The organism is Polaromonas sp. YR568 (assembly GCF_943369415.1).
GTDB lineage: Bacteria > Pseudomonadota > Gammaproteobacteria > Burkholderiales > Burkholderiaceae_C > Polaromonas.
This window is the reverse complement of the sequence record NZ_CALRNF020000043.1, coordinates 1-45,143: the sequence shown is the minus strand read 5'-3', so window position 1 is coordinate 45,143 and position 45,143 is coordinate 1. Positions and strand designations below refer to the sequence as shown.

Below are 45,143 nucleotides of genomic sequence, written 5' to 3'. Positions count from 1 at the left end.
CGCCGCCGACATCTCCGACTACATCGTCGGCTTCTACAACAGCCGGCGCCTGCACTCAACCCTGGGTTATCTGCCTCCCAATGTCTATGAACGACAAATGGCCGAACGTGCCCTTATCGAGGTGTCCGAAATTACTTGACCAGCACACTCCGCTGGCCCTCACCCTAGCCCTCTCTCAGGGGGAGAGGGAATAAATCGGGGGAGGGATAAACGCCATTGTTGGCCCACCCGCAACAGTGAATTCAAAAACCACGCCCTTATGAAGCCGCAGCCCGGCCCCAGTTGCCATGCACGGCAAGCCGGCCGTGCATCCTTCTTTTGAACGCGTGCCGGCGCCGAGTGGACTTACCCCAACAATCCTTGAAAGCATTGAGAACAGCATGAGCACACCCTTGAACACCCAAATCGCCTTTATCACCGGCGGCAACCGCGGCCTGGGCTTTGAAACCGCAAAACAGCTGGGCAAGCTCGGCATCCTGCCGGTGATCGGCGTGCGCAGCGAACAGGCGGGCATCGATGCCGTCGCCAAACTGAAGGCCGACGGCGTGACGGCCGAGTCCATCGTGTTCGATGCGACCAAACCGGCCGACCGTGCCAGGGCCGTGGACTTTTTCCAGGCACGGGCCGGCCGGCTGGACATCCTGGTGAACAATGCGGGCGTTTACCTGGAGGGCGAGCCCGGCGTGAGCCGTCCCTACACCGCGGCTACCCTGCCCGAAAAAGTGCTGCGCGACACCATGGAGACGAACTTCTTCGCCCCCGTGGCACTGACGCAGGCGCTGCTGCCGCTGCTGAAAAAAGCCCCGGCCGGCCGCATCGTCAACCTGGCCAGCATCCTCGGTTCGCTGACGCTGCAGTCCGACCCGACCTCGCCGATTTATGAAATGAAGTCGGCCGCCTACGACACCTCGAAGACGGCGCTGAACTCGTTCACCGTGCAGCTGGCCTATGAGCTCAAGGACAGCAGCGTGAAAGTCAACTCGGCCCACCCGGGCTGGGTGCACACCGAGATGGGCGGCCCTTCGGCGCCCATGAATGTGGAAGACGGAGCCAAGACCAGCGTGCGGCTGGCCACCCTGCCGGCGGCAGGCCCCAGCGGCGGCTTCTTCCATATGGGTGACGCCCTGCCCTGGTAAGCCCCGGGGCTGCCAAATCCACAGCGAAAAAGCGGCCCCGGGGCCGCTTTTTTTGTTTCAGGAGGCGGCAGGAGGCGGCTTCATGTCCAGGAAACCCTTGAGCGTCTGCGAACTGTTGTCGACATGCCAGGCGAGGAAGAACTCGGTCTTGGCCTTGGTGCCGCCCAGCTTGCGGTAGACCACGTTCTGCATCTGCAGGCTGTGCATGGACTCGGGCACGATGGCAATGCCGACGCCGGCGGCCACCAGGCCCACCACGGTCGACATCGGGTAGGCCTCCTGCGCGATGCGCGGTGAAAAGCCCGCGGCCTCGCACATCTTGCGCAGCTGCTCATGGATGGCCGGCGCCTCGCTGCGGCTGAAGAACACGAAGTCGTCGTCGGCCAGCGACTGCAGCATGACCTTGTCCTGGCCCGCCAGCCGGTGGTGCGCCGGCAGCGCGGCCATGAAGGCTTCCTTGAACAGGCTGCGCGTGGCCAGCCACGGTTCGGTGACGGCCTGGCGGATGATGCCGACGTCGATCTCGCTGTTCTTGAGCATCACCGTCTGCCGTGCCACCGTGAGCTGCTGCACCGACACCGCCACGTGCGGGTACAGCCGCCGGTACTGGCTCAGCAGCGCCGGCACCGAGGTATAGATGGTCGAGCCGACAAAGCCTATGCGCAGCGAGCCGGTTTCGCCGCGGGCGGCGCGGCCCACGACTTCCGGAATACCGGCCGACAGCGCCAGCAGGCGGCGCGCTTCTTCCAGCAAGGCCTGGCCCGCCTGCGTCAGCGCCACCTCGTGCGAGGAACGCACCAGCAGCTGCGCGCCCAGTTCCTGCTCGAGCTTCGCGATCTGCCGGCTCAGCGGCGGCTGCGAGATGTGCACGCGCACCGCGGCGCGGCTGAAGCTCAACTCTTCGGCCACGGCCACAAAGTAAGACAGCTGGCGCAAATCCATAAAACCCTTTGATTACCTTAAAGGTATAGCCAATGACTTCATTATGCATTGGACAGCAAGATCAGCGAGACCTAGGATTTGACCCATAACGACTGCTTCTGGAGACAACATGACCTTTCCCCTTCCCGCCGCCGGCAGGCGCCGCCTGCTTTCCCATAGCCTGAAATTTGGCGCCCTGGCGCTGGCCCTGTCGGCCGCCTGGGCCCAGCCCGCGGCGGCCCAGGCCTACCCGTCCAAGCCCATCAAGCTGATCGCGCCTTTCGCGGCGGGCGGCGCGGCCGACACGGTGGCCCGCATCCTGACGCCCAAGCTGACCGAACTGCTGGGCCAGCCCATCATCATTGAAAACCGCGCGGGCGCGAGCGGCGCCATCGGTTCCGCCTTCGTGGCCGCGGCCCCGGCCGACGGCTACACCCTGCTGATGAACCTGGGCCCGCCGCACCAGACCGTGCAGTTCTTCACCAAGGGCGTGAAGTACGACCCGGTCAAGGACTTCACCGCGATTTCGCACGTGGCGACCGCGCCGCAAACACTGGTGGTGCCGGCCTCCTCGCCGATCAAAACGGTGGCGGATTTTGTCGCGGCGGCCAAGGCCTCGCCCAAGGGCCTGTCGTACGCCACTTCGGGCGCGGGTACCTCGCAGCACCTGGCCGGCCTGTTGCTGGCGAGTTCGCAAAAGCTGTCGCTCACACACGTGGGCTACCGCGGCGGCGCACCGGCCCTGACCGACGTGGTCGGCGCGCAGATCGACTCGGGCCTGCTGGTGCTGTCAAACACGCTGCCCTACATCCAGTCGGGCAAGCTGCGCGCGCTGGGCGTGGTGGAAAGCCACCGCTCCAAATCGGCCCCCACCATCCCCACGCTGGCCGAAGGCGGCCTCACGGGTTTCTCGGTGCCCGACACCTGGGTGGGCCTGATGGGGCCTGCCGGCCTCCCTGCGCCCATCGTGCAGCGCATCAATGCCGAGGTCCAGAAGGTGCTGAAGATCCCTGAGGTCAGGGCGCAGCTGCAGCAGGCCGGTTATGACGCCGTCGAATCCACGCCCGAAGAATTCAGCAAACTGCTGGCCGACAGCACCCTGGTCTACAAGTCCATCGTCGAAAAAGCCGGCATCAAGCCTGAATGATTTTTCCCTGAAAGCCCATCAAAAAATGAACACCCAAGCCCCCACCGCCAAGCGCAAGCCCGGCGCCGCCTTTCCCCGCATGACCGTCGTGCTGACCTTCCTGATGGAGAACTGGTCCGTCGGCAAGGCGCCGCCCTACTCGCCCATGACCAGCCCGCCCAAGCCCGGTGAAGTCGACCGCGCCGGCATCCTCTGGGCCAACTACGGCGGGCGTTCCGGCATCGCCAGGCTGATGCGGGTGGCCGAGCGCCACGGCGTCTCGGGCACGGTCTGCGTGAACGCGCGCTCGGCCGAGCTGTTCCCGGAGACGGTCAAGCACATCGTGAAGTCGGGCTTTGAACTCGGCGGCCACAACTATGCGCAGGACGAAGTGCTGTCCGGCCTCAACGAAACCGACGAACGCGCGCTGATCCAGAAGAGCCTGCGCATCCTGCAGGAAATCTCGGGCGTGCGCCCCACGGGCTGGCTCAGTTCCACCATCGCCACTACCGAGCGCACGGCCGACCTGCTGAGCGAGGAGAAGCTGCTCTGGCACGGCGACTACAACGACATCGACCAGCCGCACCAGGTGGCCACGCGTTCGGGCCGCATCGTGGCGATTCCGCACAGCGACTATGCCGACAACCGCGTGCTGCGCGGCGCGCCGGACGATTGGTACCACTGCTACAAGGACATGTTCGACTACCTGTACCGGCAGGAGCCGGGCGCGCTGATCAACATCACCATGCACGGCAACTTCGGCGGCCGGCCGCTGATGTCGGCGCAGCTGGACAAGCTGCTGACCTACATGCTGGCCCACGACGAAGTCTGGGTGCCGCGCCACGACGAGCTGGCCCATTGGGTCAACGAGCACGGCGTGCAGGAAACGCCCTTCATCCAGCGCTTTGCGGCCTGAGCCGGCAACACCATCGACAGGAACACCCACCCATGATCACCGAGACTGAACGCCGGCAGGCCGCCGATGCACTGCTCGAAGCCGGCCGCACCCGCCAGCCGATACGCCAGGTCAGCCAGACCTGGCCCGCGATGGAAATCGAAGACGCCTACGCCGTGCAAAAACTCTGGGCCGACAGCAAGGTCGCCCAGGGCGCGCGCATCGTCGGCCACAAGATAGGCCTGACCTCGCGCGCCATGCAGATGGCCTCGAAGATGACCGAGCCCGACTACGGCATGCTGATGGACGACATGCTGTTCACCGACGGCGCGCGCATCCCGGCCGCCGGCTTCCATGCGCCGCGCCTGGAAGTGGAACTGGCCTTTGTGCTGGGCAAGCCGCTGGGCGGCAAGCACGTGACGATTTACGACGTGCTGGACGCCACCGCCTACGTGACGCCCGCGCTGGAAATCATCGACTACCGCACCGAGGTGCCGCGCGCCATCGTCGACACCATCGCCGACAACGCGGCGGCCGCCGCCATGGTGACGGGCGGGCGCGTCGTCAGGCCCATGGACATCGACCTGCGCTGGGTCGCCGCGACCCTGTCCAAGAACGGCGTCATTGAAGAATCGGGCGTCTCCGCCGCCATCATGGGCCACCCGGCCATGGGCATCGTCTGGCTGGCCAACAAGCTGGCGCTGCACGGCATCACCATGCAGCCCGGCCACATCCTGCTGGCCGGTTCGTTCACGCGGCCCACGGCGGTCGCGGCGGGTGACACCATCCATGCGGACTTCGGGCCGCTCGGTTCTATCGGCGTGTCTTTCAGCTAAATAACGGCCAATCCATACTACCGTTCGCCCTGAGCCTGTCGAAGGGCTTCGACCCTTCGACAGGCTCAGGACAGGCCAAGCTCAGCCCAAACGGTGTATGTTTCCTGATTTACGACATACCCACCCCACAACAAGGCGGAACCATGGACTTGCCCCTCAACCAACTCAAGAAGGCGCTGCGCGCCGGCCAACAGCAAATCGGCCTGTGGTGCACGCTCTCCAGCCCCTACGGCGTCGAGTTGCTGGCGGGCTCGGGCTTTGACTGGCTGCTGCTGGACACCGAGCATTCGCCCAGCGACGTGCTCAACGTGCTGGCCCAGTTGCAGGCCGTTGCGCCCTACCCGGTCTCCGCCGTGGTGCGGCCGGCCTGGAACGACCCGGTGCTGATCAAGCGTTACCTCGACATAGGCGCGCAAACCCTGCTGATTCCCTATGTGCAAAACGCCGAAGAAGCCCGGCAGGCCGCGCAGAGCATCCGCTACCCCAGCGGCGGCATGCGCGGCGTCTCGGCGCTGACGCGCGCGTCCCGCTTCGGCCGCATCCCCAACTACGCCAAGGCCTGCGGCGACGAGCTCTGCCTGCTGGTGCAGATTGAAACCCTGGAAGCGCTGGACAACCTCGAAGCCATCGCGGCCGTCGACGGTGTGGACGGCATCTTCATAGGCCCCGGCGACCTGGCGGCCAATATGGGATTCCTCGGCGAGCCGGGCAACCCGGCCGTCGTCGCAAAGATAGAAGACGCCGTCCAGCGCATCACGGCCTGCGGCAAACCTGCCGGCATCCTGACCGGCGACGAGGCGTTTGCGCAGCGCTGCATCGCGCTGGGAACCACGTTTACCGCCGTGGGCGTGGACGTGGGGCTGCTGGCCAAGGCCACCACGCAGCTGCGGCAGCGTTTCGGCGGCAAGGCCTGAAGCGGTTTCTCCCTCTCCATTTGTCTTTCCCCTCTCCCTCTGGGAGAGGGGTAGGGTGAGGGCTGGCTGCGCAAGCATGGGGCGGCGGTGTTTCATCCGCCGCCGGCCCTCACCCTAACCCTCTCCCAGAGGGAGAGGGGCTAAATCGGGGAAGGGGATAAAGAGGATGACTCGTGTCACCCGCCCTGAACAAACGGCCTGAACAAATCCAGCAACATCATCAACACCGCAAACCCCATCACCACCACCCCGCCCCAGCCGAACCAGGTGGTCTTGAAGCCCGAGGTGAACTTTCCCATCACCGACTTGCGGCTGGCCAGCAGCATCAGGCCGGCCATGATGGGAACGGCCACCACGCCGTTGATCACGGCGCTCCAGTAAAGCGCCTTCATCGGGTCTATGCTGGTGAAGTCCATGCCGGTGCCGACCACGGTGGCGATGACGATGATGGCGTAAAAGCGCTTGGCCTCGTACCAGTGGCGCTCCAGGCCTTCGGGCCAGCCGAAGGCCTCGGCCACGGCGTAGGCGGCCGACGAGGCCAGCACCGGCACGGCCAGCAGGCCGGTGGCGATGATGCCGCCGGCAAACAGCGCAAAGGCAAAGTCGCCGGCCAGCGGCCGCAGGGCCTGCGCCGCCTGCGCGGCCGATGTCACGTCGTGGATGCCGGCCGCATACAGCACCGCCCCGCCCAGCACCATGATGAAAAAGGCGATGGCATTGGAGAAAAACATGCCGATGTAGGTGTCGCGCTTGACGCGGCGCAGGTCGCGGCGAACTTCCTGCTCCGACCCATGCCCCGCGCCCTTGAGGCGCAGCTCTTCGACTTCCTGCGAGGCCTGCCAGAAAAACAGGTAGGGCGAAATCGTGGTGCCCAGCAAGGCGACGATCATCATCCAGTAGCCCGAGGTCCACTGCAGCTTGGGAACGACCAGGTCGTGCAGCACCTGCGCCCATTGCACCTGCACCAGGAAGACGGCGATCACGTAAGAGAACAGAAACAGCGTCAGCCACTTGAGGATGGGCGCGAGCTTGCGGTAGGGCACAAAGACCTGCAGCAGCACGGTGATGACGCCGAAGGCGACCGCATGGAAATGGTCGCCGCCGCCCACCACCAGCTGCAGCGCCTCGCCCATGGCGGCGATGTCGGCCGCGATGTTGATGGTGTTGGCGATGACCAGCAGGAACACCATGGCCATCAAAAAGGCGCGCGGCGTGTGCTCGCGCAGGTTGGCCGCCACGCCCTTGCCGGTGACACGCCCTATGCGGGCGCTGACCAGCTGGATGGCGATCATGAAGGGCAGCGACAAAAACACCGTCCACAGCAGGCCGGTGCCGAACTGTGCCCCCGCCTGCGTGTAGGTGGCAATGCCCGACGGGTCGTCATCGGCGGCGCCGGTGACAACGCCTGGGCCGACATGGCGCAGGAAGGAGGGGATGCGGTTCAACATGGGCGCGAGGCTAACACGGCCGGATGAGGCCAAACTTAATTCGTACAAAGACCTCAGGCAAGAGCCTGCGCCGGCAACCACAGGCACAAAAACTACAGAAGTCGCGGCAGGGGGCCGCGTTTCCGGCACCAGGGCTGGCCTGCGGAAGGGCAAAGGCGTAGGATGGCCCCACGCAGCCGGCGGCCAACGCCCGCCGCGGCTCAGGCGCCAGAGGAAGCGCCGCGCAAGCGGGGACTTCCCTTCAATACCGGAGGAATGATTCATGACAGTTGCATCACGCAGCAATGGACATGCCGCGCAGCGCCCCGCACGGCGCTCGCGCCCCACGCGTCATCCATCCCCTGAAGGAGCCGCATGATGGACAGCGCCGTCGTCAGCCTGCTGGGCGCCTTCCTGCTGTCCATCATCGGCCTGTTTGTCTTCATCTGGTCGCTGCGCAAGGGCTTGCTGGTCGAGAACCCGACAGCCGCCTCGGTGATCTTCGCGCACGGCGAAGTCGGCCAGGTGGACGACCCGGCCCTGCCGGGCGCCGCGCAGGCCTCCATGCAGAACGCGGTGAAAGAAGGCGGCATCCAGACGCACACGGCCGATGCGGCCGAACTGCTGGACCGCATCAGTTCCGACCGCTCCACCGCCTTTCCGGTCTTCATGTTCATCACCTTTGCCTGCATGTGGCTGGTGGTGGGCTCGGCGGCCGGCCTGGTCTCGTCCATCAAGCTGCATGAACCCGACTGGCTCACCGACTACGCCTGGCTGACCTTCGGCCGCATCCGCACGGTGCACCTGACCGGTGTGCTCTACGGCTGGATCACCAATGCCGCGCTGGGCATGGTGGTGTGGCTGCTGCCGCGCCTGCTGCGCACGCGGCTGTACGGCGCCATCTGGGTCATGCTGGGCGGCGCGCTGATCAACATGGGCATTGCCGGCGGCATAGGCGCCATCGCCACCGGCTGGAACGACGGCATGGAGTACCTGGAGATCCCGTGGCAGATCGCGATCTTCATGTTCGCCGGCTTTGCGCTGGTGATCCTGCCGGTGCTCTACACCCTGGTCAACCGCAAGGTCTCGCACCTCTACGTCAGCGTCTGGTACATGACGGCGGCGCTGCTGTGGATCGCCCTGCTCTTCCTGGTCGGCAAGATGCCGGGCGTGCACACCGGCGTGCAGCAGGCCACCACCAACTGGTGGTACGGCCACAACGTGCTGGGCCTGTGGTTCACGCCGGTCAGCGTGGGCGCCATCTACTACTTCCTGCCCAAGGTCATAGGCCGGCCGATACGCTCCTACAACCTCTCGCTGCTGGGCTTCTGGACGCTGGCGTTTTTCTACGGCCAGGTCGGCGGCCACCACCTGATAGGCGGGCCGGTGCCGGGCTGGCTGGTCACGCTGTCCATCGTGCAGAGCATCATGATGGTGATTCCCGTGATCGCCTTCAGCATCAACATGGGCGCCACGCTGAAGGGGCGCATGCACCTGGCGCTGTACTCACCCACGCTGCGCTTCATGATGTTCGGCGGGCTGATGTACCTGGCGTCTTCGCTGCAGGGCTCGCTGGAGGCGCTGCGCAGCGTCAACCAGGTCACCCACTTCACCCATTTCACGGTGGCCCACGCGCACCTGGGCGCCTACGCCTTCGTCACCATGGTGCTGTTCGGCGCCATCTATTTCATGATGCCCCGCGTGCTGAACTGGGAGTGGCCTTACCCGAAGCTGATCACCCTGCACTTCTGGCTGGCGTCCGTCGGGGCGATGATTTATTTCGTCGGGCTCACCATAGGCGGCTGGCTGCAGGGGGTGGCCATGCTGGACGCCGCGCAGCCCTTCATGGCCTCGGTGGAAGTCACGCTGCCCTACCTCCAATGGCGCTCCGTAGGCGGCAGCCTGATGGTGCTCAGCCACCTGGTGTTCGTCGGCCATTTCCTGGCCATGGCGCTGCGCTTCGGGCCGGGCCGCGCGGGTGCCGCCCTCTTCTGGCAAGGCGACGCGCGCGGCGCGGAACTGGGAGCCCAGCATGGAAAATGAAGTCAAGCTCGCATCAGGCGCCATGGTGGCGCTGGGCGTTGCCACGGCAGCGCTCGTGGTCATGCCCTACATGCAGGTGCGCGACATCAAGCCGCCGCCGCAACTCAAAAGCTACACCAGCGCGCAGTTGCGCGGGCGCGAGGTCTACATCGCCAACGGCTGCGTGTACTGCCACAGCCAGCAGCCGCGCGACCGCAACTTCGGCCCCGACGCGGAGCGCGGCTGGGGCCGGGCCTCGGTGCCGGGCGATTATTTCTACGACAAGCCGCACCTGCTGGGCAGCATGCGCACCGGGCCTGACCTGTTCAACATCGGGGTGCGCCAGCCCAGCAAGGACTGGCACCTGGGCCACCTGTACCAGCCGCGCGCCTACGTGCCCGGCTCCATCATGCCGTCCTACCCCTACCTCTTCGTCGTCAAGGACGCGAAAGACGCCGAAAGCGAGGGCGAAACGCCGGTGGCCCTGCCGCCGGCCTACGGGCCCAACGTGGGCCAGGTGGTGGTGCCCACGCCCCAGGCGCTGGACCTGGTCAAGTACCTGCAGGGCCTGAACCACACCTACCCGGTGCTGCCGCCCGCCCCCAAGCCCTGAGCCCACAAGGTGATCCCATGTTGAACGACAACGACAAGACATCCGAGAGCCGGGCACAGGAGCGCGAGCAGGCCGAGCCCTCCGAAAAAAGCCAGCCCATTCCGCTGCTCTTCCTGATCGGCGCGGCGGCCCTGGTGCTGTGGGGCGCGGGCTACATCGTGCTGTCCGGCTCCTTCGGCCGCGCCGACCTCGGCGACAGGCGCACGCTGGCCGACCTGTCGGGCCCGGCGCCGGGCGCCGGCACAGCCGCCAACGGCAAGCAGCTGTTCACCGCCAATTGCGCGGCCTGCCACCAGGCCACAGGCAAGGGGCTGCCGGGCGTGTTCCCGCCGCTGGACGGCTCCGAATGGGTGGCCGGCGACGAACGCACCGTGGCCAACATCCTGCTGCACGGCATCACCGGCGAGATCACCGTCATGGGCAGCACCTTCAAGGGCGCCATGCCGGCCTTCCCGCAGCTGAGCGATGCCGAACTGGCCGCGGTGGCGAGTTACATCCGCGCCGAATGGTCCAACAAGGCCGGCGCCATCAAGCCCGAACTGTTCGAAGCCGAACGCAAGGCCGGCACGCGCACCGCGCCCTTCAACGGCGGCGCCGAGCTCAAGGCGCTGACGGCCAAAGCCTCCTGAATCGCCTCTGATGTTTCGCACCGCCTTGCTGAGCGCCATGCTGGCCGTGGCGGGTTATGCCGCCGCCGCGTGGCTGACGCACGACTTCCAGGTCTGGACCGCCGAAGGCGCGCGCCGGCTTGAAGTGGCGCTGCAACCGGTGCCGGCCCCGGCGGTAGTCGTCGACGGGCCCGGCATCGCGCCGCAAACCCTGTCGCGACACCTGGCCGACGGGCAGTCCATCACCCTGGTGGATTTTGTCTACACACGCTGCCAGAGCGTCTGCCTCGCGATGGGCAGCAGCTTCCAGCAGATGCAGGCGGTGCTGCAGGAACGGGGTGGCAAGGTCAAGCTGCTGTCCATCAGCTTCGACGGCAGCCATGACACACCGGAGGTGCTGCAAGCCTATGCCTCGAAATTGAGCGCCGACCCGGCACGGTGGCGTTTTGTGCGTGTACAGGAGCCGCAGGGCACCCAGCAACTGCTGAGGGATTTCCAGGTCGTGCTGGTGCCCGACGGCCGCGGTGATTTTGAGCACAACGCGGCCTTCCTGGTCATCGACCAGAAAGGCCGGCTGGTCCGCATCTTTGACTACGCGGAGCAGCAGCTCGCGCTCGACTATGCGCAGCACCTGTCGGGCGCCGCCGCGTCATTGCCAGCTACATCGCCATGAAGATGCCCGCTCGTCCTTCACGCGGCATACAGGCCCTCCTGGCCGCCGCCCTGCTGTGCCTGCTGGCCTGGCCCGCCATGCGGCAGGCGCTGGAGGCCAGCATGACACGCCACATGCTGCTGCAATACCCCTTGCTAATGGGGATCGGCTACCTGCTGGCCGGCGCACTGCCGGGCCGCTGGCAGGTACGCCTGAACCGGTGGAACGCACACGGCATCAGCGGCCTGTTCGCCACCGCGCTGGCGCTTGCGATATTGATGATTCCCCGCGTGCTGGACCTGGCGCTGGTCGACGGCCGCATCGAAACCCTCAAATACCTGGCCTTGCTGGCCTGCGGCGCCGCCATCCGCCTGTCATGGCAGGCGGCCGGCCTGCTGGTGCAGGGCTTCTTTCTGGGCAATGTGTTGCCCATGATGGCGGTGGTGGGCAACCTCTATGAAACCTCACCGGTGCGCGTCTGCAATGCCTACCTGCTGGATGACCAGGCGCGGCTGGGGCTGATGCTGGTGTGGGTCGCTGCAGTGATAGCCGCGGTGTGGTTTGCCTGGCTGGTGCGTGCCTTGATGCGGAGAGACGCCGCCATGATGCCGGACGAAACCTCAACGAAACCTGCGGCACGCTGACAGCGTGCGTATCGCAAAGACCTGTACGCCGCGCTTGTCTTTATCTGCATAAATCTGCGTAATCTGCGGATAAAGAATTCATCCACAGATTACGCAGATTTACGCAGATTTACGCAGATTGAAAACGAGACATCCGTACTCAAGCCACCCTCGAAATCACCGTGCCGCCCTGCACCGCTTCGAAAGAGAACTTCACGGGCAGAAAGGCCTCAATGGTCCGGGCGTTCGTGCGGGGCGGTGCCGGCCGCGAGTTGCTCAACCTCTCCCGCACGCAGCGCAGCGTTGTCAACGACGCGGACAGGCCGCGCAAATACCTGATGAAGTTTGGCCTGAGCTGGGAAAAGCTGTCGGCTTGAAACCAGCCACGCGCCTGCAGGCCTGAAGGCCTAAATCGGCAATTGGGTGGTCGAGAGCACCTGCTTGAGCACCATGAAGGTACGGACTTGCCGCACGCCCGGCAAGTACAGCAACTGCTCCGCATGGAGGCGATTGAAGCTGTCGTTGTCCCGGGTTCGCACCAGCATGAAGTAATCGAACTCGCCGGTCACGACGTGGCACTCCATGCAGCCCGACACCGTCTGCGCAGCCTTTTCGAAATTGGCGAAGGACTCGGGTGTTGACCGGTCCAGCACGACGCCGATCATGACCAGCATGCCGACGTCAAGCAGGTTCGGATCGAGCAGCGCCACCACGCCCCTGATCAGCCCGAGCTCCTTGAGCCGCTCCACGCGCCTCAGGCATGCGGGCGCGCTCAGGTTCACCTTGGCCGCCAGCGCCACGTTGGACACCGAGGCATCGCGCTGGAGCGCCTTGAGGATCGCCCGGTCCGTGCGGTCCAGCGCCTCTCTGAGGGAAACCGGTTTGCTGATTTTTTCGCGTAATTTTGTTGTGCTCATATCAATTTATACAAAATAAAAATTATAAAAATCGACGCCTCAGACATATTAGTTTTGAATTTTTAGAAAACTTTGCAACCACCATTTTGTCATTTGTTTTTAGTATTGGCTTCATCAGAGCATCAATACAGCAATTGAAGAACGGGTGGGTATGCCGTCTTTATTCGCAAGTCCTGACGCTTGGAGACCCGTCTTAACCCCAGGAACCATTCGCATGAACCTCAGGAAATTCCCCCGGCATTCGCTGACTTTCGGCCCCACGCCCATCCAGCCGCTCAAGCGCCTGAGCGCCCACCTGGGCGGCAAGGTCGAGCTGTATGCCAAGCGCGAGGACTGCAACAGCGGGCTGGCTTTCGGCGGCAACAAGACACGCAAGCTCGAGTACCTGATTCCCGAAGCCCTGGAAGGCGGTTACGACACGCTGGTGTCCATAGGCGGCATCCAGTCCAACCAGACGCGGCAGGTGGCGGCGGTGGCCGCGCACCTGGGCATGAAATGCGTGCTGGTGCAGGAGAACTGGGTCAACTATTCCGACGCGGTGTACGACCGCGTGGGCAACATCGAGATGTCGCGCATCCTGGGCGCCGACGTGCGGCTGGACGCGGCCGGCTTCGACATCGGCATACGCCCCAGCTGGGAGCAGGCCATGGATGACGTGCGCAAGGCCGGCGGCAAGCCTTTCCCGATTCCCGCCGGCTGTTCGGAACACCCGCGCGGCGGACTGGGATTCGTCAACTTCGCCGAAGAAGTGCGCCAGCAGGAGGCCGAGCTGGGCTTCAAGTTCGACTACATCGTGACCTGCTCGGTCACCGGCAGCACGCAGGCCGGCATGGTGGTGGGTTTCGCGGCGGATGGCCGGGCCGACAAGGTCATCGGCATCGACGCCTCGGCCAAGCCCAAGCAGACCTTTGACCAGATCCTGCGCATCGCGAAGGGCACGGCCGAACTGGTCGAACTGGGCCGCGACATCACGGCCAGGGACGTTGTGCTGGACGACCGCTTCGGCGGCCCGGAATACGGCCTGCCGAACGAAGGAACACTGGAGGCCATTCGCCTGTGCGCCCGCATGGAAGGCATGCTGACGGACCCGGTCTACGAAGGCAAGTCCATGCACGGAATGATCGAGAAGACCCGGCTGGGCGAATTTCCGGCGGGCTCGAAGGTGCTGTATGCCCACCTCGGCGGCGTCCCGGCACTCAATGCCTACAGCTTCCTCTTTCGCAACGGTTGAAAACCCGCAGCGAAGGTCCAACGCCCGCACCTCCCGCCCCATGTCCGTTACCCGCGATCGTTCGCCATTGATTTTTATTGATGAAAGCAAGCCATGAAGCCAGCCCCCAAGTTCGTTCGCATCCTTTCCGTACTGCTGCTGGCCATGCTGGCGGCAACGGGCGCCCAGGCGCAGACCTATCCGGTCAGGCCTATCCAGCTGGTCGTGCCATTCCCCGCAGGCGGAGCAACCGACATCGTGGGCCGGCTGGTGGGGCAGAAACTCGGCGACCGGCTGGGCCAGCCCGTCGTCATTGAAAACCGCGCCGGCGGCGGCACCATCGTGGGCGCCAGCTACGTGGCCAAGGCCGCCCCGGACGGCTACACCCTGCTCATCAGTTCGGGGTCGACGTTCACCGTCAACCCGGCCATCAACTCCCGCCTTCCCTACGACCCCGTCAAGAGCTTTGAGCCCATCGCGCTGACCGCGCGTGTGCCCTTGATCCTCGTCGCCAATCCGCAGGTGCCCGTCGGCAGCATCAAGCAGCTCATCACGGCCGTGCAGGCATCGCCGGGAAAGTACATGTACGGCTCCTTCGGCACCGGCACCACGGGCCACTTCGCGGGTGAACTCATCCTGAACGCCACGGGACTGAAGATGGAGCACGTGCCCTACAAAGGCAGCGCCCCCGCCATCACGGACCTGATCGGCGGGCAGATCCCGTTCGCCCTGGACACCGTGGCGGCCACGCTGCAGCACATCAAGTCCGGCAAGATCAAGCCGATTGCCGTGACCGCGGCCAGGCGCTCCACCTTGCTGCCGAACGTGCCGACTGTCGCGGAGGCCGGCTACCCGGGCTTCGACGCGGACTCCTGGCTGGCCATCGTGGCGCCGCGGGGCATTCCGCGCGAGGTGAGGGTGCGCCTGGAGATGGCGCTGGCCAACACGATGGCCGACCCGGAGGTCAGGGACAAGCTGCTGGCCAACGGCCTGGAGCCCGCTTACGCCCCGGCCGCCGCCGTCGCGGCCTTGATAGACCACGACCTGCCGCTCATGCGCGCCACCGCGCAGCGCGCCAATATCCGTTCGGACTGAAAACGCCGGTCCCCCACACCCTCCTCACCTCCTCACCACCATGAGCAGAGACGATGCACTGGCCAGGGCGGCCGCCTTTTTCGACGACGGACGTTTCCTCGAAACGCTGTCGAGCCGCGTCGCCGTGCGCAGCGAAAGCCAGAACCCGGCGGGCGGGCCGCAGCTTCACGCCTACCTGGCGGAGCACATCGCGCCCCAACTCGCGCAACTCGGCTTCACGCACCGCATCCTTGACAACCCGCATGCCGGGGGCGGGCCCTTCCTGCTGGCCACGCGCATCGAAGCCGACGCGGCCTTCAGCGTGCTGACCTACGGGCACGGCGACGTGGTGCGCGGCCAGGAAGGGCTGTGGCGCGAGGGCCTGGATCCCTGGCGCGTGACCGTGGAAGGGGACCGCTGGTACGGCCGCGGCACTGCGGACAACAAGGGGCAGCACAGCATCAACCTCGCGGCGCTGGCGCAGGTGCTGGCGGTACGCGGGGGAAAGCTGGGCTACAACGTCAAGATCGTCCTGGAGACCGGTGAAGAGACCGGCTCGCCCGGCCTGCGCGAGTTCTGCACCCTGCATCGCGAGGCGCTGGCGGCCGATGTTTTCATCGCGTCCGATGGCCCGCGCGTGGCCGCCTCCAGCCCCACCCTGTTCCTGGGTTCGCGCGGTTTTTTCAACTTCAGCCTGCGGGCCCACCTGCGGGACGGCGGCCACCATTCCGGCAACTGGGGTGGCCTGCTGCGCAACGCGGGCACACGGCTGGCACACGCCATCGCCAGCCTGGTGGACGCCAAAGGACGCGTGCTGGTCAAAGGGTTGCTGCCCGACTCGCTGCCGGCCAATGTCAGGGATGCCCTGCAGACCATCAGCGTCGGGGGCGACCCGGGCGACCCCGCCATCGACACCGACTGGGGTGAACCCGGGCTCACGCCCACCGAACGTGTTTACGGATGGAACACCGTGGAAGTCCTGGCTTACAAAACCGGCAACCCCGACGCACCCGTCGGCGCCATTCCCGGCCACGCTTTCGCGCTGTGCCAGATACGCTTCGTCGTCGGCAGCGACAGCGCCAATTTTGTGGCGCATATCCGGGAACACCTTCGGGCCCATGGTTTCGACGACGTCGACGTGCAGCCCGAAGGCGAGCCCATGGCCGCCACCCGGCTGGACCCCGATGACGCATGGGTGCGTTGGGGCCTGGATTCGATCCGGCGCAGCACCGGCAAAGCCCCTTCCCTGCTGCCGAACTTCGGCGGCTCGCTGCCCAACGATGTCTTCGCCGAACTGCTGGGGATGCCGACGCTGTGGTTTCCTCACTCCTACCCGGCCTGCAGCCAGCACGCCCCCAATGAGCATCTCCTGGGCAGCGTGGCGCGTGAAGGCCTGCAGCTCATGGCGGGCGTTTTCTGGGACCTGGCCGAGGGCGGCAGCGCAGTTGTCCGGCATCGCGCCGGCCGATAGCCGATAGCCGATGCGCGGATGCCGCGGCTACTCGCTCATCACCACCAGCACCTGCGCATCCGTCCGACCCAGCGAGAGGTAGATGTGGCCGACGCCGCTGTCGAAGTAGGCCGATTCATGGCGGCCCACCTCGACGGTGTCGCCGGTTTCGAACTCGATGCGCACCCGGCCCGACAGCACGGTCACAAACTCCTGGCCCGCATGGCGGATGAAATCCGGGAACTGGCCGCGATCGCGCGCCACGATGCGGCCGTGCAGCGGCGTCATGCGCTTGCCGGGGAATGCGGCGGCAAGCGCGCGGTAGTCGTAATTGCCCGAGCTGTAGGCCGGCGCACCGCCGGCTTCGGACAAGACCACCACCGGCTTTGCCGCGCCGGGCTGCGGCGCCGCAGTGCGCGCGTCCAGCAGTTGCCCCACGTCCAGGGCCAGCGCCCGGGCCACGGCGGCCAGCTTTTCATAGCTGACCGAAATCTGGCCCAGCTCCATCTTGGACAGCGTGGACAGCGCGACGCCGGAACGGCCGGACAGGTCCTTGAGCGTCAGCCGCCGTGCCTTGCGGTGTGCGCGCAGGCTCAGGCCGAGTTGCACCCTGTCCGCTTCAGGGGCTGCGGCGTGCGTGCGGGCGGGGCGTGCGGGCATGGTGTTTTCCCTTTGTTTCGGCCAAATCAGCTAAATGGGCTGGACAGGCACGATTCTCGCATGTGAGAATTCTCAAATGCGAGAATTTGACATCCTGATCGTCGGCGCCGGCATTGCGGGCGCTTCCCTGGCCTGGCGCCTGGCCGGGCAGCGCAGCGTCGCGCTGCTCGAACGCGAGCCCCAGCCGGGCTACCACGCCACGGGCCGTTCGGCCGCCATGTTCATGGAAAGCTACGGCCCGCCCATGGTGCGGGCGCTGACGCGCGCCAGCCGTGCCTTTTACGAGCGGCCGCCCGAAGGCTTCGCGCCTGACCTGATGCAGCCGCGCGGCGTGCTCTACCTCGCCACGCACGGCCAGGAAAAAGAACTGGCGCACACCCGCAAGGAACTGGCGGCGAGCTGCCCCGGCCTGGCCACGCTGGACGCCGGCACCACGCTGGCCCATGCGCCCTGCCTGCGGCCCGAGGTGGTGCACGGCGCGCTGTACGACGCCGGTGCGCAGGACATGGACGTGCACGCGCTACACCAGGGCTTTCTGCGCGGCTTTCGCCGCGAGGCGGGGGCGGACGGCGAACTGCGCACGGACGCGGGCGTGACCCGGGCCACGCACGACGGCCGCTGCTGGACGGTGGAACTGGGCGACGGCCAGACCCTGCGCGCCCGCACCATCGTCAATGCGGCAGGGGCCTGGGCCGACGAACTGGCCGCCGTATTCGGCGCCCGGCCCATAGGCCTGGTGCCGCACCGGCGCAGCGCCTTCACCTTCAAGGCGCCCGAGGGCGTGGACGCTTCCGCCTGGCCGGCCGTCGTGGGTGTGGACGAAAGTTATTACTTCAAGCCCGACGCCGGCCAGTTGCTGGGCTCGCCGGCCAATGCGGACCCGACGGTGCCGCACGACGTGGTGCCCGAGGAACTCGACATCGCCATGGGCATCCACCAGATTGAAAGCGTTTCAACGCTGACCATACGACGCCCCGCCAGCACCTGGGCCGGCCTGCGCTCTTTCGTGCCCGACGGCGAGATGGTGATAGGCCAGGACGATGCCTGCCCGGGATTTTTCTGGCTCGCGGCGCAAGGCGGCTACGGCATACAGAGCGCGGCGGGCGCCAGCGCGCTGGCCGATGCGCTGCTGCGGCAGGCCGCGTTGCCTGACGAGCTGCGGCAACAGGGCATAGACGCACGCGCCCTGTCACCGGCCCGCTTGCGATGACGCTGCAACCACTCCCATCCCCCTGATCGACCCAAACTTCAATGAGGCCTACCATGCAACACATGTCATTCAATGCAATGCGCCGGACGCTGATTGCCGGCGGCGTCTTCTTCTGCGGACTTGCAGCCGTGGGCGGCCCTGCCCGCGCGGCGGATTTCCCCGAGCGGCCCGTCACCCTGGTCGCGCCTTTCCCGGCCGGCGGCGCCGCCGACGTGCTGGCGCGCATCCTGGGCAAGGCCCTGGGCGACCAGCTGGGCCAGCCCGTGGTGGTCGAGAACAAGCCGGGCGCCGGCACCGCGATAGGCGCGGCCGCGGTGGCCGGCGCCAAGCCCGACGGCTACACGCTGCTTGTGAGTTCCAACTCCACCTTCACGCTGAACCCGGCCCTGCAGCCCAAGCTGACGTACGACCCGGCCAAGGGTTTTGACGCGATAGGCATGGTCGGCTCTGTGGCGCTGGCCATGCTGGTGAACACTTCGGTCACGGCAGCCGACGTGCACCAGTTCGTGGCAGCCGCCAAAGCCAACCCGGACAAATACATGTACGGCAGCTTCGGCAACGGCACCAGCTCCAATTTTGCCGGCGCAATGTTCAATGCGGCCACGGGCCTGAAGATGACGCACGTACCCTACAAAGGCTCGGGCCCCTTGATGACCGACCTGATGGGCGGGCAGATCCCTGTGTCTTTCGACACCGTGGTCGCCGCATCGCCGCAGCTCAAGACCGGCAAGGTCCGGGTGCTGGCCGTCGCCATGAACAAGCGCTCGTCCCTGCTGCCGAATGTGCCGACCATGGCAGAGGCCGGCTACCCCGCCGTCGACATGAACGCCTGGCTGGCCGTGGTGGCGCCCAAGGGCTTGCCGGCGCCCGTCAAGGCCCGGCTGGAAAAAGCCCTGGCCACGCTGATGGCCAGCCCCGACATCCAGGACAAGCTCAAGGCGGCCGGCTTTGAACCCGGCTATGCGACCATCCCCGACTGGTCCGGCATGGTCACGGCCGAGATCGCGCGCATGAAGGCCCTGGCCGAGCGCTCGCAAATCAAAACCGACTGAACAAGACATTGATATGCCATCCACCCTGCCAGATATTTCCGCCGTCGAACTCCGCCGCCTGATCGGCAGCCGCCGGGTGTCGCCGGTGGAGCTGATGGACGCCTGCATAGGCCGCATCGAAAACCTCAACCCGGCCATCAACGCGATCTGCGCGACCGACTTCACGCGTGCGCGTGAAGCCGCGCGCGAGGCCGAGGCGCAGGTGATGCGCGGCGGGCCGCTGGGGCCGCTGCATGGCCTGCCGCTGGGCGTGAAGGACCTGCAGGACACCGCCGGCCTCTTGACCACCTACGGCAACGTCGGGCTGCGCGGCAACGTGCCGGCCAAAGACAACGCGCTGGTGGCGAAGCTGCGCGCGGCCGGCGCCATCGTCACGGCCAAGACCAATGTGCCCGACATGGGCGCGGGCGCCAACTCCCGCAATCCCGTCTGGGGCGCGACGGGCAATCCCTTCAATCCCGCGCTCAACGCGGGCGGTTCCTCGGGCGGCTCGGCCGCGGCGCTGGCGGCCGGCATGCTGCCGATCTGCACCGGCTCCGACACCGGCGGCTCGCTGCGCATACCGGCTTCGCTGTGCGGCGTGGTCGGCCTGCGGCCCTCGCCCGGCCTGGTGGCCAACGACGCGCGGCCGCTGGGCTGGTCGGTCATTTCGGTGCTCGGGCCCATGGGCCGCAATGTGGCCGATACGGCGCTGCTGCTGTCGGCCAGCGTGGGCGCCGATGCGCGCGACCCGCTGTCCTACCCGGTCGATGCCTCCGCCTTCTGGCCGCTCAAGCCGGTGGATCTGTCCACGCTGCGCGTCGGCACGACGGAAGATTTCGGCATGTGCATCGTCGACCCGGAGATACGCCGCGTGTTCCGCCAGCGTGTGGAAGCGATCCGGCCGCTGGTGGCCAGCTGCGAACCGGTGGACCTGCAACTGGGCGACGCCGACCGCGCCTTCGACACGCTGCGCGCCGAGAGTTTTGTTGCGGCCTTTGCCGACACTTACCGCAAGGCTCCCGAAACCCTGGGCCCCAATGTGCGCGCCAACATGGAAATCGCCGCCGCCATCACGCTGGCCGATCGCGCTTGGGCGCACCTGGAGCAGACGCGCATCTCGCGCCGCTTCGCCAAAGCCTTCGAACAGTACGACCTGATCCTGGCGCCGGTCACCCCGGTCACGCCTTTCCCCTGGACGGAACTGTTCGCCGGCAACATTGACGGCCAGGCCATGCGCAACTACTACCACTGGCTGGGCCTGACCTATGTGGTGACGCTGGCCACCAACCCGGCACTGGCCCTGCCCTGCGGCAAGGACGAACACGGCATGCCCTTCGGCCTGCAGGTCATAGGGCGGCTGCATGCCGATGCGCAGCTGCTGGCCGCGGGCCAGGCGCTGGAACAGGTGTTCGAGGCGAGTGAGACGCTGCGCCGGCCGGTGCCCGACCTGAAGGAATTGCAGGCGGCCAGGCCTGAACTCAAGTCCATCGTCACGCATCCGCCCGAATTGGCGGCGGGTCAGGGTGGCGGAGGCTTGACGGCGGTCTGAACCGCGCCCGGCGAACGGGCGAAGCGCGAAAGTCCCTGACCCGGGTGCGCGGCCCTCAGTCCTCGCCCTCGGACCACTCCGGGCTGTAGCCACCCAAAGTGGGGTGGTACATCTCGTCGCCCGCATGCTGGGTGAATTCGACATTGAGACGATCCTCGCGCAGGCCAAGGATGTCGATGCAATCCTTGCACAGCGCCTTGGCCACTTCCAGGCGCAGGGCGGCGGGGCGGCCCCGGCGTATGTCGCACATCAGCACGGACACCGGCTCGGGCGTGCCGTCCACGGTGCGCCAGACGCCGCCCTCGCCGCATTCGCGAATGGCGATGCTGATGCGGCGGATGTCGACGCTCATCAGCGTGGCGTAGGTCTCGCACAATCTGGCGGCCAGGCGTTTTTTGTCTTCGACGGGGTGGCGCCCGTTCACGTCGAGTTGAAGGTAAGGCATGGCCGAAATCCTCCGTGAAGTGCTTGCAGTGCTTGAAGCCGGGCGCTACAGGATCAGCAGCGCCCGGAAGTCGTTCACATTCGTGTGCGTGGGCCCGGTGACAACCAGGCCGCCCAGCGGCTCGAAATACCCATAGGCATCGTTGCGGTCCAGGTACTGGTCGACCTTCATGCCCTGCGCGATTGCGCGCTGCAAGGTGTCGGGCGCCACAAAGGCGCCGGCATTGTCTTCCACACCGTCTATGCCGTCGGTGTCGGCCGCCAGCGCGTACACGCCGGGCTGGCCCTGCAACGCGAGCGCCAGGCCCAGGCAGAATTCGCCCGCGCGGCCGCCGCGGCCACGAGGCGTGCCTTCTACCTGTTTCTTCACCGTGACGGTGGTTTCGCCGCCGCTCAAGATCACGCAGGGCTTGCTGAAAGGCTGGCCCTTGAGCGCCACGGCGCGGGCCAGCGCCGCATGCACCTTGCCGACCTCGCGCGATTCGCCTTCCATTTCGTCGCTCAGGATATAAGCCTGCAGGCCGGCCGCGCGTGCCACGGCGGCGGCGGCTTCCAGGCTTTGCTGGGGCGTGGCGATCATGTGCACTTCGTGGCCCTTGAAGACCGCGTCGCCGGGCTTGGGGGTTTCGAGCGCGCCCTGCTCCAGCAGGCTCATGATGGCGCCGGGCACTTCAATGCCGTAGCGCTGCAATATGGCCACCGCCTCGGCGCAGCTGGTCGCGTCGGGCACGGTGGGGCCGCTGGCGATGATGGACGGGTCGTCGCCCGGCACGTCGCTGATGGTCAGCGTCACCACGCGGGCCGGCGCGCAGGCCGCGGCCAGGCGCCCGCCCTTGATGCGCGAGAGGTGCTTGCGCACGCAGTTCATCTCGGAAATATTCGCGCCGCTGTTGAGCAGCGCCTTGTTGATGCGCTGCTTGTCTTCCAGCGTCAGGCCTTCAGCAGGCAATGTCAGCAGGGCCGAGCCGCCGCCGGAGATCAGGCACAGCACCAGGTCGTTTTCGGTCAGGCCCTGCACCATGGCGAGGATGCGCTGGGCGGCGGCCAGCCCTGCCGCGTCGGGCACCGGGTGCGCGGCTTCGACGATTTCGATGCGTTGCTGGAGGCCTTCAGGCCGGGGCGGGATGTGGTGGTAGCGCGTGACGACCAGGCCTTCCAGCGGCGCGTCGGCCGGCCACAAGGCCTCGACCGCCTGCGCCATGGAGCCGCCGGCCTTGCCCGCGCCAATCACGATGGTGCGGCCGCCGCTTTCGGGCGTGGGCGGCTTGGGCAGGTAGCGGGCGGTGTTTTCCAGCGGCAGCGCGCGCGCCACGGCGGCGCGGTACAGGTGCTCAAGGAACTCGCGCGGCCGGGTGGCGGCGTCGGGGGTGGGCGTGCTGGGGCTGGGTGTCTTGGCGTCGGTCATTGAAATGTCTCCACCCCGGATTGTGCCGTGGTAACCGGGCAGTAACCCGCCGCGGCGGGAGGGCTTGGGCTTTCGACGGGCAAGCCTTCCCTAGAATGGCCCATCACCCCGAAGAACACCCCAAAGAACACCCCGAAGAAGAAAGAGACACCATGAACGGCTACCTGGCACTCGGCATCGCCATCATTGCGGAAGTCATCGCCACCACGGCGCTCAAGTCCAGCGACAGCTTCACCAAACTGGTGCCCTCGCTGATCAGCATCGCCGGCTACGGCACGGCGCTGTACCTGCTCACGGTGACCATGAAGTCCATCCCCACGGGCGTGACCTACGCGATCTGGTCGGGCCTGGGCATTGTGCTGATCAGCATCACCAGCTTCTTCTTCCACCACCAGAAGATTGACCTCTGGGGCATGGTGGGCATGGGGCTGATCATTGCGGGCGTGGTCGTGCTGAATCTTTTCTCCAACTCGACGATGCACTGAAGCCCGGGGTAGCTTTCGTTGCCGCCCAGCCAGCCCCGGCCGCGACTACGAGGGTCATCGGGTGATGCGCACTCGTATCGGCCTACTCCGTCCTGGCGCCCGCGTCGAACCACTGCCTGATCAGTTGCCGCTCCGCCTCGGTGATGCCCGTCGCGTTGTTCATGGGCATCAGCCGGGTGACCACGGCCTGCTGGTAAACCTGCGTTGCGTGGAGCTTCACGGCTGCGGGCGAGTCAAGGCGCACGTTTTTCATCTGCAACTGCTCGCCATGGCATTGGTAGCAACGCTGGGCGAGGATGGTTTGCACCTTGTCATAGCCGGCGGATGAGACAGCGGCCGGTGTGGTGGCAGTCACGGCCGTGGTGGGCGCAGGCTTCATCCAGACGATCACGCCGATGATCACGGCCACACCCGCCAGCGCATACGCCAGCGGGTGCCGGTTGCGGCCCAGCTTGTAGCCGTGGCGCAGCACGAAGAACTGGCGTATCGCCGCGCCGGCCAACATCATCAAAATCAGCACCAGCCAGTTCTGCGGATGGCTCCAGGTGAAGCTGTAGTGGTTGCTGAGCATGGCGAACAGCACGGGCAGCGTGAAGTAGGTGTTGTGCACGCTGCGCTGCTTGCCGCGCTGGCCGTGCACCGGGTCGACCGGCTCGCCGGCCTTGATGGCGGCCACCACCTTGCGCTGGCCCGGGATGATCCAGAAAAAGACGTTGGCGCTCATGGCCGTCGCCATCATGGCGCCCACCAGCAAAAAGGCCGCGCGGCCCGCGAACCAGTGGCAGGCCAGCCAGGAGGCGATGCAGACCAGCACCGCGACCAGCGCGCCGACGATGGCGTCGCCGTTTTTGTGTTTCCCGAACAGCTGGCAGATGCCGTCGTACAGCATCCAGAACACCACAAAGAAAGACAGCGCCACGGCGGCCGCCGCGCCGGGCGACCAGTTCATCAGCGATTTATCGACCAGGTAGGTGCCGGCATGCCAGAGGTAGGACACGGTGAACAGCGCAAAGCCCGACAGCCAGGTGCTGTAGCTTTCCCAGTAAAACCAGTGCAGGTGGGCCGGCAGTTGCGGCGGCTTGACGGCAAATTTGACGGGGTGGTAAAAACCGCCGCCGTGCACGGCCCAGAGTTCGCCGCTGACGCCCTGCTTTTTCAGGTCTTCATCGACCGGCGGCGTGAGGCTGCTGTCGAGAAAGACAAAGTAAAACGAGGAGCCGACCCAGGCAATGGCGGTGATGACGTGGACCCAGCGCAGCAGCAGGTTGGCCCAGTCGAGTAAATAGTTTTCCATAGCGCTCAACTTGTGCAAGGCTGCTCACCACTGCGGGCGCTGTAAGCAGGAAACGTGGTCACGAACAAAAGAAGGCGATGGGCTTGCCATCCGCTTTCCCGGCTCCGCTGCGACCTGGTGATGCAAGTCTATCGGCTTTAAGGCCTAGCGCAAAGCCTTCGCGGCCTCCTCTTGGGTCGCATCGATGGTTTGAAGCAACTGCGCCGCTACGGCCACGGCGATGACCTCGGGCTCCTTGCCATTGATCCCCGGCACGCCAATAGGGCAGGTCACGTGCGCAAGCTCAGCCGCCGTGAAGCCCCTGGCCTCCAGCCTGCGGCGAAAGGTCGCCCATTTGGTCTTGCTGCCGATCAGGCCCATATAGGGCAAGTCGCCCCGCTCGCGCTGGCGCTTCAGGCAGGCGGCCAGCACGTCCAGGTCTTCGGCGTGGCTGAAGCTCATGATCAGCACGCGCGACTGCGGCGCCAGGCCAGGCACTGCTGCCTGCACCGGTTCGGAATGCTCGCAGGCCACGCGCGGCGGCACGCTGGCCGGGAACACGCCGTCGCGGCTGTCTATCCAGCTCAGCGCAAACGGCAGGGGCGCGAGCACTTGCGCCAGCGCATGGCCGACGTGGCCGCCGCCGAACAGCGCGACCGGCGTGAAGTGGCGCCGGCCCAGCCGCCGGGCCAGTTCCGCCGCGTCGGCCGCGCCCACCCGCTCAAAGCGCAGTTGCACCACGCCGCCGCAGCACTGGCCCAGCGATGGGCCGAGCGCCACGCGCAGCGGCGGCCCGGCGGCCTGCGGCGCGTCGGCCTTTTCCAGCAGCGCGCGAGCCCTGGCGATCGCCTCGTATTCGAGGTGGCCGCCGCCTATGGTGCCCACCAGCGCATCGGCAAACACGGCCATCCAGGTGCCCGCCTCGCGCGGCACCGAGCCTTGCGTGTCGGCCACTTGCACCAGCACCGCCGGCGCTGAGGCGAGGTGGGTCAGGAAGGCTTCGAGTTGCGGACCGGTGTTGCGGAAAACCATTGCTTGCGTGTTGCCGGCGTAAGGAAACGAAAATAGTGGGCAAAATGGGGAAAACGCCACCTTAGCACCACCTGTGCGGCGCGCAGTTTCCGCGCATGATGGCGGGTATACGCAAAACCCCATGAACCGGCCCCGAAGAGGCCACCGAGGCAAACCATGACAAAACAAAAGATGCCTTCTTCCAGCACCCCGCGCCGCTTCTGGCTGGCGGCCCTTGTTTCCGGCGCCGTGGCCGCCGTGGTGAGCGCCTGCAAAAGCGCGCCGGATACAGGCCCCGCGCCCGCCGCAACCCCCGACGCCTCGCCGGTGATCGGCCCCATCCCGGGCTCGCAAGGCTCGGCGCGCAGCTCGGGTGCGACCACACCGCGCGCCTACCGCCAGGACGGCGCCAGCCATCTCTACGGCCTGAACGCCGAACGCATCTACAAAGGCCGCATGCCGCCGCTGCTGTACGCGGTCGGCGTGATGAACGTGGAGATAGACCGCACCGGCCGCGTGACCAAACTGGACTGGATGCGCGCGCCGCGCCATGCCCCCGAAGTGGTCGCCGAGATCGAACGCACCATCCAGCAAGCCTCACCCTTCCCGGCGCCCACGCGCATGGGCAAGGTGGTCTACACCGACACCTGGCTGTGGCACAAGAGCGGGAAATTCCAGCTCGACACGCTCACAGAAGGACAAGATTAAGGCCCCCACGGTCGCTCACTTCGTGTAGCTCCCTGCCCCCCGAGGGGGCCGCTGCGCCTGCGGCCCGGCAAAGCCGGTTCCGCGGCCCCTGCTGGTCTTGACGGCTCGCTTCGCATCGCGCTTCGGCGCCCCTCTCCCTGGTCCGTTCGCCCTGAGATATCGAAGGGCTCAGTGGCGCGCAGGGGCTTCGACTGCATCAGGTATTCGGGGTTGGTCTTCGGCTGTTTGGTATTTCTTGTCCCCACCCCTTGTGGATGCGCCGAGGAGCGCAGGGCCAGACGGATCAGGGCTGGCGTTGTCTGAGCGAAGCGCAGCGTAGCGAGTTTAGCCAGACCCCGGCTGGACCGAGCACCGCAGGTTGCCCGCAGCGAAGCGAAGGGACGCAGCAACCAGGGTCGCCTTTTTTGCTTACTTTTGGTGTTTGCGTAACTTCGCTGCGCGAAGTGAGCAAACCCCGCGCGCGTAGCGCGCATTTGGCGAACAAAAAAACCCGCTTTGCGGGTTTCGGTAAAAGTGAGTCGAATGCCGGGCGACCCCGGCCCCGGAACTCAAACCGGCCCCTGCGCCCCTCAATCAATCTTCAAGTTCTGCGTCTTGACGACGTTCACCCACGCCCGGTAATCAGCTTCAATGAACTGGCCAAGCTGCGCAGGCGTTCCAGGCGCCGCATCCACAGCATCGACCTTGAACCGGGCCAGCACGTCCGGCATGGTGACGATCTTGTTGATGGCGGCGTTCAGGGTGTTGACGATGGCGGGCGGCGTGCCGGCGGGCGCGGAGATCGCGAAGTAATTGAGCACGTCAAAACCGTTCAGGCCGGACTCGCTCATGCTGGGCACGTCGGGCAAGGCGCTGGAGCGTTTGGCGCTGGTGACGGCCAGGGCCTTGACGCTGCCGTTCTTGATGAAGGGCAGCAGCGCGGGAATGGTGCCGGTGACGAGCTGGATCTGGCCGCCAATCATGTCCATGGTGGCAGGCGCGACGCCGCGGTAGGGGATGTGCGTGATGTAGGTGCCGGTGCGCGCCTTCAGAGATTCGAGCACCAGGTGGTTGACACCGCCGGCGCCGGCGGAGCCGTAGTTGAGCGCGCCGGGTTTCTGCTTGGCCAGCGCGATCAGCTCTTTCATGTTGTTGGCCGGCAGTTTGGTGTTGGCCGCCCAGACCAGCGGGCCGGTGGCGATCATGCCGACAGGCGCGAACTGGCGCAGCGGGTCGTAATTGGCGCTGGGCAGCGAGGCCGCCACGGTCGTGAAGGGCGATGCCACCAGCAGCAGCGTGTAGCCGTCTGCCGGCGCCTGCGCCACAGCCTGCGTGCCGATGGCACCCGAAGCGCCGGCGCGGTTGTCGACCACAAAGGTGCCGCCCAGGACTTCACCGAGTTTTTGCGCGATCAGCCGCCCCATCGCATCGGTGCCGGCGCCAGGTGCAAAGGGCACGATGATCTTGACGGGACGCTCGGGATAGGAAGCGGGGTTTGAAGGGCCTTGCGCCAGCGCGGCGGAAGCGAGCAGCGTGGCGGCGGTGCCTGCGGACAACAACAGGGCTTGGCGGCGGCTCAGCGCGCCCATCGGCTTGACATTCATGGGGGAACAGACTCAGTAGTAAAAAGGACTGATTGTTCCCGCATCACATGACGTTCGCGTGACACAGGGGTCACCGGCTGTTCAGCTGCCGCGGTAGGTGGAGTAGCTCCAGGGGCTCACCAGCAGGGGCACGTGGTAGTGCGCGGCGATGTCGGCCACGCCGAAGTCCAGGCTGACCTGGTCCAGGAAGGCTGGCTCGGGCAAGGCCACGCCACGCGCCTTGAAATAGCCCGCCACGTCAAACACCAGGCGGTAAGTGCCCGCTTTCAAATTGCTGCTGTCGTACAGCGGCCCATCGGGGCTACGACCGTCATCGTTCAGGGTGAAGGCTTTCACCAGCGTGGCCTGGCCCGCCTGGGTTGTGTACAGCGACACTTTCATGCCACCCGCAGGTAAGCCATGCATCGTGTCCAGTACATGTGTGCTCAGTCCCATGGGATTCCTTGGTAGTAGTTGAGGGAGCCGCTCAAAAACCCTCCTGGCGTTGTTGCAGCCGCCTTGCCGTGCTGGTGCACTGTCTGCGGCGTCGCGCCTAGCCAGGATCGCTTCGCTGGGTTTTGTGAGCAGCTCTTGTGTTTGATTTCGGCCCTGACTTTGGTTTACCAAAAGTGTATACAGTTTTGGGCTTTACGGCTATCATGCCCCGATGGAATCATCGACCACCCATGCCATCGTCGAGGCGCTGACCAAGGCCATTGTGGAGCACCGGCTGCACCCGGGCACCAAGCTGGCGGAACAAAAACTCGCCGACCATTTCGGCGTCTCGCGCACGCTGGTGCGGCAGGCGCTGTTCCAGCTTTCGCAAAACCGGCTGATACGGCTGGAGCCCGCGCGCGGCGCCTTTGTGGCCGCGCCCTCGGTGATGGAGGCGCGCCAGGTGTTCGCGGTGCGCCGCATGCTGGAGGCCGAGATGACACGCGCTTTTGTGCGCGAGGTCACGCCCGCGAAAATCAAGGCGCTCAAGGAGCACGTGGCCCAGGAAAAAACCGCGCTCGACATAGGCGACGTGCCCGGCCGCACCGAGCTGCTGGGCGACTTCCATGTGCGCATGGCCGAGCTCATGGGCAACGAAGTATTGGCGCAGATGCTGGGCGAGCTGATCTCGCGCTGCGCGCTGATCACGCTGATGTACCAGACCGCCAGCGCCGCCGAACACTCCAACGACGAGCACGCCGAAATCGTCAAGGCCCTGGCCGCCAAGGACGAAGCCCTGGCGGTGCGCCTGATGACCGAGCACCTGCTGCACGTCGAGGAAAACCTGGCCTTCGACCGCAAGGTGCCGACCAACGATATTTCGATGGCGCTGTCATGAGTACGAACTATCCACGGGACCTCGTCGGCTACGGCCGCAACCCGCCGCAGGCCAACTGGCCCGGCAAGGCGCGCATCGCCGTGCAGTTCGTGCTGAATTACGAAGAAGGCGGCGAAAACTCGGTGCTGCACGGCGACGCCGGCTCCGAGCAGTTTTTGTCCGAGATGGCCAACCCGCCCAGCTTTGCCGACCGCCACCTGAGCATGGAAGGCATTTACGAGTACGGCTCGCGCGTGGGCGTGTGGCGCATCCTGCGCGAGTTTGAAAAACGCGGGTTGCCGCTGACCGTCTTCGGCGTCGGCATGGCCCTGCAGCGCCACCCTGAAGTGGCCGCCGCCTTCACCGAACTCGGGCACGAAATCGCCTGCCACGGCTGGCGCTGGATCAACTACCAGCAGATCGACGAAGCCACCGAGCGCGAACACATGCGCCTGGGCCTGGACGCGATCGAAAAACTCACCGGCACGCGCCCGCTGGGCTGGTACACCGGCCGCGACAGCCCGAATACACGCCGGCTGGTGGCCGACGACGGCCGGCTCGAATACGACAGCGACTACTACGGCGACGAGCTGCCCTTCTGGACCGAAGTGGCGCGCACGGACGGCGCCGTCGTGCCGCGCCTGGTCGTGCCCTACACGCTGGACACCAACGACATGCGTTTTTCCCTGCCCCAGGGTTTTGCGCAGGCCGAGGATTTTTTCATCTACCTGCGCGACAGCTTCGACGCTCTGTATGCCGAAGGCGGCGAGTCGCCCAAGATGCTCAGCATAGGCATGCACTGCCGCCTGCTGGGCCGGCCCGGCCGCATCGTGGCGCTGCAACGTTTCCTCGACCATGTGCAAAAGCATGACCGCGTCTGGGTCTGCCGCCGCATCGACATCGCCCGCCACTGGCAGGCCACCCACCCCTACACGCCCCGGCAGGAAAGCTGAACATGGCCATCACCCTTGAACAGGTCAACACCGCGCCGCGCGACCAGGCGCTGCAACTGCTCGACGGCCTCTACGAGCATTCGCCCTGGGTGGCCGAAAAAGCCCTGGACGCCCGCCCCTTCCGCTCGCTGGCGCACCTGAAGCACGCCATGGCGCAGGTGCTGCGCCAGGCCGGCAGGGACGCGCAGGTCAAGCTCATCAAAGCCCACCCCGAGCTCGCCGGCAAGGCCATGGTCAGCAAAACGCTCACTGCAGAGTCGACCCACGAACAGGGCAAGGCCGGCCTGGCCGATTGCACGCCCGAAGAGTTCGCCACGCTGCAACAGCTCAACACCGACTACAACGCGAAATTCGGCTTCCCCTTCATCCTTGCGGTGCGCGGCCCGCGCGGCACCGGCCTCAGCCGGCAGCAGATCATCGACACCTTCGCGCGCCGCCTGCAGAACCACCCCGATTTCGAGCTGCAGGAAAACCTGCGCAACATCCACCGCGTGGTGGAATTGCGGCTCAACGACAAGTTCGCCGCCACACCCTCACTGGGCAACGACGTCTGGGACTGGCATGAAGCCATGTCGCAGTACAGCGACCCGGGCTACCTTGAAAAAGGCCAGCTCACGGTGACCTACCTCACCGACGCGCACCGTGCTTGCGCGGCCTACATCAGCGCCACCATGCGGGACTGCGGCTTTGACGAGGTCAACATCGACGCCGTCGGCAATGTGGTGGGGGTTTACAGGGCCGGTACCGTTCGCCCTGAGCCTGTCGAAGGGCCGGCTTCGACAAGCTCAGCCCGAACGGTTCAAGCAAAGACCCTCCTCACCGGCAGCCACTACGACACCGTGCGCAACGGCGGCAAGTACGACGGCCGGCTCGGCATCTTCGCGCCCATGGCCTGCGTGCGCGAGTTGCACCGCCAGGGCAAGCGCCTGCCCTTCAACATCGAGGTCGTGGGCTTTGCCGAAGAGGAAGGCCAGCGCTACAAGGCCACCTTCCTCGGTTCGGGCGCGCTGACAGGCGACTTCAAGCCCGAGTGGCTGGAGCAGAAAGACGCCGACGGCATCACCATGCGCGAGGCCATGCTGAAGGCGGGCCTGAAGCCCGAAGAGATTGCAAAGATCAAACGCAATGCCGCTGACTACGTCGGCTTTGTCGAGGTCCACATCGAGCAGGGCCCGGTGCTCAACGAACTCGACTTGCCGCTGGGCATCGTGACCTCCATCAACGGCAATGTGCGCTACCTCTGCGAAATCACCGGCATGGCCAGCCACGCCGGCACCACGCCCATGAACCGGCGCCGCGACGCGGCCGCCGCGGCGGCCGAGCTGCTGCTCTACGTGGAGCGCCGCGCGGCGCAGGACGGCGACTCCGTCGGCACAGTCGGCATGCTGCAGGTGCCCAACGGCTCCATCAACGTGGTGCCGGGGCGCTGCCTGTTCTCGCTGGACCTGCGCGCCCCCGTCGACGCACAGCGTGACGCGCTGGTGGCCGACGTGCTGGCCGAACTCAACACCATTTGTGAACGCCGCGGCGTGCACTACACGACCGAACTGACCGAGCGCGCCGCCGCCGCGCCCAGCGCGCCGGCCTGGCAGCAGCGCTGGGAGCGCGCGGTCGATTCGCTGGGCGTGCCGTTGCATGCCATGCCCAGCGGCGCCGGCCATGACGCCATGAAGCTGCACAAGGTGATGCCGCAGGCCATGCTCTTCGTGCGCGGCCAGAACTCCGGCATCAGCCACAACCCGCTGGAAAGCAGCACCAGCGACGACATCCAGCTTGCGATCCAGGCCTTCACGCACCTGCTCACCCATCTCGCTCCCTGACCACCACAATGACATTCCCCACTGATTACGCCCGGCTGGACAGCTGGATAGACGCCCATTTCGACGAGGAAACCGCCTTCCTGCAGCAGCTCATACGCGTGCCCACCGACACGCCGCCCGGCAACAACGCGCCGCATGCCGAGCGCACCGCCGAACTCATCAAGGCCTTCGGCTTCGAAGCTGAAAAACATCCCGTGCCCGAGGCCGAGGTGCGTGCCTATGGCATGGAGTCCATCACCAACCTGATCGTGCGCCGCCAGTATGGCAACAAGGGAGAAGGCAGAACCATCGCCCTCAACGCCCACGGCGACGTGGTGCCGCCCGGCGAGGGCTGGACCCACGACCCCTACGGCGGTGAGATAGCGGACGGCAAGATCTACGGTCGCGCGTCCGCCGTCAGCAAATGCGATTTCGCAAGCTTCACCTTCGCGGTGCGCGCGCTCGAGGCGCTGGGCGCGCCGCTCAAGGGCGCTATCGAACTGCACTTCACCTACGACGAGGAATTCGGCGGCGAGATGGGCCCGGGCTGGCTGCTCAAAAACGGCCTGACCAAACCCGACCTGCTGATCGCGGCCGGTTTCTCGTACGAAGTTGTGACCGCCCACAACGGCTGCCTGCAGATGGAAGTCACCGTGCACGGCAAGATGGCGCATGCCGCCATTCCCGACACCGGCATCGACGCGCTGCAGGGCGCGGTCCACATCCTCAACGCCCTCTACGCGCAGAACACGCTCTACCAGCAGGTCACGTCCAAAGTCGAGGGCATCAAACACCCCTACCTCAACGTGGGCCGCATCGAAGGCGGCACCAACACCAACGTGGTGCCCGGCAAGGTGATGTTCAAGCTGGACCGCCGCATGATCCCCGAAGAGAACCCCGCGGAAGTCGAAGCCAATATCCGCCAGGTGATTGCCGATGCCGCCGCCGGACGCAAGGGCATTACGGTCGACATCAAGCGCCTGCTGCTGGCCAATTCGATGCGGCCGCTGCCCGGCAACAAGCCGCTGGTCGAGGCCATCCAGAAGCACGGCGAGGCACTCTTCGGCCAGAAGATCCCGGCCATGGGCACGCCGCTGTACACCGACGTGCGCCTGTACGCCGAAGCCGGCATTCCCGGCGTGATCTACGGCGCCGGCCCGCGCACCGTGCTTGAATCGCACGCCAAGCGCGCCGACGAGCGCCTGGAACTCGAAGACCTGCGCCGCGCCACCAAGGTGATTGCGCGCACGCTGCGCGACCTGCTGGCCTGAATCCCGGGGTGATCACGGACGCAAAAAAACGGTAAAAGCCGGGGAACCCGGCGCGACTTGGCCGAAAATAGGCCGGACGCCGCGACCAGAAGAAGCGCCAACACCAGGCGCGGCACTGTTTTTGCTAATCCCCTTTCAGACGCATGCCAGCGCCGCCGCCCGGCGGGCGACATGCTTTTGCACCCAGTTCCAGGACACCCCATGACACACCGCCTGCCATTCCCATTTGCCGCACAGCTCGCCAAAACCACCGCCCTGCTCGCCGCCACCGCGGCCTTCAGCATCGCCCACGCGCAGAACACCCCCATCAAGTTCCAGCTCGACTGGCGCTTTGAGGGCCCCGCCGCCCTCTTCCTCACGCCGGTGGCCAAGGGCTACTTCAAGGCCAACAAGCTGGACGTGACAGTGGACGCCGGCAACGGCTCGGGCGGCGCCGTCACGCGCGTGGCCTCGGGCACCTACGACATGGGTTTTGCCGACCTCGCCTCGGTCATGGAGTTCCACGCCAACAACCCCGACGCGCCCAACAAGCCGGTGGCCGTGATGATGGTCTACAACAACACGCCCGCCTCTGTCATGGCGCTCAAGAAGTCGGGCATCAAAACCCCGGCCGACCTGAACGGCAAAAAAATGGGCGCCCCGGTGTTCGACGCCGGCCGCCGCGCCTTCCCGGTGTTTGCCAAGGCCAACAAGATCACCGGCTTCCAATGGGTCACCATGGACCCGCCGCTGCGTGAAACCATGCTGGCGCGCGGCGACGTGGACGCCATCACCGGCTTCACCTTCACCTCGCTGATCAACCTCGAGGCGCGCGGCGTCAAGCCCGAGGACGTGGTGGTGCTGCCCTATGCCGACTTCGGCGTGAAGCATTACGGCAACGTCGTCATCGCCTCGCCCAAACTCATCAAGGAGAACCCCGCCGCCGTCAAGGCCTTCCTGCAGGCCTTTACCCACGGCGTGAAAGACGTGGTGGCCGACCCGGCCGCCGCGATTGAATTCGTCAAGGCGCGCGACGGCATCATCAACGTGCCGCTCGAAATACGCCGCCTGCGCCTGGCGATAGACACCGTGATCAACAGCCCCGACGCGCGCGCCGAAGGTTTCGGCCAGGTCAAAATGCCCCGCCTCACGCTGATGGCCTCGCAGGTCTCGGACGCCTTCGGCACCAAGACCCGCGTGGACCCGAATGTGGTGTGGAACGGTAGTTTCCTGCCGACGGCGGCCGAACTCAACGTGCTGCCCGTCCCCAAGAAATAAACATGGCCCTGGCTACCGCCGACAAAAATTTCGTCGACTTTCAGGACGTCTGGCTCGCCTACAACGACGAGCTGCTCGCGCGCAAACAGTTTTCCGTCGAGGCGATTGACCTGCAGGTGCGGCAGGGCGAATTCATCGCCATCGTCGGGCCTTCGGGCTGCGGCAAGTCCACCTTCATGAAGCTGGCCACCGGCCTGAAGATGCCCTCGGCCGGCCGCATCCTGATCGACGGCCGGCCCGTGACCGGCCCGCTCAAGATCTCGGGCATGGCCTTCCAGGCGCCTTCGCTGCTGCCCTGGCGCACCACGGTGGGCAATGTGCTGCTGCCGCTCGAAATCGTCGAGCCCTACCGCAGCCAGTTCAAGGCCAGGCGCAAGGAGTTTGAAGAACGCGCGCGCCGCCTGCTGCAAAAGGTGGGCCTCGCCGGCTATGAAGACAAATTTCCCTGGCAGCTCTCAGGCGGCATGCAGCAGCGCGCGAGCATCTGCCGCGCGCTGATCCACGAGCCCAAGATGCTGCTGCTCGACGAGCCCTTCGGCGCGCTCGACGCCTTCACGCGCGAAGAGCTCTGGTGCATCCTGCGCGACCTCTGGACCGAGCAGCGCTTCAACGTGATCCTGGTCACGCATGATTTGCGCGAGTCGGTCTTCCTGGCCGACACGGTGTATGTGATGAGCAAAAGCCCGGGCCGCTTTGTCGTCAAACGCGACATCGACCTGCCGCGCCCGCGCGACCTGGAAGTGACTTACACCCGCGAGTTCAGCGACATCGTGCACGAGCTGCGCGGCCACATAGGCGCGGTGCGCGGCGGTACCGCGCCATGAACATGAACAACAAGCAGCTTGAACGCTGGGCGCCCTGGGTGCTGCTGGCGCTGGTCGTCGCGCTGTGGCAGGCCGTGTGCAGCGGCTTCTCAATACCCGAGTTCATTTTTCCCGCGCCGCTCACCATCGCCCAGGCCATGACCGAGTTCGCCGGGCCGATTGCCGAAGCCGCCTGGAAAACCTTCTGGGTCACCATGGTGGGCTTCGGGATTTCCATCGTCGTCGGCGTGCTGCTCGGTTTTCTGGTCGGCTCGTCCAGGCTGGCCTATGCGGCGGTCTACCCCTTGCTGGTGGCCTTCAACGCCGTGCCCAAGGCCGCCATCGTCCCCATCCTCATCGTCTGGTTCGGCATAGGCGTGGGCCCGGGCATCCTGACGGCCTTCCTGATCTCGTTTTTCCCCATCACCGTCAACATGGCCACAGGGCTGGCCACCCTGGAGCCCGAACTCGAAGACGTGCTGCGCGTGCTCGGCGCCAAACGCTGGGACGTGCTGGTCAAAGTCGGAATGCCGCGCTCCATGCCCTACTTTTTTGCCTCGCTCAAGGTGTCCATCACGCTGGCTTTCGTCGGCACCGTGCTGGCCGAAATGACCGCCGGCGATTCGGGCATCGGCTACCTGATGCAAAGCGCGGCTTCGCAGCAACGGTTGGCGCTGGCGTTTGCCGGGCTGGTGGTGATAGGTGGGATGGCGATGGTGATGTATGAGCTTTTCAGTTATGTGGAGAGGCATACAACCGGTTGGGCGCATCGAGGGTTGCGTTAAGCCGGGTCTTGCTCCGGCTTTTGCGCGCCTCGCCCTTCGTATAGGCTTGCTGGCCGGGGGTTGCCCGGCGGCAACTCACTTTTCTTTTGCTTCGCCAAAAGAAAAGTAAGCAAAAGAAAAGGCGACCCTGGTTGCTGCGTCCCTTCGCTTCGCTGCGGGCAACCTGCGGTGCTCGGTTCAGGCGGGGTCTCGCTAAACTCGCTTCGCTCAGACAACGCGATCCCTGATCCGCCTGAACCTGCGCTCCTCGGCGCATCCACAAGGGGTGGAAACGGGGAAAAGAAATACAAAGCAGCCGAAGACAAAAACCGAATACCTGAAGAAACAAGGACTCGCCATGGCGAGTCCTTGTTGGTATTTGTATTGTTCATTGTCTTCTGTCCCCGCTCCCGATTGCCCCTTGTGGATGCGCCGAGGAGCGGAGGGCCAGACGGATCAGGGCAAAAACTTGTTTGAGCGAAGCGAGTTGTTTTTGACCCCGGCTGGACCGAGCACCACAGGTTGCCCCGGAGCGAAGCGCAGGGGACGCAGGAACCAGGGTCGCCTTTTTTTGCTTACTTTTTCTGGCGAAGCAAAAAAAGTGAGTCGCATGCCGGGCGACCCCGGCCAGCAAACCCACGCAGAGGGCACTCCGCCGGAGCAAGAACCGGCCCTAGAGAAACCTCTCCAGCAGCCGCCGCGACCCCCGATCCAGCGCCGTCATATCCCGAACGCTGTACTGAACCCCCTGGCTACCGGCAATCAACAAGCCCGTCCGCGCCAGCCGACGAATGTCCTCTTCACCCTTCAGGATGAAAGAAGTCTCCCCGCGATCAGTCTCAACAGTCCACACGCTGGGCGTGCCGAAGCTCGATACGCTTTTGAGCCGCGTGATCTCGGGCACAAAGTCGCGCAGCGCGAGTTCTTCTTCGATCAGCGCGCGGGCAGCGGGCGCCACGGCCGGCAGGCTGTCTATCCAGGCGACCTCGTGGCCTTCGGTGTTGACGAGCGAGACGCCTTCGTCGGGCGCGGCAATCGGGAAGGCGCGCACGGGCACGACGCCGGTGTGCGGATGGCCGGCCGCGTCGGTGAACACCAGGCGGCCGGCGGCGTCGCGTTCCAGCCGCAGGGCCTGTTCGGCGGGAGTCTTTGAAATGGAATCAGTCATGGAGGGCTCCGGGCTTATGCGTTGTCGACGTGCTCGGCGGCGTGGGCGATCTGCGAGGTGGCCAGCGCGATGCGGCGTTCCTGGTCTTCTTCGCCGCCCTCTTCGCTGTCGACCTGGCGCGCCTGGGCTTCGTAGAGCCGCCAGTAGGCGCCCTGCCTGGCCATGAGTTCGTCGTGCGGGCCGACTTCGACCACCTGGCCGCGGTCCATCACCACCAGGCGGTCGGCCTTGCGCAACGTCGAGAGGCGGTGGGCAATGGCGATCGTCGTACGGCCCTGCACCAGGTTGTCGAGGGCACGCTGGATTTCTTTTTCGGTCTCAGTGTCCACCGAGGAAGTGGCTTCGTCCAGGATCAGGATGCGCGGGTCTATCAGCAGCGCGCGCGCAATCGAGATGCGCTGGCGTTCGCCGCCCGACAGGCCCTGGCCGCGCTCGCCCACCAGCGAGTCGTAGCCCTGCGCCAGGCGCAGGATGAATTCATGCGCATGGGCGGCGCGCGCGGCCGCGACGATCTCGGCGCGCGTGGCGCCGGGCTTGCCGTAGGCGATGTTCTCGGCAATCGTGCCGAAAAAGAGGAAGGGCTCCTGCAGCACCAGGCCGATGTTGCGGCGGTAGTCGGCCACGCCGAAGCGGCGTATGTCGGTGCCGTCCACGCTGATGGCGCCGTCGCTCACGTCGTAGAAGCGGCAGATCAGGTTGACCAGCGTGCTTTTGCCCGAGCCGCTGTGGCCCACCAGGCCGATCATCTCGCCGGGCCGTATCTGCAAATCAAGCCCGCGAATCACCGAGCGGTTGCCGTAGCGAAACCCCAGGTTCTTCATGTCGATGCGGCCTTCGAGCTGGCCTATCTTCACCGGGTTGGCGGTGTCCGGCACGTTGGAGACGTGGTCCAGGATGTCGAAGATGCGCTTGGCGCCGGCCGCGGCCTTTTGCGTGACCGAGACGATGCGGCTCATGGAATCAAGCCGGCCGTAAAAGCGCCCTATGTAGGCGATAAAGGCCGTCAGCACACCGACGGTGATCTGCTGCTTCGAGACCAGCCAGATGCCGAAGGCCCAGACCACCAGCAACCCCACCTCGGTGAGCAGCGAAACGGTGGGCGTGAACAGCGACCAGGTCTTGTTGAGCTTGTCGTTGACGGCCAGGTTGTGCTGGTTGACTTCGCGAAAGCGCTGGGCTTCGCGCTTTTCCTGGGCAAAGGCTTTCACCACGCGGATGCCGGGAATCGTGTCGGCCAGCACATTGGTCACGTCCGACCAGACGCGGTCTATCTTTTCAAAGCCGGTGCGCAGCTTGTCGCGCACCACGTGGATCATCCAGCCGATAAAAGGCAGCGGCAGCAGCGTCACCACCGCCAGCCAGGGGTTGATGGAAAACAGGATGACCGCGGTCATCACGATCATCAGCACGTCGGTCGCGAAATCCAGCGCGTGCAGCGACAAAAACACGCAGATGCGGTCGGTTTCCGAGCCTATGCGCGACATCAGGTCGCCGGTGCGCTTTCCGCCGAAGTAGTCCAGCGAGAGTTCCAGCAGGTGGTCGAAGGTGGCGGTGCGCAGGTCGGCGCCTATGCGCTCGGACACCAGCGCCAGCAAATAGGTGCGCGCCCAGTTCAGCGCCCAGCCCAGCACGGCCGCGGCCAGCAGGCCGCCCAGCAGCGCCGCCACCTTCCCGGGCGCAATCTGCTGGCCGTTCTGGAAGGGGATCAGGATGTCGTCCATCAGCGGGATGGTCAGGTAGGGCGGCACCAGCGTGGCGGCGGTGGAGGCCAGCGTCAGCAAAAACCCGGCCAGCAGCTGGTGGCGGTAGGGATGGGCAAAACGCCAGAGCCGCAGCAGCACCCAGGTCGAGGGCGGCGTGTGCAATTCGCGGGCGCAGGCCGGGCATTCCTCGCTGTCCGGCGGCAGCGGCAGGTCGCATTCGGGGCACAGGGCGGTTTCGTCGGGCAAAAGCGCCTCGCCGCCGGCCTGGTTTCCGGCCTGGGCCTGGTGCTGGGCAAACAGCCGCACCAGGCGCAGGGCCTGCACGTTGGCACCAAGGGTAAACCGCCATCCGGCCAGGCGAATGCCGCCCTGGTGCAGCTCCAGCGTGCCCACGCCGGCATGGTCGAAATGGCGCAGCGACAGGCCCGGCAGGCCGTTTCCGGCCGCGTCCAGCGTGGGCCAGGCGGCCCATTCGCCGGCGGGGTTGCGGGCCAGCAGCCGGCGGCCGGTCAGGGCCAGCAGGCCCTGGGCAAAACGAAGTTGGCCGTCCAGGTCAACCACCAGGGTGCACAGAACGTTCTCATCGGGTGCAAGTTGTGAGCGAAGCCCCGCCAAAGCGGGGTCGGTAAGGCTGGAGTCGTCTGCCGGGTGATGGTGTTGCATTGTGTTGGTGAATTCTTGGCGTCCCGCATCTGGCGCGGCCGGGTTTTCGCAGGTCTTGGTCTTCGCGCGTGGGGAACCCGAAAGAGGGATTTTCGCCGAATGCGGCCCGAAACGACAGTGTTTGACCTTTCAATCCCCTGGAAATGGCGAAACCGGCGTATCGGCCCCCCTGGCGACCGGCCCGTTCGCGATTAAAACAACGACAAAGCGCAAGAGACAAACGGGGATCCACCGGGGCCTTCACCGGCTTCACATAAAAATCATCGGCCAGGCGCCGGGCCTCGCACCGACGGGTGCGGCCGCCCTGCCTTGCCGACCATGTTGCGAACAATGAGCCCACAGGACGACATCAAGCTGCTGCGCATCAACTACCTGCGCGGCCCCAACATCTGGACCTACCGGGCCGTGCTGGAGGTCTGGCTGGACCTCGGCACCCTCGAAGACTTCCCCTCCAACGAGCTGCCGGGCTTCAACGACCGCCTGGTCGCCCTGCTGCCGGCCCTGGTCGAACACCACTGCGGCGTGGGCGAGCGCGGCGGCTTCATCCAGCGCCTGCTGGAAGGCACCTGGTCCGGCCACGTGCTGGAGCACGTCGTCATCGAGCTGCTCAACCTGTCCGACATGCCCACCGGTTTCGGCCAGACGCGCAGCACCACCCAGCGCGGCGTCTACCGCATGGTCTTCCGGGCGCGCGACGAGCAGGTCGCCCGCACCGCGCTGGCCGAGGGCCACCGCCTGCTGATGGCCGCCATCAACGGCACGCCCTACGGCAAGGCCGACGTGCAGGCCTCTGTCGAGAAAATCCGCGCCAAGGTCGACGACTGCTACCTGGGGCCCAGCACCGCCTCCATCGTGGCCGCCGCCACCGACCGCCGCATCCCCCACATCCGCCTGAACGACGGCAACCTGGTGCAGCTGGGCTACGGCGCCAGCCAGCGCCGCATCTGGACGGCCGAGACCGATCTCACCAGCGCGATCGCCGAAGGCATCGCCCACGACAAGGACCTCACCAAAAGCCTGCTGGCCACCTGCGGCGTTCCAGTGCCCGAGGGCCAGATCGTGGCCACGCCCGAAGAAGCCTGGGAAGCGGCCGAAGACATAGGCCTGCCGGTGGTCGTCAAGCCGACCGACGGCAACCACGGCCGCGGCGTCTCGCTGGACCTGAAAACCCGGGCCGAGGTCGAGGCCGCCTTCGTGGTGGCCGCGCGGCACGGCAGCGAGGTCATGGTCGAGCGCTTTGTGCGCGGCCACGAATACCGTCTGCTGGTGGTCGGCGGCCGCGTGGTCGCCGCCGCGCGCGGTGAAGCCGCCTGGGTGACCGGCGACGGCAGCGCCACGGTCTCGCAGCTCGTGGACGCCCAGCTCAACACCGACCCGCGCCGCGGCGTGGGTGAGGACTTCCCGCTGGGCCGCATCAACACCGCCACCGACGGCGCCATCATTCTTGATCTGCAGCGCCAGGGCCTGGCGCCCGACGCCATCCCGGCCGCCGGCCGTGAAGTGCTGATCCAGCGCAACGGCAACGTCGCCATCGACTGCACCGACGCCGTGCACCCCGAGGTCGACCACATCGTCTCGCTGGCCGCGCGCGTCGTGGGCCTGGACATCGCCGGCGTCGACGTGGTCGCGCAGGACATCTCGCGCCCGCTGCACGCGCAGGGCGGCGCCATCGTCGAAGTCAACGCCGGCCCCGGCCTGCTGATGCACCTCAAGCCCGCCGAAGGCGCGCCGCGCCCGGTGGGCCGCGCCATCTGCGACCACCTCTTCCCGCACACCGATGCCGACACCGGCCCCGACGGCCGCATCCCCATCGTCGGCATCGCCGGCTCCGGCGGCAACCACCGCATCGCCAAGCTCGTGGCCTGGCTGCTGCACCTGTCGGGCCGGCACACCGGCCTGGCCTGCCAGGCGGGCCTGTTCCTCGACCAGCGCTGCGTCGACGCCTCCGACTGCGCCAACTGGGAAGCCGGCCAGCGCCTGCTGATCAACCGCGCGGTCCAGGCTGCCGTGTTTGAAAACGGCGCCGACACCATCCTGCGCACCGGCCTTCCTTACGACAAATGCCAGGTCGGCGTGGTCACCGACCTGGGCGGCGCGCAAGGCCTCGCCGAGTTCGACATCACCGAAAACGACCAGATGTACAAGGTCATGCGCTCGCAGGTCGACGTGGTGCTGCCCGGCGGCGCCGCCGTGCTCAATGCCGGCGATGCGCGCATTGCCGAGATGGCCGAGCTCTGCGACGGCGAAGTGATTTTCTACAGCACCGACCCCAAGGCCGCGGCCATCGCCGCGCATTGCGCCCAGGGCGGCCGCGCGCTGTATGTGCGGCAGGACCAGGTGGTGCTGGCCACCGGCGCCAGCGAGGCCTTTTTGCCCGGCCTGGGCAAGCTGTCGGCCTGGCGCGAACGCCGCGGCCTGAGCGAAGACGCCCTGCTGGCCGCCGTGGGCGCCGCCTGGGCGCTGGGCATCTCACTGAATCTGATAGGCGCCGGCATGGAAGCCTTTGAAACCACCCCTAAAACCGCCGGGAGTGCCGAGTAATGGAAGTGTCCCGCATCCGCGCCCTGCGCGGCCCCAACCTCTGGAGCCGCCACACGGCGCTCGAAGCCATCGTCGCCTGCACACCGGTTGAGTGCAACATCGCCGCCCTGGACGGCTTCGAGCCGCGCGTGCGCGCGCTCTTCCCCGGCATGGGCGCGCTGCGCCAGACCGGCCATGCCGGCCCCGTCTCGCTGGCCCACGTGCTCGAAGCCGCCGCGCTCGAGCTGCAGGCCGCCGCCGGCTGCCCCATCACCTTCAGCCACACCGCCGCCACCGTCGAGGCCGGCACCTACCAGGTCGTCGTCGAGTACAGCGAGGAAGCCGTCGGCCGCCTGGCCTTTGAACTCGCGCAGGCGCTGATCCACGCCGCCCTGCGCGACACCGCCTTCGACCTCGAAGCCGCGATCGCCCAGTTGCGCGACCTCGACGAAGACGAGCGCCTGGGCCCCAGCACCGGCGCCATCGTCGACGCCGCCGTGGCGCGCGGCATTCCTTACCGCCGCCTCACCAAGGGCAGCATGGTGCAGTTCGGCTGGGGCTCCAAACAGCGCCGCATCCAGGCCGCCGAGGTCGACTCCACCAGCGCCGTCGCCGAATCCATCGCGCAGGACAAGGACCTCACCAAAAAACTGCTGCGCGCCGCCGGCGTGCCGGTGCCGCTGGGCCGCCCCGTCACCGACCCCGACGACGCCTGGGCCGCCGCGCTGCAGGTCGGCCTGCCCGTGGTCGTCAAGCCGCAGGACGGCAACCAGGGCAAGGGCGTCACCGTCAACATCGTCACGCGCGACCACCTGGACGTCGCCTACAAGGCCGCCGCCGAACACGGCGAAGTCATGGTCGAGAAATTTTTGCCCGGCAGCGACTTCCGCCTGCTGGTGGTCGGCAGCAAGCTGGTCGCCGCCTCGCGGCGCGAGCCGCCGCAGGTGGTGGGCGACGGCCTGCACACCGTGCGCGAACTCGTCGACATCGTCAACCAGGACCCGCGCCGCGGCGAAGGCCATGCCACCTCGCTCACCAAGATCCGCTTTGACGACATCGCCGTCGCGCGCCTGGAAGTGCAGGACCTCACGCCCGAATCCATTCCCGCCAAGGGCCGGCGCGTCATCCTGCGCAACAACGCCAACCTCAGCACCGGCGGCACCGCCACCGACGTCACCGACGACGTGCATCCAGCGGTCGCCGCGCGCGCCGTGGCCGCCGCGCAGATGGTGGGCCTGCACATCTGCGGCGTCGACGTGGTCTGCGAAAGCATGCTGCGCCCGCTCGAATCACAAAACGGCGGCGTCGTTGAAGTCAACGCCGCGCCCGGCCTGCGCATGCATTTGTCGCCTTCCTACGGCAAGGGCCGCGCCGTCGGCGTGGCCATGATCGACGAGCTCTTCGCCCCGGGCGACAACGGGCGTGTGCCCGTGGTCGCCGTCACCGGCACCAACGGCAAGACCACCACCACGCGCCTCATCGCCCACCTGATGGCTGCCGACGGCCTGCGCACCGGCATGACAAATACCGACGGCGTCTACATCAACGGCCGGCAGACCGACAGCGGCGACTGCAGCGGCCCCAAGAGCGCGCGCAACGTGCTCATGCACCCCGACGTCGATGCGGCCGTGTTCGAGATCGCCCGCGGCGGCGTGCTGCGCGAAGGCCTGGGTTTTGACCGCTGCGAAGTCGCCGTCGTCACCAACATCGGCAGCGGCGACCACCTGGGCCTGAACTACATCACCACCGTCGAAGACCTGGCCGTGCTCAAGCGCGTCATCGTGCAGAACGTCTCGACCACCGGGTATGCCGTGCTCAATGCCGCCGACCCCATCGTCGCCGACATGGCCGCCACCTGCCCCGGCAAAGTCATCTTCTTCGCCGCCGACCGGCATCACCCGCTCATGGCCACGCACCGCGCGCAAGGCAAGCGCACCGTCTACATCGACGGCCCCATGCTGGTCGCCGCCGAAGGCGCCTGGGTCGAGCGCATCCCGCTGCAAGGCGTGCCCGTCACGCGCGGCGGCACCATCAGCTTCCAGGTTGAAAACGTCATGGCCGCCGTCGCCGCCGCCTGGGGCGCCGGCCTGAACTGGGACACCATCAAGCGCGGCCTGGCCAGCTTCGTCAACGACGCGCACAACGCGCCCGGCCGCTTCAACGTCATGGACTACAAGGGCGCCACCGTGATCGCCGACTACGGCCACAACCCGGATGCCATGCGCGCCCTGGTAGCAGCCGTCGACGCCATGCCCGCCACACCCGGCCAGCGCCGCAGCGTCGTCATCAGCGGCGCCGGCGACCGCCGCGACAGCGACATCCGCGACCAGACCATCATCCTGGGCGGCGCCTTCGACAACGTCATCCTCTACCAGGACGCCGCCCAGCGCGGCCGGGCCGACGGCGAGGTCATGGCCTTGCTGCGCGAGGGCCTCGAAGGCGCGCACCAGGCTCGCCGGACCCAGCAGATTGACGAGATACGGGGGGAGTTTCTTGCCATCGATACTGCGCTCGAACGGCTCTCTCCCGGGGATCTTTGTTTGATCCTGGTGGACCAGGTGCAGGAGGCGCTTGAGCATTTGGCTGCTCGGGTGAAGGAAGCGAAAGTTACGCAGTAAGGGCCGGGTCTTGCGCCGGCTTGCGCGCGTGTGACCTCTGCGTAGGCTTGCTGGCCGGGTCTCGCCCCGGCGGGCGACTTACTTTCTTTTGCTTCGCCAAAAGAACGTAAGCAAAGAAAAGGCGACCCTGGTTGCTGCGTCCCTCCGCTTCGCTACGGGCAACCTGCGGTGCTCGGCTCAGGCGGGGTCTCGCTAAACTCGCTACGCTGCGCTTCGCTCAAACAACGCGATCCCTGATCCGCCTGAACCTGCGCTCCTCGGCGCATCCACAAGGGGCAATCGGGAGCGGAGACAAAGACAAAAAACCAATACCAATACAAACAAGGACTCGCCACGGCGAGTCCTTGTGGTTTTTTGTATTCGGATTTCTGTCTTCGGCTGTTTGGTATTCCTTGTCCCCACCCCTTGTGGATGCGCCGAGGAGCGGAGGGCCAGACGGATCAGGGCAAAAACTTGTTTGAGCCGCAGGCGAGTTGTTTTTGACCCCGTCTGGACCGAGCACCGCAGGTTGCCCCGGAGCGAAGCGCAGGGGACGCAGCAACCAGGG

At 66.2% G+C, this 45,143-nt stretch carries 41 protein-coding genes; 29 read left to right on the top strand and 12 right to left on the bottom strand.

Annotation, left to right across the window (positions count from 1 at the left end):
• Both ACLV74_RS22230 and ACLV74_RS22225 read left to right on the top strand, forming a co-directional pair.
• Nucleotides 1-139, top strand: a 139-nt coding sequence (locus ACLV74_RS22230; protein ID WP_411878256.1) for an IS3 family transposase, incomplete at its 5' end; no start/stop codon positions are given.
• Between the two features lie 241 nt (nt 140-380).
• Nucleotides 381-1,136 (top strand): SDR family oxidoreductase, encoded by a 756-nt coding sequence (locus tag ACLV74_RS22225; RefSeq protein ID WP_411881595.1) that lies wholly within the window; start codon nt 381-383, stop codon nt 1,134-1,136.
• A gap of 57 nt (nt 1,137-1,193) precedes the next feature.
• On the opposite strand, the gene ACLV74_RS22220 is transcribed toward ACLV74_RS22225, so the two are convergent.
• Nucleotides 1,194-2,078 carry a LysR family transcriptional regulator gene (locus tag ACLV74_RS22220; protein ID WP_411881594.1) on the bottom strand — a complete coding sequence of 295 codons (885 nt, stop codon included), beginning with the start codon at nt 2,076-2,078 and terminating at the stop codon, nt 1,194-1,196.
• A 109-nt stretch (nt 2,079-2,187) separates the two neighbouring features.
• Here ACLV74_RS22220 and ACLV74_RS22215 point away from each other — a divergent pair, with 109 nt between their 5' ends.
• The 4 genes from ACLV74_RS22215 to hpaI all read left to right on the top strand — a co-directional run bounded on the left by ACLV74_RS22215 (nt 2,188) and on the right by hpaI (nt 5,828).
• Entirely contained in the window at nt 2,188-3,204 is a 1,017-nt protein-coding gene (locus ACLV74_RS22215; protein WP_411881593.1) for a Bug family tripartite tricarboxylate transporter substrate binding protein, read from the top strand.
• A 25-nt stretch (nt 3,205-3,229) separates the two neighbouring features.
• The gene (locus tag ACLV74_RS22210; protein ID WP_411881592.1) at nt 3,230-4,099 is read left to right on the top strand and encodes a polysaccharide deacetylase family protein; all 870 of its coding nucleotides are present in this window, start codon (nt 3,230-3,232) and stop codon (nt 4,097-4,099) included.
• Nucleotides 4,100-4,131: 32 nt separating this feature from the next.
• The gene (gene hpaH, locus ACLV74_RS22205; RefSeq protein ID WP_411881591.1) at nt 4,132-4,914 is read left to right on the top strand and encodes a 2-oxo-hept-4-ene-1,7-dioate hydratase; all 783 of its coding nucleotides are present in this window, start codon (nt 4,132-4,134) and stop codon (nt 4,912-4,914) included.
• A 143-nt stretch (nt 4,915-5,057) separates the two neighbouring features.
• Entirely contained in the window at nt 5,058-5,828 is a 771-nt protein-coding gene (gene hpaI, locus ACLV74_RS22200) for a 4-hydroxy-2-oxoheptanedioate aldolase (protein ID WP_411881590.1), read from the top strand.
• Nucleotides 5,829-6,004: 176 nt separating this feature from the next.
• Here hpaI and ACLV74_RS22195 read toward each other — a convergent pair whose 3' ends face one another.
• Entirely contained in the window at nt 6,005-7,276 is a 1,272-nt protein-coding gene (locus tag ACLV74_RS22195; protein ID WP_411881589.1) for an Nramp family divalent metal transporter, read from the bottom strand.
• Nucleotides 7,277-7,633: 357 nt separating this feature from the next.
• Here ACLV74_RS22195 and ACLV74_RS22190 point away from each other — a divergent pair, with 357 nt between their 5' ends.
• The 6 genes from ACLV74_RS22190 (at nt 7,634) to ACLV74_RS22165 (ending at nt 12,150) form a co-directional block, all read left to right on the top strand.
• Nucleotides 7,634-9,298, top strand: a complete 1,665-nt coding sequence (locus ACLV74_RS22190) for a cbb3-type cytochrome c oxidase subunit I (protein ID WP_411881598.1) — start codon at nt 7,634-7,636, stop codon at nt 9,296-9,298.
• Nucleotides 9,288-9,890, top strand: a complete 603-nt coding sequence (locus ACLV74_RS22185) for a cbb3-type cytochrome c oxidase subunit II (protein ID WP_411881588.1) — start codon at nt 9,288-9,290, stop codon at nt 9,888-9,890. The genes ACLV74_RS22190 and ACLV74_RS22185 overlap by 11 nt, the downstream gene beginning before the upstream one ends.
• A 17-nt stretch (nt 9,891-9,907) precedes the next feature.
• On the top strand, nt 9,908-10,519 hold the full coding sequence (locus ACLV74_RS22180; RefSeq protein ID WP_411881587.1) for a c-type cytochrome: 612 nt from the start codon (nt 9,908-9,910) through the stop codon (nt 10,517-10,519).
• Nucleotides 10,520-10,529: 10 nt separating this feature from the next.
• Nucleotides 10,530-11,171: an SCO family protein gene (locus tag ACLV74_RS22175; protein WP_411881586.1), complete on the top strand. Its 642-nt coding sequence runs from the start codon at nt 10,530-10,532 to the stop codon at nt 11,169-11,171.
• On the top strand, nt 11,168-11,794 hold the full coding sequence (locus tag ACLV74_RS22170) for a hypothetical protein (protein ID WP_411881585.1): 627 nt from the start codon (nt 11,168-11,170) through the stop codon (nt 11,792-11,794). The genes ACLV74_RS22175 and ACLV74_RS22170 overlap by 4 nt, the downstream gene beginning before the upstream one ends.
• 212 nt (nt 11,795-12,006) lie before the next feature.
• On the top strand, nt 12,007-12,150 hold the full coding sequence (locus ACLV74_RS22165; RefSeq protein WP_411881599.1) for a hypothetical protein: 144 nt from the start codon (nt 12,007-12,009) through the stop codon (nt 12,148-12,150).
• A 30-nt stretch (nt 12,151-12,180) separates the two neighbouring features.
• On the opposite strand, the gene ACLV74_RS22160 is transcribed toward ACLV74_RS22165, so the two are convergent.
• Nucleotides 12,181-12,690: an Lrp/AsnC family transcriptional regulator gene (locus tag ACLV74_RS22160; protein ID WP_411881584.1), complete on the bottom strand. Its 510-nt coding sequence runs from the start codon at nt 12,688-12,690 to the stop codon at nt 12,181-12,183.
• A gap of 214 nt (nt 12,691-12,904) precedes the next feature.
• Between ACLV74_RS22160 and ACLV74_RS22155 the strand changes: the two genes are divergently transcribed.
• The 3 genes from ACLV74_RS22155 (at nt 12,905) to ACLV74_RS22145 (ending at nt 16,445) form a co-directional block, all read left to right on the top strand.
• On the top strand, nt 12,905-13,921 hold the full coding sequence (locus ACLV74_RS22155) for a 1-aminocyclopropane-1-carboxylate deaminase (RefSeq protein WP_411881583.1): 1,017 nt from the start codon (nt 12,905-12,907) through the stop codon (nt 13,919-13,921).
• Between the two features lie 93 nt (nt 13,922-14,014).
• On the top strand, nt 14,015-14,995 hold the full coding sequence (locus ACLV74_RS22150) for a Bug family tripartite tricarboxylate transporter substrate binding protein (protein WP_411881582.1): 981 nt from the start codon (nt 14,015-14,017) through the stop codon (nt 14,993-14,995).
• Between the two features lie 40 nt (nt 14,996-15,035).
• Nucleotides 15,036-16,445, top strand: a complete 1,410-nt coding sequence (locus ACLV74_RS22145) for a M20 family metallopeptidase (protein ID WP_411881581.1) — start codon at nt 15,036-15,038, stop codon at nt 16,443-16,445.
• 27 nt (nt 16,446-16,472) lie between these two features.
• Here ACLV74_RS22145 and ACLV74_RS22140 read toward each other — a convergent pair whose 3' ends face one another.
• Nucleotides 16,473-17,084 (bottom strand): helix-turn-helix domain-containing protein, encoded by a 612-nt coding sequence (locus ACLV74_RS22140; protein WP_411881580.1) that lies wholly within the window; start codon nt 17,082-17,084, stop codon nt 16,473-16,475.
• Between the two features lie 76 nt (nt 17,085-17,160).
• Between ACLV74_RS22140 and ACLV74_RS22135 the strand changes: the two genes are divergently transcribed.
• From ACLV74_RS22135 to ACLV74_RS22125, 3 genes are read left to right on the top strand one after another with little or no spacing between them, the layout of a single operon-like run.
• Nucleotides 17,161-18,294: an NAD(P)/FAD-dependent oxidoreductase gene (locus tag ACLV74_RS22135; protein WP_411881579.1), complete on the top strand. Its 1,134-nt coding sequence runs from the start codon at nt 17,161-17,163 to the stop codon at nt 18,292-18,294.
• Between the two features lie 53 nt (nt 18,295-18,347).
• A complete protein-coding gene (locus tag ACLV74_RS22130) occupies nt 18,348-19,346 on the top strand; it encodes a Bug family tripartite tricarboxylate transporter substrate binding protein (RefSeq protein ID WP_411881578.1) in 999 nt (332 codons plus the stop codon).
• Nucleotides 19,347-19,359: 13 nt separating this feature from the next.
• Entirely contained in the window at nt 19,360-20,877 is a 1,518-nt protein-coding gene (locus ACLV74_RS22125) for an amidase (RefSeq protein WP_411881577.1), read from the top strand.
• A 55-nt stretch (nt 20,878-20,932) separates the two neighbouring features.
• On the opposite strand, the gene ACLV74_RS22120 is transcribed toward ACLV74_RS22125, so the two are convergent.
• Both ACLV74_RS22120 and ACLV74_RS22115 read right to left on the bottom strand, forming a co-directional pair.
• A complete protein-coding gene (locus tag ACLV74_RS22120; protein WP_411881576.1) occupies nt 20,933-21,322 on the bottom strand; it encodes a tautomerase family protein in 390 nt (129 codons plus the stop codon).
• A 45-nt stretch (nt 21,323-21,367) separates the two neighbouring features.
• Nucleotides 21,368-22,726 (bottom strand): glycerate kinase, encoded by a 1,359-nt coding sequence (locus ACLV74_RS22115; protein WP_411881575.1) that lies wholly within the window; start codon nt 22,724-22,726, stop codon nt 21,368-21,370.
• 152 nt (nt 22,727-22,878) lie between these two features.
• Between ACLV74_RS22115 and ACLV74_RS22110 the strand changes: the two genes are divergently transcribed.
• Complete coding sequence (locus ACLV74_RS22110; protein WP_411881574.1) at nt 22,879-23,211, top strand: DMT family transporter; 333 nt, start codon at nt 22,879-22,881, stop codon at nt 23,209-23,211.
• Nucleotides 23,212-23,293: 82 nt separating this feature from the next.
• Here ACLV74_RS22110 and ACLV74_RS22105 read toward each other — a convergent pair whose 3' ends face one another.
• Nucleotides 23,294-24,505: a urate hydroxylase PuuD gene (locus ACLV74_RS22105; protein ID WP_411881573.1), complete on the bottom strand. Its 1,212-nt coding sequence runs from the start codon at nt 24,503-24,505 to the stop codon at nt 23,294-23,296.
• Nucleotides 24,506-24,649: 144 nt separating this feature from the next.
• Nucleotides 24,650-25,516 (bottom strand): xanthine dehydrogenase accessory protein XdhC, encoded by an 867-nt coding sequence (gene xdhC / locus ACLV74_RS22100; RefSeq protein WP_411881572.1) that lies wholly within the window; start codon nt 25,514-25,516, stop codon nt 24,650-24,652.
• 171 nt (nt 25,517-25,687) lie between these two features.
• On the opposite strand from xdhC, the gene ACLV74_RS22095 reads away from it, so the two are divergent.
• Nucleotides 25,688-26,203, top strand: a complete 516-nt coding sequence (locus tag ACLV74_RS22095; protein WP_411881597.1) for a hypothetical protein — start codon at nt 25,688-25,690, stop codon at nt 26,201-26,203.
• Between the two features lie 569 nt (nt 26,204-26,772).
• Here ACLV74_RS22095 and ACLV74_RS22090 read toward each other — a convergent pair.
• Together ACLV74_RS22090 and uraH are read right to left on the bottom strand one after the other, a co-directional pair.
• Nucleotides 26,773-27,786 carry a tripartite tricarboxylate transporter substrate binding protein gene (locus tag ACLV74_RS22090; protein ID WP_411881571.1) on the bottom strand — a complete coding sequence of 338 codons (1,014 nt, stop codon included), beginning with the start codon at nt 27,784-27,786 and terminating at the stop codon, nt 26,773-26,775.
• A gap of 81 nt (nt 27,787-27,867) precedes the next feature.
• Nucleotides 27,868-28,221: a hydroxyisourate hydrolase gene (gene uraH / locus ACLV74_RS22085; protein ID WP_411881570.1), complete on the bottom strand. Its 354-nt coding sequence runs from the start codon at nt 28,219-28,221 to the stop codon at nt 27,868-27,870.
• A 211-nt stretch (nt 28,222-28,432) separates the two neighbouring features.
• Here uraH and ACLV74_RS22080 point away from each other — a divergent pair, with 211 nt between their 5' ends.
• From ACLV74_RS22080 to ACLV74_RS22050, 7 genes are all read left to right on the top strand, one after another.
• A complete protein-coding gene (locus ACLV74_RS22080; protein ID WP_411881569.1) occupies nt 28,433-29,098 on the top strand; it encodes a GntR family transcriptional regulator in 666 nt (221 codons plus the stop codon).
• Entirely contained in the window at nt 29,095-30,030 is a 936-nt protein-coding gene (gene puuE, locus ACLV74_RS22075) for an allantoinase PuuE (RefSeq protein WP_411881568.1), read from the top strand. The genes ACLV74_RS22080 and puuE overlap by 4 nt, the downstream gene beginning before the upstream one ends.
• A gap of 2 nt (nt 30,031-30,032) precedes the next feature.
• The gene (gene uraD / locus ACLV74_RS22070; RefSeq protein ID WP_411881567.1) at nt 30,033-31,850 is read left to right on the top strand and encodes a 2-oxo-4-hydroxy-4-carboxy-5-ureidoimidazoline decarboxylase; all 1,818 of its coding nucleotides are present in this window, start codon (nt 30,033-30,035) and stop codon (nt 31,848-31,850) included.
• An 8-nt stretch (nt 31,851-31,858) separates the two neighbouring features.
• Nucleotides 31,859-33,100, top strand: coding sequence for a M20 family metallopeptidase (locus tag ACLV74_RS22065; protein ID WP_411881566.1), 1,242 nt, complete (start codon nt 31,859-31,861; stop codon nt 33,098-33,100).
• 201 nt (nt 33,101-33,301) lie between these two features.
• Nucleotides 33,302-34,357 carry an ABC transporter substrate-binding protein gene (locus ACLV74_RS22060; protein WP_411881565.1) on the top strand — a complete coding sequence of 352 codons (1,056 nt, stop codon included), beginning with the start codon at nt 33,302-33,304 and terminating at the stop codon, nt 34,355-34,357.
• 2 nt (nt 34,358-34,359) lie between these two features.
• Nucleotides 34,360-35,181, top strand: a complete 822-nt coding sequence (locus tag ACLV74_RS22055; protein WP_411881564.1) for an ABC transporter ATP-binding protein — start codon at nt 34,360-34,362, stop codon at nt 35,179-35,181.
• Nucleotides 35,182-35,183: 2 nt separating this feature from the next.
• Nucleotides 35,184-35,945: an ABC transporter permease gene (locus tag ACLV74_RS22050; RefSeq protein WP_411881596.1), complete on the top strand. Its 762-nt coding sequence runs from the start codon at nt 35,184-35,186 to the stop codon at nt 35,943-35,945.
• Between the two features lie 652 nt (nt 35,946-36,597).
• Here the strand turns inward: ACLV74_RS22050 and ACLV74_RS22045 are convergent.
• Complete coding sequence (locus tag ACLV74_RS22045) at nt 36,598-37,092, bottom strand: DUF1854 domain-containing protein (protein ID WP_411881563.1); 495 nt, start codon at nt 37,090-37,092, stop codon at nt 36,598-36,600.
• A 14-nt stretch (nt 37,093-37,106) separates the two neighbouring features.
• Entirely contained in the window at nt 37,107-39,458 is a 2,352-nt protein-coding gene (locus ACLV74_RS22040; RefSeq protein ID WP_411881562.1) for an ABC transporter ATP-binding protein, read from the bottom strand.
• Between the two features lie 330 nt (nt 39,459-39,788).
• Between ACLV74_RS22040 and cphA (ACLV74_RS22035) the strand changes: the two genes are divergently transcribed.
• Both cphA (ACLV74_RS22035) and cphA (ACLV74_RS22030) read left to right on the top strand, forming a co-directional pair.
• Nucleotides 39,789-41,999, top strand: coding sequence for a cyanophycin synthetase (gene cphA / locus ACLV74_RS22035; protein WP_411881561.1), 2,211 nt, complete (start codon nt 39,789-39,791; stop codon nt 41,997-41,999).
• Nucleotides 41,999-44,596: a cyanophycin synthetase gene (gene cphA / locus ACLV74_RS22030; RefSeq protein ID WP_411881560.1), complete on the top strand. Its 2,598-nt coding sequence runs from the start codon at nt 41,999-42,001 to the stop codon at nt 44,594-44,596. Before cphA (ACLV74_RS22035) ends, cphA (ACLV74_RS22030) begins: the two co-directional genes overlap by 1 nt.
• The last annotated feature ends 547 nt before the right edge of the window (nt 44,597-45,143 follow it).

What these genes read in the sequence shown, in the direction of transcription:
- ACLV74_RS22225 (WP_411881595.1), top strand. Translation starts at nt 381, where the DNA reads ATGAGCACACCCTTGAACACCCAAATCGCCTTTATCACCGGCGGCAAC.
- ACLV74_RS22220 (WP_411881594.1), bottom strand. Translation starts at nt 2,078, where the DNA reads ATGGATTTGCGCCAGCTGTCTTACTTTGTGGCCGTGGCCGAAGAGTTG.
- ACLV74_RS22215 (WP_411881593.1), top strand. Translation starts at nt 2,188, where the DNA reads ATGACCTTTCCCCTTCCCGCCGCCGGCAGGCGCCGCCTGCTTTCCCAT.
- ACLV74_RS22210 (WP_411881592.1), top strand. Translation starts at nt 3,230, where the DNA reads ATGAACACCCAAGCCCCCACCGCCAAGCGCAAGCCCGGCGCCGCCTTT.
- hpaH (WP_411881591.1), top strand. Translation starts at nt 4,132, where the DNA reads ATGATCACCGAGACTGAACGCCGGCAGGCCGCCGATGCACTGCTCGAA.
- hpaI (WP_411881590.1), top strand. Translation starts at nt 5,058, where the DNA reads ATGGACTTGCCCCTCAACCAACTCAAGAAGGCGCTGCGCGCCGGCCAA.
- ACLV74_RS22195 (WP_411881589.1), bottom strand. Translation starts at nt 7,276, where the DNA reads ATGTTGAACCGCATCCCCTCCTTCCTGCGCCATGTCGGCCCAGGCGTT.
- ACLV74_RS22190 (WP_411881598.1), top strand. Translation starts at nt 7,634, where the DNA reads ATGGACAGCGCCGTCGTCAGCCTGCTGGGCGCCTTCCTGCTGTCCATC.
- ACLV74_RS22185 (WP_411881588.1), top strand. Translation starts at nt 9,288, where the DNA reads ATGGAAAATGAAGTCAAGCTCGCATCAGGCGCCATGGTGGCGCTGGGC.
- ACLV74_RS22180 (WP_411881587.1), top strand. Translation starts at nt 9,908, where the DNA reads ATGTTGAACGACAACGACAAGACATCCGAGAGCCGGGCACAGGAGCGC.
- ACLV74_RS22175 (WP_411881586.1), top strand. Translation starts at nt 10,530, where the DNA reads ATGTTTCGCACCGCCTTGCTGAGCGCCATGCTGGCCGTGGCGGGTTAT.
- ACLV74_RS22170 (WP_411881585.1), top strand. Translation starts at nt 11,168, where the DNA reads ATGAAGATGCCCGCTCGTCCTTCACGCGGCATACAGGCCCTCCTGGCC.
- ACLV74_RS22165 (WP_411881599.1), top strand. Translation starts at nt 12,007, where the DNA reads ATGGTCCGGGCGTTCGTGCGGGGCGGTGCCGGCCGCGAGTTGCTCAAC.
- ACLV74_RS22160 (WP_411881584.1), bottom strand. Translation starts at nt 12,690, where the DNA reads ATGAGCACAACAAAATTACGCGAAAAAATCAGCAAACCGGTTTCCCTC.
- ACLV74_RS22155 (WP_411881583.1), top strand. Translation starts at nt 12,905, where the DNA reads ATGAACCTCAGGAAATTCCCCCGGCATTCGCTGACTTTCGGCCCCACG.
- ACLV74_RS22150 (WP_411881582.1), top strand. Translation starts at nt 14,015, where the DNA reads ATGAAGCCAGCCCCCAAGTTCGTTCGCATCCTTTCCGTACTGCTGCTG.
- ACLV74_RS22145 (WP_411881581.1), top strand. Translation starts at nt 15,036, where the DNA reads ATGAGCAGAGACGATGCACTGGCCAGGGCGGCCGCCTTTTTCGACGAC.
- ACLV74_RS22140 (WP_411881580.1), bottom strand. Translation starts at nt 17,084, where the DNA reads ATGCCCGCACGCCCCGCCCGCACGCACGCCGCAGCCCCTGAAGCGGAC.
- ACLV74_RS22135 (WP_411881579.1), top strand. Translation starts at nt 17,161, where the DNA reads ATGCGAGAATTTGACATCCTGATCGTCGGCGCCGGCATTGCGGGCGCT.
- ACLV74_RS22130 (WP_411881578.1), top strand. Translation starts at nt 18,348, where the DNA reads ATGCAACACATGTCATTCAATGCAATGCGCCGGACGCTGATTGCCGGC.
- ACLV74_RS22125 (WP_411881577.1), top strand. Translation starts at nt 19,360, where the DNA reads ATGCCATCCACCCTGCCAGATATTTCCGCCGTCGAACTCCGCCGCCTG.
- ACLV74_RS22120 (WP_411881576.1), bottom strand. Translation starts at nt 21,322, where the DNA reads ATGCCTTACCTTCAACTCGACGTGAACGGGCGCCACCCCGTCGAAGAC.
- ACLV74_RS22115 (WP_411881575.1), bottom strand. Translation starts at nt 22,726, where the DNA reads ATGACCGACGCCAAGACACCCAGCCCCAGCACGCCCACCCCCGACGCC.
- ACLV74_RS22110 (WP_411881574.1), top strand. Translation starts at nt 22,879, where the DNA reads ATGAACGGCTACCTGGCACTCGGCATCGCCATCATTGCGGAAGTCATC.
- ACLV74_RS22105 (WP_411881573.1), bottom strand. Translation starts at nt 24,505, where the DNA reads ATGGAAAACTATTTACTCGACTGGGCCAACCTGCTGCTGCGCTGGGTC.
- xdhC (WP_411881572.1), bottom strand. Translation starts at nt 25,516, where the DNA reads ATGGTTTTCCGCAACACCGGTCCGCAACTCGAAGCCTTCCTGACCCAC.
- ACLV74_RS22095 (WP_411881597.1), top strand. Translation starts at nt 25,688, where the DNA reads ATGCCTTCTTCCAGCACCCCGCGCCGCTTCTGGCTGGCGGCCCTTGTT.
- ACLV74_RS22090 (WP_411881571.1), bottom strand. Translation starts at nt 27,786, where the DNA reads ATGAATGTCAAGCCGATGGGCGCGCTGAGCCGCCGCCAAGCCCTGTTG.
- uraH (WP_411881570.1), bottom strand. Translation starts at nt 28,221, where the DNA reads ATGGGACTGAGCACACATGTACTGGACACGATGCATGGCTTACCTGCG.
- ACLV74_RS22080 (WP_411881569.1), top strand. Translation starts at nt 28,433, where the DNA reads ATGGAATCATCGACCACCCATGCCATCGTCGAGGCGCTGACCAAGGCC.
- puuE (WP_411881568.1), top strand. Translation starts at nt 29,095, where the DNA reads ATGAGTACGAACTATCCACGGGACCTCGTCGGCTACGGCCGCAACCCG.
- uraD (WP_411881567.1), top strand. Translation starts at nt 30,033, where the DNA reads ATGGCCATCACCCTTGAACAGGTCAACACCGCGCCGCGCGACCAGGCG.
- ACLV74_RS22065 (WP_411881566.1), top strand. Translation starts at nt 31,859, where the DNA reads ATGACATTCCCCACTGATTACGCCCGGCTGGACAGCTGGATAGACGCC.
- ACLV74_RS22060 (WP_411881565.1), top strand. Translation starts at nt 33,302, where the DNA reads ATGACACACCGCCTGCCATTCCCATTTGCCGCACAGCTCGCCAAAACC.
- ACLV74_RS22055 (WP_411881564.1), top strand. Translation starts at nt 34,360, where the DNA reads ATGGCCCTGGCTACCGCCGACAAAAATTTCGTCGACTTTCAGGACGTC.
- ACLV74_RS22050 (WP_411881596.1), top strand. Translation starts at nt 35,184, where the DNA reads ATGAACAACAAGCAGCTTGAACGCTGGGCGCCCTGGGTGCTGCTGGCG.
- ACLV74_RS22045 (WP_411881563.1), bottom strand. Translation starts at nt 37,092, where the DNA reads ATGACTGATTCCATTTCAAAGACTCCCGCCGAACAGGCCCTGCGGCTG.
- ACLV74_RS22040 (WP_411881562.1), bottom strand. Translation starts at nt 39,458, where the DNA reads ATGCAACACCATCACCCGGCAGACGACTCCAGCCTTACCGACCCCGCT.
- cphA (WP_411881561.1), top strand. Translation starts at nt 39,789, where the DNA reads ATGAGCCCACAGGACGACATCAAGCTGCTGCGCATCAACTACCTGCGC.
- cphA (WP_411881560.1), top strand. Translation starts at nt 41,999, where the DNA reads ATGGAAGTGTCCCGCATCCGCGCCCTGCGCGGCCCCAACCTCTGGAGC.